Origin of the sequence: Pseudomonas chlororaphis (assembly GCF_001921865.1) — a bacterium.
GTDB classification, from domain to species: Bacteria; Pseudomonadota; Gammaproteobacteria; order Pseudomonadales; family Pseudomonadaceae; genus Aquipseudomonas; species Aquipseudomonas chlororaphis_D.
Map to the genome: position 1 here is coordinate 54,798 of NZ_MSCT01000011.1, position 57,671 is coordinate 112,468.

Genomic DNA, 57,671 nt, shown 5'->3' on the forward strand with positions numbered 1-57,671 from the left:
ACCACCGAGGTGTCCTATGCGCGAGCTGCCTAAACCCGTCTTTGTCGAGATCGACCCGGCCGCGACCGAGGCCGCCCTGATTGCTCGCTATGAAGCCAAGTCGGGGAAAACGTTGTATCCCGCCCAGGTTGAGCGGCTTTTCATCGACCAGGTCGCCTACGCCCAGACTCGCCTGCAGATGGCTATTCAGAATGCCGGCGAGCAATCACTGGTGCGTTTCGCAACAGCCCCCATCTTGGATTACCTGGGTGAACTAGTTGCAACTCCCAGGCTGTTGGCTGCGCCAGCACGTTGCCCGATCCGCTTCAGTATGCCGGCCGCAGTTCTGCAGCCACTGCTGATACCGGCTGGCACTCGGGTCAGTACTCAGGACGCCAAGATCACATTCCTGACTGACCAGGATGCAATCATTCCAGTTGGCCAGGCCCAGGTTGCAGTCACAGCGACCTGTCTCGCGGCCGGGGTGGTCGGCAACGGTTGGGCCGTTGGCCAGATCAGCAGCATCGGTAACTCACCCGCATCGGGCATGACGGCGATCAACACCGGCATCACCGCCGATGGTGCCGAGGACGAAGATGACGACCGTTACCGCGAACGGATCATTCTGGCTCCTGAGGCTTTCAGCAATGCCGGCAGTCGTGGTGCGTATCGCTACCACGCGCTAGCGGTGCATCAGTCGATAATCGATGTCGCCGTTCATGGGCCGGATGATGGTCAACTAGATGGCCATGTAGCTTTGTTCCCGCTTACCAACAGCGGCCTGCCTTCGGCCGATCTGCTGCAGCAGATCAAGAGCCAGGTCTCTGGTGAAAAGCTGCGCCCGCTATGCGACACCGTGCACGCTCTTGCACCTACCGAAGTGACCTACGCGATCAAGGCGCGCTTGACCTTCTACGCAAATACAGATCGAGCCGAAGCGATGAGGGCAGCCAGGGCAGCCGCCGAGGCGTATGTGGTTGAGCGTCGTGCAGGGCTCGGGCGCGATCTTGTCCCTGAGCAAATCACCGCTCTGCTGCAGGGGAATGGCGTCTATCGCGCAGAGCTGGAGCTGCCCGGCGCGTTGCGCGAGCTGCAGAGTAATGAGTGGGCAAATAACACCTCGGTCCTGCTAGAGGATGCTGGGGTGGCTTATGGCTGAGCAACAGCTACCGCCAGCCCTGGCGGGTGATCAGCGCTTCGCGTTGCTCTGTGAGCTGCTCACCGAGACGTTTGACAGTCTCGATATCAACGCAATGTTGGTGTACCTGGTCGACCTGGTGAAGCCGCAACTGTTGCCCGTTCTGGCTGATCAGTTCTCGCTCATCGACGAGGCCGCATGGCTGCTGGCCGAGTCTGATGATGCCAAGCGCAGCTTGATCAAAGGCTCGGCCGAGTTACATCGACATAAGGGAACGCCCTGGGCAATCCGCGAGGTTATCCGCCTGCTGGGCTTCGGCGAGGTGACGATCCAGGAAGGGATGGGCAACCAGGTCCGCAATGGTTCCATCACTCGTAATGCCACCTATGTCCATGGCGATCCAACCGCCTGGGCGCGCTATCGCGTCGTTCTAAAACGCGTCATCACAAACGACCAGGCCGCGCTGATGCGCCGCCTTCTTCTTTCCGTCGCCCCTGCGCGCTGCCGCCTGGTGTCTCTCGACTATCAGGAAGTCGCGATCCGGCACAACGGCGTTGCACGTCGCGACGGTCAATACAACCGTGGGAGCAGCTAATGGCCGATCTACCAGAACCAATTGAATGGACGCCCGGCGTCTATCAGCTCGAAACCTCTGATCCTGTCCTCGGTGGCCCCGAGGGCATCGACAACCTGCAGGCCAAACAACTGGCGAGCCGTACACAGTGGCTCAAGGACCAGATCGAAAAGGTCATCAGCGGCGTAACCTCTATCGGTAAGGCCGTACAGCTGGCAACAGCCCGGACATTCACGCTTTCGGGAGCCGCCACCGGCAGTGCGTCGTTTGACGGTACAGCAAATGCCAACATCGTTGTCACGTTGGCCAACAGTGGGGTCGCTGCAGGCACGTATCCGAAGGTCCAGGTCAACGTAAAGGGCTTGGTAACAGGTGGTGCGGCCCTCGTTGCTTCAGATATACCTTCCCTGGACTGGTCGAAGATCACCAGCGGCAAGCCAACCACTACGGATGCTTACGGCATTACAGGTGGCTCACTTACCGAAAACCTCAGGATGGTAGGCGCCAGGAGTATTGATGTGATGGCGTCAGCTACATCCTCCTGGGCGGCGGGACTGCACGCCCGTAACCTGTCGGGCGACGCCGTCCTCGGTGGATTCGGCGCCTGGGGGAACGGAGATACGCTGCGGTGTCTTTACGTGGGGTTGAGCACCTCGCCTTGGGAATTTGGCAACGGCATCCGTGTACAGTCAGACGGCGTTTACATCGCTGGTCCGTTGACTGCCAACGGTGGCGGATTGACCAATGTGCCGTTCGGCAGCCTGGCTGGCACTCCCAACAACCTCGGCGGCTACGGCGTCGCCTTCGCAAGTCAGTCCGAAGCAGAGGCCGGGGCAGACACTAACAAGCCTATGAACGCGCTACGTGTGTTTCAGGCGATTGCTGCCAAGGTCATCCAGTCGACGGAGAGCGTCCTGGGCATAGCGCGTATTGCTACGCAGACGCTGGTCAATGCTGGGGCCGACGACTCAACAATCGTGACACCCAAAAAGCTGCGGATGGGCTTTGCAATAATGCTCGCCCCAACTGGATACATCGCGTTGCCGGTTTGGCTGGGAGGGCTGATTTTTCAGTGGGGCATTGCGTCAAACGTCCCGGTTGCAACAGCGGGGGGAGGTTCTCAAGGGCCGACACGAGACGTATCTCTTCCACTGGCTTTCCCAAACGACACCTTCCGTATTGTTGCGTCCATGAACTTTCCGAACATGATTACCGCAAGCGCGTTCACGCCCGGGGCAGCGTTCATATCAAAGTCTGTTATTCGTCTGCAGAACAATTACACATCATCCGCCGGCGAAATCAGCTGGTTGTGTGTTGGCTACTAAGGGAGGTATCAATGGCAATCTTTTATCACCTGCCGTCGCGCAGCTTTCTTGACACTGCAATTTATTCGGCAAAGAGCATTCCGACGGACGCCGTTGAAATCACCAGGGCCGAGCAAATGTTGTTGCTGGCTGGCGAGGCTCGCGGCCAGGACATTGCTATTGGTGACAATGGCCGGCCGGCTTTGGTCGATCCAGCGCCAGACCCTGGTGCGATAGCGAATCAGGAACGTTGGTGGCGAGACGAAGAACTTGAGCGCGTGAAGTGGTTGCGGGAGCGGCACCGCGACGAGCTTGAGCTGGGCATCTCGCTCAGCCTGACCACCGCCCAATACAGCGAGCTGCTTGCATACATGCAACAGCTACGTGACTGGCCACAGTCGGCCAACTTTCCTGATACCGCGCATCGTCCAGTTGAACCAAGCTGGATCGCAGAGCAGGAGGACGTATAGGAGGTCGAAGGCTGACGATTCAGCCGTCATGGCTGGATGGATCGTTTTGATATTCTGTTGCAGCAGATGCAAAAAATATCGATGCCATTTATCTCGCTTCAGGGCGTGAGTTTTTCGCGCCCGGCATCAGTATGCCACCTCAGCTGGCGACCGAGGCGACCATGCCCAACCTATCTCTTGCTCTCCCCGACTGCACTCATCCCCTCCCCTTGCCGCCCTCGGTCGCGCGACGTGCGCTGTTCGACAACGAGTTCGTGGCGTTCTATCAGCCGAAGGTGCGGATCGATACCGGCCAACTGGTCGGGGTGGAGGTCCTTGCCCGTTGGAATCGCCCGCGGCAAGGACTCGTGTCGCCGGCCGATTTCCTGCCGGCCCTGGAAAACCTGGGGTTACTGGACGAGCTGTTCCAGCGGATGCTGGTCCAGGCACTGGAGATGCGCCGCAACCTGCTCGCCCAAGGGGTCGAACTGGACCTCGCCTTCAATGTGCATCCCGACCAGTTGCAGCAGGCAGGTTTCGCCAACGGCCTTCAGCAGCGGCTCAAGCAGCAGGGATGCCCCGCCCATGCCGTCACCCTGGAAATACTCGAAACCGCCGCGATCGAGTCATCCGGGGCGAGCTTCAAGAACCTGCTGTTGCTCAGGCTGATGGGCGCCACTGTCTCGATGGATGATTTCGGTAGCGGTTTTTCCTCGTTGCAAAGGCTGTGTGAATTGCCCTTCAACGAAATCAAGCTCGATGCCTCGTTCCTGCGCCAACTCGACAGCAACGCCAAGGCGCGCGCAGTGATCCAGGGCACGGTGAAGCTCGCTGGGGCCTTGCAGATCCGGCTGGTGGTCGAAGGCCTGGAGACACCTCAGCAGCTGACACAACTTCTGGCGCTGGGCTGCAACACCGCCCAGGGCTACCTCCTCGCCCGCCCCATGCCGGCGCAGAAATTCATCAACTTCTGCCTGCACCACAGCCCTTCGAGCATCGCGAGCCTGTGAGCAGCCCATTGCCGAAAACCGGTTGGTTGTCCATGTCTGTCAAGAACGGTTGCACGCTCATGGCCGCGCTATTGGTGGCCATTTATTCCTTGAGTGGCCTGGCCATGGCGGCCCCGCCCGTCAGCGCCGCAACAGCCCCGGCGCTGCTGCGTCTGTCAAGCCAGATCCCGCCCGAGCCGTTGCGGATGAACCTGACGGAGGGCGACTGGGCCTGGCTTCGCGAAAAGAAAACCCTGACCCTGGGCGTGGTCGGCACGGCCGCCCTGCCGTTCGAGGTCGTCTACGGCAATGGCGACTACGAGGGCATCAGCGCGGATGTGGTGCAAATGCTCAGGCAGCAGTTGAGTGTCGATATACGAGTCGTCGGCTTCGCCGACCGCGAGGCCGCCCTGGCGGCCCTGGCGGCCCGCGAAGTCGATCTGGTCAGCCGTGCCAGCGATTTCGGGCACTCGACCCGCTCGACGGTCCTGAGCAAGCCCTATGCTCACAACGTACCGACGCTGTACCGGCGACAGGCCGATGACCGCCCCGTGCCTCCAGACCTGCAGGGCATGCGGGTCGCCGTGGTCAATGGCTACCTGCCCGCCGAACTGCTCGCCCGGCGCTTCCCCAAGGCACAGTTCCTGCTCTACTCGAACAATGTCCAGGCCATGGCCGCGGTCGCGTTCCAGGGCATCGACCTGTACCTGGGCGACTCGCTGAGCGCCCATTACCTGATCAACAACAGTTTTTTCAATTACCTGAAGTTCACTCGTTTCATCGACGTGGACACCGGTGGCTACGGTTTTGTCCTGAGGCCACAGGACCCCAGGCTACTGCACATCCTCGACCAGACGCTGAGCACCATCGGCACCGCCCGCATGGACCAGATTGTCAAACGCTGGACCGGTGGGGGGAACATCATGCCGCAAGCGCAAATAGCGCTGTCGCCCCAGGAACAGCGCTGGCTGGCGCAGCACCCCGTGGCTCGGCTGATGATCAACGACGACATGGCGCCCTCTGCCTTCTTTGACGCCAACGGTCGGTTCAACGGGGTCATCTCCGACCTGTTCGAAATCATCACCCAGCGTACGGGGCTGCGCTTCGAGGTCCAGCGGGTCTCGAGTTTCCAGGGTATCCAGGACGCCTTGCGCGACGGCCAGACCGACCTGGCGATCCTGACTCCGAGCCTGGACCGGCAAAATGATTTCCGCTTTACCCACCCCTTCGCCAACAGTTCGTTCAGCCTGGTGACCTCGAACCGCAGCGACAACCTGTCGAGCCTGGCTGCACTGGCCGGCAAGCGCCTGGCGATTACCCAGGGCCATGTACTGATCGACGCCATTGCCCGCGAGCACCCCGATATCGTCCTGCTCGATCCGTCGAACAATCTGGATGCCATGCGCATGGTCGCCAACGGCGAAGCCGACGCCGCGCTGATGGCGCTGTCCATGGCGCGTTACTACACCGCCCGCCTGTATGAGAAGCAGTTGCATATTTCCGGAATACTGGACGGCGAAATGGCCACCGCCAGTTTCGCCATGCGCCGTGCCGATCTCGAGTTGCACTCGATCATGGACAAGGCCCTGCTCAGCATCGCCCCCGACGAGTTGAACGCCATCACCACCCGTTGGCGGGCCAATGCCGCCATGAGCGGCCAGACCTGGCGTGACTATCGTTACGTGATCATGGAAATCGTCTGCTTCGCGCTGCTGGTGCTGTTGGTGTCCATTGCGCGGATTCTTCAATTGCGCCGGCAGATCCGGCGGCGCCAAGCGGCCGAAAGCGCGCTGAATGACCAGCTGGAGTTTCTCCAGACGCTCAATAACGCCATGCCGATCCCCGTCTACGTGCGCGATGACCAGGGGCGCCTGCTGTCTTGCAGCAGCAGTTACGAACAGGTCATGAACCTGACCCAGCCCGAGCTTCTGGGCAAGACCGCCCTGCAGATACCGCTCGAGCACTTCGAGATCGCGCAAACCTTGCACGATAGCTACCTGCAAGCCATGGAAACCGGAGAGGCCATCGAGCAGCGCTACGAGGTGGCCATCGCCGGCGAACCACGGATCATCGACCACTGGATTCAACCTTTCCGTGATTCGACCGGCAGGATCAAGGGGGTGATCTGCGGTTGGCAGGATGTCAGCCAGTACCATCAATTGATGCATGACCTGCAACTGGCCAAGGAAAAGGCCGACGACGCGAGTCGGGCCAAGACCCAGTTCCTGGCCACCATGAGCCACGAAATCAGGACCCCGATGAGCGCCATCATCGGCACCCTGGAGCTGGCGTTGAAACAGGCCGAGCACGGCGTTCTGGAGCGCCACCAGATCGACCTCGCCTATACCTCGGCCAAGAACCTGCTGGAGTTGCTGGGCAATACCCTGGACATCGTCAGGATCGAGTCGGGCCACCTCAGCCTCTCTCTGCGGCGCTGCACCTTGAAGGAAATGGTCGAGCCGGTGACCCGGGTATTCGAGGGCCTGGCGCGCCAGAAAAACCTGCGGCTGATCCTCGAAATCGACGCCGGCACCACCCGGGAAGTGCTGGTCGACCCGCTGCGCTTCAAGCAAGTGCTGTCGAATCTCGTCAGCAATGCGATCAAGTTCACCCATCAGGGCAGTATCGCCATCCGGGTCGGCACCCAGGCCGAAGGCCCGCACTTGCTGGGGGTGCACCTGCAGGTTGCCGACACCGGTATTGGCATCTGCGAAGAAGACCTGGGCCTGCTGTTCCGGCCCTTTGCCCAGGTAGCCCAATCCACCTTGAATCCCCTGGGAGGCAGCGGACTGGGGCTGGTGGTCTCGCGTTCGCTGTGTGAAATGATGGGCGGCCGCCTGGAGATGCTCAGTACCCTGGGACGCGGCACCACCATCAACGTAACGCTGACCCTGAAGCTGCTCGATCCACTGCCGATTCGCGACGTGCAGCAACGCCCACCCCACGCAGACGCCCCTGATACCGTGGCGCACCGGCTCGTACCGGCCGTCCCGGCGGCCCTGCCCGGCGCGCGCATTCTGGTCGCCGACGACGACAACCTCAATCGCCAGATACTGCACGCGCAGTTGGAGTACCTGGGCTATCAGGTCGTCGAGGCCAGCAACGGCCTGGAGGCGCTGGAGCTCTGGCGTCACCAGGCCTTCGACTGCCTGATCACCGACTACCACATGCCGCTGATGGACGGAGTCGACCTGACCCTCGCCATTCGCGATACGGAACGCCAGCGCGGCACCGCGCCGCTGTTGATCCTTGGCCTGACGGCCGATGCCCAGCAGGAGGAAGTCGAGCGTTGCATCAACGCCGGCATGCGCGACTGCCTGATCAAGCCGGCAGGCCTCGACGCCCTGCGTGAATGCCTGGGGGCCCTGCTGGGAACCCCCGAGGGCGGTACTGCGCCAGGGCTGTCGACAGCGCCCGCACCTGCGGTCGAGCGCCGGCCGCTGATCGACATCGGCATCAGCGATCCGGCGGTATTGCAGCTATTGCTTGAGGAGGCGCACAAAGGCAATCAACGGGACCTGGCCGAGTTACGTGCGTTGCTGGCCCACCCGGACAAGAAGCGCCTCGGCACGTTGCTGCACCGAATCAAAGGCAGCGCATCGTTGATGCGCAATACCTACCTGCGTGGGCTGTGCACACTTGAGGATCTGGACGCCGAGGGGATCGACGGACTCCTGCACCGGACCAGGATGATCGAGAGCGAGCTGCTACGTGTCGAGCACAACCATGGGGCGTGAACCCTAGAGGGGCGGGATGGCCTGCGGGCTCATCCTCCGCCGGATTCAACCCAGGTTATTGCGCTTGGCCAGCTCGACCAAGGCGATCAGGTTGTTCGCGCTCAGCTTTCTTTGCAGGCGTACTTTGTAGGTACTGACGGTCTTGTGACTGATCAGTAGCTTTTCGGCAATTTCCAGGTTGCTCATGCCCCGGGCCAGCATTTTCAGCACGGTGATTTCCCGGTCCGACAGTTGTGCCAGAAGCACCTCTTCATCGTTCGCCGCGCTGTTGTTGTCACGCAAGCGATGGATGGTGTCCACGGGGAAGTAGCTGGAACCCAGCAGGACTGCTTTTACCGCGATGACCAGGTCGTCCAGGCTTTCGTCCTTGCTGACAAAGCCCGCCGCGCCCGCCTGCAACGAACGCATGGCGAAGTTGGAGGCATCGCCGGAAGTCAGTATCAACACCTTGCTATTGATGCCAACGGCCTTCAGGTGCGCGATGACCGCCAGGCCATCCATTTTCGGCAGGCTGAGGTCCAGGACAATCAGGTCCGGCAACAGCCTGCGGATAACCTCCAGCGCATCGATGCCATTATCGACTTCGGCCATGACGACATGGCCCTCGCCTTCGAGCATATGACGCACCGCCATGCGCATGAGAGGGTGATCGTCAACGATGACTATATTGCCCATTTCGGCTCCATGAGTTGGCACAGGGTTGTAATAAAAGAAGGCATTGAAACACAGCAAGCGTACCTGACCCTACGCCTGCGTCATCACGCCTATGAAAGCGGTACCGCCGCCCCGGCGTTGGCTTTGCCGAGGCCGCCGGTTTCGACACTCGGCGGTATATACCGATATATAAAAACCGATGAGAAATAGAACATCAAGATGAGAAACCTATTGATCGGATCTTCAAGATAATCTTTTTCGTATAAGTTTTTCAGAAGCACCAACTACTCACGAGCTTGCCGGCCGATTAAGTTTTCGAATACTACTTGCCGCGGCATTCAGAGAGGGACAACTAATTCACTATTGGTGCGTTAAAGATATGTTGATCGCGGCAGTTCCTTTACCTGGCACAATTTTCTGGCCAGTACGTACATAACGTACATCAAACATTTTGTTCAATACGTCGCCACCCGCCGCCGTTTTTCCCAGCAAGTTGTTTCCATCCGCTCCCAGGCGCATCAAATTCTCGCCATCCAGAAGTTGCAAGGCATATCCGGATTTTGAGTCGGTGGTTACAAAACTAATATTGGTAGAACTATTGGCCGGATCGGCCACATCGACCAGTTTCATACCCACGGTATAGGCTGGCGTATTAGCGCCACAGTTGATCGTCAACCGAAACGAACCCGCCGCGGCGACCGAATCTACCGCGGGCAGATCTCCCATCATGATTTTTTTTAACGCCACTTGGCTGTTCGGTATATTCAAAGTGCAGGTTGCCCCCTTTACTCCGAAAGAAAAAGCCGATGCTGACATACCCCAGGTTCCCTCCGCGGGAAGCACTGATCCGCCAGACTTCAATCTCCCGGTAACCAGAGGAGTGGCAGCAATACTGTACTGCCCCGGTTTCAGGCTGGCAGATGGCGAATAATAACGAACACGCACCGTTACAGGATAATCAAGCTTTCCCCCGGTCGCATATAAACCGTGCTGATATGAATTGCCAAATGGCCGTGGAATATTGTCACTGCCTGCGACATCCCCGAAGAACATGACATTCGCATTATTGGTCTTGTAGAGACGATAGCTCCGGCCTTCAAAAGTTATCGAAGTACCTGCAGGTACTCCGGAGGCAAGCATTTCATTTACATAATAAGTACTGGAGTTACTGACTGAACATGTCACATGGAACGTCGCCTGATGCCAGGTGCTGGACAACATTCCGCCGCCGCCAATCGGGACTTCCGCCACCGACGGTACAATGGTGCTGGGACCGACCTGTTGGCAAGCCATGGCAAAGGGCGATACCAGCATGGCCAGGCAACAGGCTAGCCTGCCCAGGCGTTCAAACATTCGACCCATGAGCGAGCCTCCTATCAAGTAATAAAAGTGAACAGGTTCTTTGCGCGTGATGCAGCGAGCCTTCAAAGATCTTCAAGACCCGTGTCTCGGGCATTCTTTCGAACGGGCGGGCAACAGCTCTTTCGTGGGCTTGGCGGTCAATTTCAACCACGGCAAACCCCATCAAACCTTTCATAAGCGCTGTCTTTGTTCGCAGGCGCCAACTCGTAACGCAGCTCACAGCGTTTATCCCCCCAACGGATATCCAGGACACCTTTGTCCTCGATGCCGAACACCAGGAGCCGGGAAAGGTTGTCGACGACGCCCATGACCCTTCCTTGCGGGTCGTACGCCTGGGCGCCAAAGGGAATTTTCTCGCCATTGGCCCGGCGCAGGTCGAACTGCAACCGGCGCCCCGAACTGGATTCGAAGCGGCTCCGGACAATCGCGCCGCGGGTAGGCACCAGGGTGTGCGAGCTTTCGGCAATCTCTATATCCGAGCCCAGAGTGTCGGTGTTCAGGTTGATCCAGTTGTAACGATACGGCTGGGTGTAGGGCACGACCGCGTACCCGTGCTTGTCGGTACGCACCGACGTCGAGGAGTCGATCCCCACGCCCTGGACCTGCGGTACTTCGATCAAGGCAAAGGTTTCGCCCACCGGCTGGCCCAACGTCACCCCGCCGCTGTGCACCACCACCGAACCCGATGCCGCCAGGTCCATGTGCTTGCTGCTGCGCCCTTGGCCGTAGTTGCCGCTGACCTTGGCGACCGGCGTGTCCCAGCTCAGGCCCATGTCGGCGGAGCTGCCGGCGGCCTTGCTGTGGCCACCCTGCACCGAGTAGCTCAGGGTGTTCTGCTCGTCCAGGTTCCCGGACAGGCCGGTCTGGATGCTGGAATCGCCGGTGCTCGAGGAGGTCACGCTGGTGTAGGCCCGCTGCGGGCGACCGTGGCTGCCGAAAGGAAGGCTTACCGAGGCGGTCAGTTGCGTATCCACACCCTGCCCCATGCCCTGGCCTTCGGTACGGGCGACCGCGAAGCTGTAGCTCGCATCGCGATAGTTACCGTTGTAGCCAAACTGCCAACGCCGGGTATTGCCCTGGCGATTCCAGTAGCTGGTTTCGCCCAGGCTCAGGAACAGTGAGCCATTACCGGCCAGCGGCTGGTTGATGTTCATGTCGAAGCGGCTCTTCTGGCGACCATAGTGGCTGCCCAGCAGCACATCTTGCTCGTCCACGTGCTGGCTGAAGGTTCGATAGCCCTCTGTCGAATAGCGATAGCCGACCATGGTGAAGGTGGTGTCGGTGGAGTCGAGCGTCTTCGAATACAGGAAACGCGCGCTCTGGCCATGGGCGCTACCGGCAGATTTCGTCTGCGAGGCGCTTTGGGTGATGTCGAACGACAGCCCGCCCCAGGCCGAGTTGATGCCCAGGCCCAGGTTGAGCGCCTTATAGCCCGAGGACGTCAACGCACCGCCGTAGCCGGTGAAGTTGTCGCTCATGCCGTACACCAGGGTGCCCTGGGTGAATGCCGGCGAAGGCTTGCCTTCATTGCTGTATTGACCGCTGGCCAGGCTGTAGCGCGTGCTGCCGCGGCGGGTCATCACCGGCAGATAGGAGTAGGCCTGGGAGTACTCGCGCTCGCGACCGTCGGCCTCGATGATCTTGATCTTCAAGTCACCGTTGGAGCCGCTGGGATAGATGTCACTGATTTCGAATGCGCCTGGGGACACGTTGGTCGAGTAGATGACATAACCGTTCTGGCTGACCTCCACCGTCGCGTTGCTTTGCGCGATGCCGCGCACCACCGGCGCATAGCCCACTTCATTGTCCGGCAACATGCCCAGGTCTGAGCTCAGTTGGGCGCCGCGAAAACGCACGCTGTCGAAGATCTCGCCCTGGGTATAGAGCTCGCCCGCGGCCAGCCGCCCCCTGAGGCGGGTAATGTCGCGCTCGACATAGCTGCGGTTGCTGGTGAATTTATTGCGCGTATCGCTGGTGCCGCTGATCGACGACTCGTTGCGCAGGCGCCATGCGCCGATATTCAGGCCGCTGCGCAGGCCCAGGTAGCGATAGTCGCTGTGGTAGCCCTGGTTGATGTTGCGGCTGAAGTTGGCCTGGTAGTTGGTATAGAAGGCGGTAATGCCCTGGTCCCATAACGAGGGATCCACGTAGCCACGGCTGGTATGCGAGATATAAGCCTGGGGCACGCTGAGTTGCAGCGCCAGCGTGTTGACATCGAACTCCACCGAAGCGTCAGGCAGGCTAGTGGCCAGGTCGATAACACTGTCGTCATCGCTGTCGGCGGCAATCAGCTTGTCCTGTTTGAGCTTGGCGATATTGACGCCCATGGCCTTCAATAGGCTCAGGTACAACTTCGGGTGCACACCCGTCGAATCGCCTTCGGCGCAGAACTCGACTTGCTGATGACTCATCAATACCTGGTTGAGATAAATGTCGACATTGTAGGTACCCGGCTGAATGACGCTGCCTTGTTCAAAGTATTTCAACTCGACAGCCGCGCCATGTTTGTTCAAGAACGTCTCATTGAACTCCATGGAAAACGCGACCTGAGGAAACATCGCGCCAAATACAGTGGCACATGAACCCGTCACATAACCTGCAACTTTCAGACTCTTTTCTCTCCTCGACATGGACACAACAATTCCTTTCCAAAGCCTGACAACAACGCCAGGTGAATCTTTGCCAACAGCAAAAACGGATTAACCGGCACACTCAGTTGGCGATCGATACGTGGTGGCTGATCGGCGCGCCGTAATCATTGATATTGAAAAAATCGAGCGTCACGGCACTGGCCGATACCGGAGCGCCAGGCACCAGAAACTTTTTCGTGGCGCCTGGCGACAGCATCTCGTTGTTCACGGGATAGGTTTTGCCGGCGATGACGGCTTTGCTCTCACCAAAGGAAATAAAATAAGCAGAGTCATTGCTTACTTGCAGGTAACGCTTGCCTTGCTCGACCAGGGAACGCCACTTCAGCGCCTTGACCGCCGCTTCGGGCGTGCCTGCCAGGTTGCTCGGGCGATAGAACACCTTGATCCGCTGACGCAGGGCGATTTGCAGTGTGTTCTCGGTTTCGGACTTCTGCGGAATTTCCTGGACGCTCAGCCAGAACACCGATTCTTTGTCCGTGGGTAGTCCCTTGCCGTAATAAAACAACCGCAAGGACTGCTGTTTATTACCGGCCAAGCGGCTCAGCGATGGCGTCAGGGCAAAAGGCAGGTCCTGGCCTTTTTGTTCGTTTTCCGGATCCAGCCAGGATTGGATCATGATGTCCCGGGCACCGTCGTTTCTTATCTGGATGGAAACTTCCTTGCTCTTTTCCGGATAGATCATGCGCGTACCACCAAGGGTGATACCGGCATTGGCATGGCTGGCACACAGCAACGCGAGCCCCGCCAGCACAAACCTGGATTTCAACTTCATTGTCAGAATGCCTATCTAAGAGATGGGCAGAGAGGCAACTTAATAATGCCTCTCTGCAAAGTGCTTACTGGTAAGTCAGGGTAAATGGCAGCGTGCCATTAGCCGTACCGGGGGCCAATGTGTCGCCGTTGGCGACATAAGCGGCTCGCATATTAAGGTTGGCGGTGTAGGTTGGAGCCTGTTCTGTGCCGCCCTTTACCAGAGCCGCGTCGATGAATTCGTTCGCCGCCAGATTGACCTGGGTATTGCTGCTGTTATAGATACCAATACCCACCCCTGTTGCAGTACCGGTGGTTTTCAGCAAGGTGTTCTTCTTCGGATCGATGCCCGATCCGGACATAGGGTCGAACTGCACACGAACAGTGCTCAAGCCAGTGGCAGTGGCGCCACAATCCAGGTTGATGCTGATGGCATTACCGGCCACGATGTTGCCGCCCGCGGTTCCCTTCAAGGAATCCATACTGACCTTGCCCAGGGCAACGTCGATGTTCTGGTTGCCTTTGTTGCCACCGACGGTGGTACCGGCACCCGCGGTTGCGGTGCAGGAAGCGGCGGTGATTTCACCGGTAAAGTTGATGGTACCGTCCGCGGCCATGGCCGAATTGGCCAACAGACCCGCAATGGAGGCAGCAAAAAGTTGTTTTATATAAACGGACATGAACGTTCCTGTTTTTAGGGGGTGATAAGCAGATTCACTCTTTGCAAGAGTGGGGAAATTTTCCGTGTTGGGGTAAACCCCAACAATCTGCCGATTCCAGTCACCCCCCTAGAAAAATCCTTCACGTAAGTAGGACTATTCCTACAAAAACAGCGAATCAAAAAAACGCCCGCCCCTTTTCAGAAGCCGGCGCGTTCATGGCCCGCAGTGTCTTTTCCAATTCCAGGACGGGTCAGCGCTTGCCTGCTGTTCGCTGGGTGAGGCTCGCACCCACCCAGCGCCCTAGCCCCAGCAGACCGATCAACAGAGGGATCCCGGCGATATTCAGGGCCTTGAGCCACTCCCCCAGGCGTTCGACTTCCAGGTTGAACGCCCTGGCGGTTTGTCGCATCTGCCCTTCGATGGCATGCCGCTCTTCGGTGAAGCGCGTCACGGCCGCCTGCTGCGCGGCGGAAAGTTCGTCATTTCTCTGGCTCTCGCGCTGCAACCGGGCCAGTTGCTGGTCCGTCTCCTGCAGACGGCTCTCCAGCTCGGCGTTCATGCTGCTCAGGCGCGAACGAGCCTGCCCGCGCATCTGCTCGACGACGCCAAACTCACGGGTGAAATGCCTTGCCCGCAGGCCGATCAGCTCATCCGAACCGCTCAGATTATCCAGGGCATTGAGCACGAAGTTGCCATTGTCGGCCCAAGGCATTGCCAGGGGAGCGCCGTTACGGCTCTGCCGTTCGATCCAGGTGCTGTCGCTGAGCAAATCGGTATCGGCTACCGCAATCACATGAATACTGGCAGCCTCGCTCAGTTCTCCGGGCCGGGCATTTTCGCGCTGTACATAGGCAGAACGCACCGGACCTTCGACGCGCGCGGCCAGGGTCAGGCGCTCTGTCGAGGTTTCGAGCTGCAAGGCCAGTTGCGCCGGGTCCGCCAGGTGGTCCAGGCGTGAGCTCGGCAAGGTTCCGGCACTGGCCGAGCTGCTTAACAACGGCGTGAACCGCGTACTGGCGCCTGGCGTCGGCTCAAGAACGCCGGCGGTGGTCAGGTTGATGCCTGCCAATCCAGCGGTCACCACATCGTGCGGATTCATCGCCCGCCCTGGCAGCGTCAATGCGCTGGGCTGCCAAACGGGTCGGGGCTGCCCGGGCAGGTTCACGTACTGCCCATACTCACGGTCGGCGACCACCGCCGCGCTACGCAACCGCAGGCCCCAGGCGCCGAGCAGCCCAGTGAGCGTGGAGGCCTTGTCCTTGCTGGGGATACCGAAGTACAGATCGCCCGGGTCCTGCTCGCTATAAGGGTCCACGAACACCAGCAAGCGGCCGCCGCGCAGCACGAACTGGTCGATGGCCCGCAGGGTCTGGCGAGACAGGCGCTTGGGATGTACCAGCATCAGCACCTGGAGATTGTCCGGAATAACCCGGGTTTCGGTGGGCAACTCTTGTACGTTGAATGCCTTGTCGATTTGCCCCATCACCTGCCAGCGTGGCCGCTGGCGCTGCGTCAGGCGGTCGAAGCCGCCATTGACCGGCAGCGTCGATATCAGCCCCAGGCCCGGTTTCTCTGCTTGCCCCAAGGCTTGCAACAGACGGCTGATGTCGTATTCGAGAAAGCTCTGCTCCTCGACTGAAAACAGCGGCAGGCTTTTCCAGTGCTCGTGGTTGCTGGAAGCGACCAGGCCGAAAAATACCGGCGCGTCCATCGCCATAGACAACGCTTGCAGGCCATAGCCACGGGCCTGTTCTTCTTCGCGAGAAAAAGGCGCCGGGTCGACGACCTTGAGGGTCAAGCGCCCTCGGGACCTTCGTTCGTACTCTCTGAGTAACGCCTGCACCCGCTGAGCGTAACTGCGCAGGCTCACTGAAGCCTTGGCTTGCTCCCTGGAAAAATACAGCGTCAGCTCAACAGGCTCGGGCAATGCCCGGATGATCGCGAGGGTTCCCTGGCTGACGCTGTAGAGCCGGTCTTCGGTCAAGTCCCGGCGAACGTCCTGGAGGTAGGGAGCCAGCCCCAGATTGAGCCCGGGCAGCAGCAACGCCAGGCCGCTCAGGCACAGCACTATGGGAGCTTTGCGCATGCCGTCACCCGGCCCGTCTCAGTTCGACCAGCAGGGCCGTGGCCAACCACCACAAGACAATCTGGCTGGCGAAGTACACCAGGCTCTGTGCCAGCAATACGCCCTCGCTGAGCGTTTGGTAATGCGTCAAGACACTCAGGGACGCCAGTCTGTCCAGCCATCGCACCTCGACCCACGGCCTGAAAACCTCCTGCACCGACGGCATGCCAAAAGCGCTGAATAACAGGCAGAGCACCACCGCCAGCACGAAGGCGATGCTCTGGTGACGGGTCATCGCCGATAGGCAACCGCTGATCGCAAGGAAACATCCTGCCAATAACCCACAGGCCAGATAGCCGCAAAAGATCGCGCCATTATCCGGCTGGCCCAGGTAATTGACGGTCAACACCACAGGAAAGGTAAGCAACAGCGCAATACAAGCCACCAGCCATGAGGCAAGGAATTTACCGAGCGCCACGCTGAAACTGCTCACCGGCAGGCTGAGCAATAGCTCGATCGAGCCGGACTTGAACTCCTCCGGCCACAGGCGCATGGCCAAGGCCGGCATCAGCATCAGGCACAGCCACGGCTGGTAGTGGAAGAACGGGATCAGATCCGCCTGGTTACGCTCGAACAGCGCTCCAGGATAAAACGTGCAGAAGCCGCCCAGTACCAGGAACACAACGACGAATACATAGGCCACGGGTGTCTCGAAGTAGCCGCGTACCTCACGCTTGATGATCGCGGTCAGCCCGTTCATGCCTGCTGCTCCTGGATCAGCCGCCGGAAGACTTCTTCCAGCCGGCCGCGCTCCACCACCCGCTGGCTGACGGGCCACCCCGAGCGGGCGATCAGTTGATCGATGCCCGCCAGGATCGTTGCCCCTGGCTTGGCCAGGACGGTAATGCTATGGGGTTCGCAACCTTGTTCGATCCCGGCGACACCGGGCAAGACCGCCAATTCCAGTATGTCCAGGGGCCGGGCACTGGTCAGGGTCACGGCCTGGTGGTAGCGCGAACGGCTCTCCAGCTCCCTGGGCGTGCTGTCGGCCAACAATTGCCCGTCATTGATCACCACCACCCGGTTACAGACGGCGCTTACTTCCTCCAGCAGGTGCGTGGAGATCAGTACGGTCTTGTTCTGAGCCCAGTACTTGATCAGTTCACGAACATGATGGCGCTGCGCCGGGTCGAGGCCGTCGGTGGGTTCATCCAGCAACAGCACCTTGGGGTCGTGCAGCAATGCCTGGGCCAGATCCACCCGGCGCCGGTAACCCTTGGACAAGGTGGCAATCCGTTGCTGGCCCACGGTTTCGAGATCGAACAGGTCGAGCATGGCGCCGATCCGCTGGCGCTTGAGCGCGCCGCGATAGCCACGCACCTGTGCGATGTAGCCAAGAAAGCCCCGTACGCTCATCTCGCTATCCGCCGACAGGCCCTCCGGCACATAGCCGATCAGTCGTTGAGCCTGGCGACGCTGTCTGCGGATATCCAGGCCATGTACGCAGACCGTGCCCGAGGTGGGCAACAGGGTGCCGCCGAGCATACGCATGGAGGTCGACTTGCCGGCTCCGTTGGGCCCTAGCACGCCGAGCACTTCGCCTGCCGAAGCACGAAAGGAAAGACGGTCAACTGCGGTTTTGCCGGCAAAGGTTTTGGTCAAATGACTAAGATCGATCATGGCGTCCAGATTCACGGGGAGAGCGTCGGTACAAGGCGCATCAGCGCCCTATTCGCCATCAAGCTTAGGGGGCTGTTACCCGCGATAGAACGACAACCCCATCGATTCGGACTGCTCCTTCAAAGGAAGACGACCAATCCGACAAGACTTGCGCCTAGTCCTACAAATCCAGATAAAACAGCTGCGTACTCTTGTCCTGGATCAGCCAACAGCCAGGAGCCCCGCCTATGAACCTTCGAACGATCCCCCTCCGCAACCATGCCGGTGAGCACATGAACGCAGCCTTGGTCTGTGCGTTTCACGTACCGGCCTGCGACCGCTCGTTTTTGCTCTACAGCCTCAACGAAAAGCTTGGCAATAGGCTCGCGCGGGCCTACCTGGGCGCCTTTGCCATGGAAGAAAACAGCGTCCGGATGATTGGCGCCAATACCCATGAGTGGGACAGCGCGCTCCAGGTACTCAAGACCCTCCTCGATGACGTGAATACGGGTCGAGGCACCGCCGGGACGGACAGCTACAGCCTGGTGGACCTCAGTGAAAAGGATGTCCAGACAGCCCGAGTGGAAACGCACCGGCAGTTGCAGATCAACCAGCGCTGGTTACTCAAGCTGCTCCACCATGCCGCGGGTGGCCAATACGAGGCTCCCGGCGAGGACGACCCTGGAGACGCTGCCGAAAGCATGGCGTTCGGTTTCGAAGTGCTGGAGGAGCCGCCGCAGGCAACCGAGAGCCTGATGAGCAAACTGACAACCGTCAGCACCGACCCGGCCCTGGCGGTGAATTTCAGTTTCGGCGAGCGCGTCCGCGCCCTGCCTCCCACCGTCGAGCGCCCCCTAGCCCCAGTGCAGCCAGCCGTTACCGGCGAACCCGACCCGTTCGAGAGCCTGAAAAAGGTGGAACACAATATCCAGTCGCTCATGACAAACCTGCGTCAGAAGAAAGACGTACTGCTGGCTGAGCGCCTTCGCCTGTCCACCCTGGAGCGGCAACTGACAGAGCGCGAAACGGCCATGGCCCTGCGCGAAACGGCAATGCAAGACAAAGACGCGTTACTGAGGGCAGGATTTTCACAGCTCAAGGACATCGATAGCGAACTGGACGAGCTGTTTCGCGGGCTGGCTAGCAATCCCGGCGAAAAAATCCGCGCCGGCTGATCGGGTCTTGAGCCCCGCGGCCGGCTGCACTTGTGTCGCGTGAACGACTTTGGGGGGCTGATGAACCAACCGCGCGGGGCTTTCCCGCGTTCGGGGTGCAAGCGCTCCCCGGACGCTCGGTGCCTTGCTCCGATCCGCACGCCCCTCTTTTTTCAACGCCCCCTGTTCTCGAACTCCGTATCCCCCTTCATGCTGCGTCACACTGACCGCCACGGCGGCAGGCGGCCCATCGGGGAATTTCTGCCGGGATGATGCGGTCTATGCTCGTCAAATCCGGTGAAAACACTAAAGAGGACACGACACATGCGGCGAGTGAACCCAAACCGCTGGGCCATGGGGCTCCTGGCCCTGCTGCTGTGCATCGCCGTGCCGGCCTTCGCCGCGCCCCAGGCGCCGGATCCTTCGGCCCTCAGCCGCAACCCGCTGCCGGTGTTGGCCGAGGGCGCCGACCTGGAGCAGCTCAACGACCGGCTGGAGCTGATCCGCCAGAGCGTGTCGGCCAGCGCCAACGACGATCTGCTGTCGGACTTGCGCCAGGCCGCCTTGCAAGTGCAGAAGCAGGCCGACGCACTGATCGCCTTGCGCACCGCCGACATCGAGCGCCTGGACGACCAGCTCAAGGTCCTGGGGGCGGCGCAACCCAACGAAGCGCCGAGCCTGAGCAAACAGCGCGAGGCGCTGACGGCGCAGAAGGATGAGCTGCTCGGTGAAGAACGCCGGAGCACCCTGCTCAGCCAGTCCGCCCGCGACCTCGCCGCGCAGATCATCAACCTGCGCCGCAGCCTGTTCAACTCACAGCTCAGCACCCGTTCGGCGACCCCGCTGAACCCGGCGTTCTGGTCGACGCTGGTACGCCCGACCGACGACGACCTCGGGCGCCTGAACAGCCTGAAGCAGGAGATCCTGAGTGCGTTCGAGACGGCGTTGGCCCCAGGCAACCGAGGGCTGTTCATTGCCACCCTGGTGGTGGCGGCGCTGATCTGGTTTGGCGGCCGTCGGCTGCTGGAGCACCTGCTGATCTGGTCGATGATCCGCTGGTTCCCCGAGGGCCGCCTGCGCCGCAGCACCCTGGCGCTGACCGTGGGGCTGACGACCGTCATCACCATCTACAGCGCGGCCTCGCTGGTGCACTGGGGGCTGGTCAACAGCGCGGTGCTCAGCCAGGCCGTGCTCAACCTGTTCGAGCAGTGGCTGACGCTGCTGCTGTTCTGCTCCTTCGTGGTCGGCCTGGGCCGGGCCATGCTGATGCTGCGGCGCCCGTCCTGGCGCCTGCCGGCGATTCACGATCCGGTGGCCACGGCCCTCGGGCCCTTTCCGCTGATCCTCGCCGTGGCGCTGCTGTTCATCGCCGGCGAAGAGCGGATCAACAGCGTGATCGCCAGCAGCCTGGCCCTGACCGTGGCGGTCAACGGCCTGACGGCGCTGGTCACGGCACTGATCTTTCTCTTCGCGCTGGTGCGTTACCATCGCACCCTGCGCCGCCACGAGCTGGCGCGCCCCGGCGGCATCGCCGGGCTGCTGCCTTTTGCCATCGGGGTCTGGATCGCGGCCATCCTGTTGTCGCTGTTGAGCGGCTACCTGACCCTGGCGTATTTCCTCACCGTGAAACTGCTGTGGATCAGCATGGTGGCGACCAGCGCCTATCTGCTGATGGCTTGCTTCGGCGATATCTGCGAGACCCTGCTCTCGCCCAAGCAGCCCGCCGGGCTGGCGCTGGCCTCGGCCCTGGGGTTGTCGCCACGGCACCAGGCCCAGGCCGCCACCGTGCTGGCGGGCATCGGCCGCACCCTGCTGCTGTGCATCGCGTTGCTGCTGGCCTTCATGCCATCCGGGTCGAGCCCCGCAGAACTGCTGGAAAACTTCAGCCAACTGGATGTCAGCGGCAAGTCGTTGGGCAACCTGAACATCGTGCCCGAGGACCTGCTCCTGGCCATGGTGCTACTGGTGGGCGGTATGTTCGCCGTGCGCGTGCTCAAGCGCTGGCTGAGCGAGCGGTTGCTGCCGGAAACCAACATGGACGCCGGCATGCGCGCCTCGCTGGTGACCCTGGTCGGCTACATCGGCTTCGTGCTGCTGGCGATCGTGGTGATGTCGATCTTGCGCATCAACCTGACCAACCTGACCTGGGTGGTCAGCGCCCTGTCGGTGGGGATCGGCTTCGGCTTGCAAGCCATCGTGCAGAACTTCATTTCCGGGCTGATCCTGCTCACCGAGCGCCCGGTGAAAGTCGGCGACTGGGTCAGCCTGGCCGGCGTCGAGGGCGATATCCGGCGGATCAACGTGCGCGCCACGGAAATCCAGATGTCCGACCGCTCCACGGTGATCGTACCCAACTCGCAGTTCATTTCGCAGAACGTGCGCAACGTGACCATGGACAACGCCCTGGGGGTGGTCGGCATCACCCTCACCCTGCCCCTGGAAACCGATGTGCTGCAAGTGCGCGAGCTGTTGTTGCGGGCCTATGCCGAGCATGAGGCGATTCTCAAGAACCCGTCGATCTCGGTGTCGTTCAAGGACCTGACCAGCAATGGCCTGATCATCAGCGTCAGCGGTTACGTCGCCAGCCCGCGCTCGGTGTCCGGCACCCGCAGCGACCTGCTGTTCACCATCCTCGGGCGTCTGCGCGAACTGGACATCGCCTTGTCGTCGCCGCAGAACCTGATGCTGGTCAGCGACAGCCAGGCCAAGGTGGCGGACGACACGCCGCAGCCGTGAACCGCGAAACCGGGTGCGCCGGCGGCCTTCGCCGGCCCTCGGCTCACGGCGCCCTGCGCTAGCGCAACTGATATCCTTGCCACCGAAATACCAACCGCGGCAGTCGCCCCCCAGCCTTCCCCCGGCAAGACAAGGAACAGCGTGGACAAAAAAACCGACAGCACCGGCGAGGACACCGCCCTGGAGTCGAAACGGCTGCCCGCCCTGGCAATCACCCTGGTATTCCTGGTCCTGGTCACGGTGTCGATTCTCGGCATCTTTGCCATCCAGATCACCAACAGCAAGGCTCGCGAACTCGCGCAGGCGCGGCTGACCTCCGGCAACCTGGCCTGGTCCATCGCCCAGCAAGCCACCGATACCTTCGACGAAGCCAACCTGGTGCTGGAAGAGCTGATCGAGCGGATCGGCGACGACTCATCGCCCGCGGCCCTGGAAAGGACCCGCAAACTGCTGGGCAAACGCGTGCTCGCCACCGAACAGCTGCACGGCCTGTTCTTCTACGACCGGCAAGGCAACTGGGTGCTCTCCTCCTTCGACTTCCAGCCGGAAGCGGCGAACAACGCGGAGCGCGACTACTTCAAGTTCCACCGGGAGAACGTGACCCTGACCCCGCGGATCGGCCCGGCACTGCGCAGCAAGACCACCGGCGAGTGGGTCATTCCGTTCTCGCGGCGGGTCAACGACCGCGAGGGCCACTTCAAGGGCGTGGTGCTGGCGACCATCAAGATGGCGTACTTCGACACGTTCTTCTCGCGCTTCAGCATCGACGACAAGGGCGCGATCTTCCTCGCCCTGCCCCAGGGCACGATCATCGCCAGAAGGCCCTTCGACGAAAAGCTCATCGGCACCTCGCTGGCCAAGAGCCAGATCTTTTCCATGTACCTGCCCGAAGCCCCCGCCGACACGGTGATGGTCAAGTCCATCATCGACGGCGTCGACCGCCTGTTCGGCTACCGCGTGCTGCACAAGTACCCGCTGGTGGTGGCCGCGGCCAATTCCCGCGAGTCGATCCTGCTCAGTTGGCGCGCCGACATCTACAAGATGAGCGCGATGATCGCGGTGGTGCTGCTGATCAACCTGCTGGTGGGCATTCTCTTGTTCAAGCAGGTGCGCAAGGGCCTGGCGGTGGAAAACCATCTGAAAAAGGCCCGCTCGGTGTTGCAGACCCTGGTCCTGCAGGACGGCCTGACCGGCCTCGCCAACCGCCGGCACCTGGAGCGCAACCTGGAACTGGAGTGGCAGCGCGCCGCCCGCCAACGCTCGTCGATCAGCCTGATCATGCTCGACATCGACCACTTCAAGAGCTTCAACGACCGCTACGGCCATGTCGCCGGCGACCACTGCATCTGCGCCGTCGGCCAGGCCATCAGCCAGTGCGCGCGGCGCCCTTCGGACCTGGCGGTGCGCTACGGCGGCGAAGAGTTCGCGGTGCTGCTGCCGGACACCGAGTCCGCCGGCGCCTATGCCCAGGCCGAGAGCATCCGCCTGGCGGTGGCCAACCTGGGGATCGTCCACGCCGAAAACCCCACCGGCGCGGTCACCGTCAGCCTCGGCGTGCACACCTGCGTCCCCGCCTCCAGCGAATTCAAGACCCTGCTGATGCAAGCCGACGCAGCGCTGTACATGGCCAAGCGCGGCGGACGCAATCAAACGGTGCCGAGTTCCTAGGGAGCCCGCCTGGCGACGGGCTCAGGAGCCGTAGGCTGTCGCCAGGGTCCTTGCAAGGGCTAAGTCTTCTTGCGTTTCGCTGCCGGCGCCCGACGAGGCGCTGGCGTCGGTGGCGGATCCGTGAGGGGGTTGCCCGGTATCACGTCGACGCCGATACGCTGCGCCAGGTCCAACACAGCCTCGTAAGTCTCTTCATGCGTCACCAGGCTGAACGAATCGCCGTTCTGCTCCAGCGTTCCGGGCTCGATCCTGTCACCGAACAGCATCACGGCCTGTGCGCTGTCATCCTGGCGCGAGGTCCACAACAGCCCCTGGGCCTTGGGGCATTGGGCATGAATGGCCTCGGCCCACAGCCGGGTTCGTGGGTACTGATCCTTCTCGGTATCAATCAGTTGATTGCGCCGGACACCCAGCTTGTGCAAGGCCACGCTGCGTAAATCGACGAGGTCCAGCGTCTGGTGGGTGACAAGTTGCGCATGACGCTGATCCGTCAGCTTGTTCTTGTCGTAGATTTTTGGGCCCGGCTGATAAGAGACATCGTGGAAGACGGTCTCCATCGCCGCGCAATCGAAAGAAGAACCACCGTATAACGTGGGGATGGCGTCGCCTTGGGCGTTCTTGATCGGGCTGAAACGAGCGTTGCCCCTGATGCCGGGGTTGAACTGGTCGCCCTCGTATTGCTCCTGATGGATCCGATGGATTGGTGTTTCTACCCGCCAGGGCACCATGGAGACCTCGAGTTTCTGCGCAGGGTCAGGGGCAGCTTCGTCTTCCTGCGTGCCTTTGCGCCTAGCCATGCGCCACGCCCTCCATTTCATCCCGGGCCGCTTCCAGCACCTGCTCAGGCGCCGACGCCATCAAGTCCTGCGGACGTTTCCCCCCCAGAAAACCGTTAGGCGTGAGGAACCAGCCCGCCAGCGTCCAGCCATCCTTGCTACCGGCAAACACCTCGAGGATCCGAGCCATGGCCTTGCGTGGGCGAAAACCGGTGTCGGGGTCCAGCCCATAACCTGGAAAGTAATCCACGCCATGATGATTCAGGGCAAAGATCAGTCCATCGCGTTTCCACTTGTTCGGCTGGGCACTGGGGTTGATCGGGCTGAACCCGGCCAATTCCGCGACCTGCGCGGCCGTGGGCCAATCCGCGCCTTGCAAGATGGCGGTGCGGGCCCGCGCGATCATCGCGGCTTCCTTGAGCAAGGCCGGACGTGGTGGTGCCACAGGAACCAAGGCCTCCACCAGCGTTTCCAGGGTCTGCTGTTCCCGTTGCGCGGTGACGCTACCCACCAGCAGGGCAAAACTGGCAATCGTGCTTTCCAGCGCGCGCAGATCCCGCTCGGAAGCATGGGCCACGGTGACAGCCACCACTTGCCCCTCGTTCGTATTGGCCAGTTGCTTACGCACCTCTTTGGGGCTGCCCGCCAGCGTGGTGACACCCGTCAATTCGGCTTCCATGTATTCGGTATTCATCGTCACCTCTGATTATGTTGATTATGCAAAAATTAGAATAATCCATGTAATCTAAAGCTGCCATATAAGCGGACGAAATGCGCATCACGCCTTGCCCAGCACTTCTCCCCGTTCCTCCAGCAGCCGCACGAAGTGCGTCAGGCTGCGCGATACCGTGCCGCGGCGCCAGATCAGCCAGGTCTGCAGGAAGCGGAACGGCTGCGCCAGTTGCCAGATGCTCACGGTGCCGCAGCCCGGCATGCTGTCGAGCATGCTGCGGGGCATCAGCGCCAGGCCGGCGCCGGCGCTGACGCAGGCGAGCATGCCGTGGTAGGACTCCATCTCGTGGATCTTGCCCGGCACCGCGGCGTCTTCGCTGAACCAGCGTTCGAAGTGATGGCGGTAGGAACAGTTGGCGCGAAAGGCGTAGATGCTTGCGCCGTTGACGTCGCGCCCGCGGGTAATCGGCCCATGGCCCAGCGGCGCGATGACGACCATTTCCTCCTCGAACACCGGCACCCCTTCCAGGCTCGGGTGCAGCACCGGGCCGTCGACGAAAGCGGCAGCCAGGCGCCCGGACAGCACGCCGTCGATCATGGTCCCCGAGGGGCCGGTGGACAGGTCCAGCTCGACCTTGACGTGCTTCTGGTTGTAGGCCGCGAGCAACGCCGGAATCCGTACCGCCGCGGTGCTTTCCAGGGAGCCCAGGGAAAACGACCCCTGGGGTTCCTCGCCGGCGACCGTCAACCGCGCTTCCTGCACCAGGTCGAGAATGCGCCGCGCGTAGTCGAGAAAACTCCAGCCGGCCGGCGACAGGCGCAGGCGGCTCTTCTCGCGGATGAACAGTTCCACCCCCAGGTCCTGCTCCAGCTGCTTGATCCGCGTGGTCAGGTTCGAAGGCACCCGATGGATGAGCTGCGCCGCCGCGCTGATGCTGCCCTGCTCGGCCACCGCCTTGAATATTTCCAGCTGCACCAGGTCCAAGTCATTCTCCAATCGTGAAAGTTTCGCTCTGTATTATTCAGTTTTCATAAGTCATGCACCAGCCTAACCTGCGAACATTCTCCAGCCCCACAGGACGCTGCCATGACCCCGGTTTCCAGCCAGACCCACGCCATTTCCATCAACCCCGCCAGCGGCGAACAGCTCGCCCACTACCCTTACGAATCCGCCGCGCAGCTGGATGCCGCCCTCGCCCGGGCCGCCGCGGGCGCGGCCTTGTGGCGCCGCAGCGAACTGCAGCAACGCACCGCGCTGCTGCTGGCCCTGGCCAAGGCCTTGCGCGACAACGCCGAGAACATGGCCCGTCGCATCACCCTGGAAATGGGCAAGCCGATCGTCCAGGCCCGCGGCGAGATCGAAAAATGCGCGCAACTGTGCGAGTGGTACGCCGCCGAAGGCCCGGCCATGCTCGCCCCCGAACCGGCCGCGGTGCCGAACGGCAAGGCGCGGATCGAGTACCGGCCGCTGGGCCCGATCCTCGCGGTGATGCCGTGGAACTTCCCGATCTGGCAGGTGCTGCGCGGCGCCGTGCCGGCCCTGCTCGCCGGCAATACCTACGTGCTCAAGCACGCGCCGAACGTCATGGGCAGCGCCTACCTGCTGCTCGAGGCCTTCCAGCGCGCCGGCTTCCCCCAGGGTGTGTTCGAGGTGATCAACGTCACCCCCGACGGCGTCTCCCGGGCCATCGCCGACCCGCGCATCGCCGCCGTGACCCTCACCGGCAGCGTGCGCGCCGGGATCGCCATCGGTGCCCAGGCCGGCGCGGCGCTGAAAAAGTGCGTGCTGGAACTGGGCGGCTCCGATCCCTTTATCGTGCTCAATGACGCCGACCTGGACGCCGCCGTGCAGGCCGCGGTGATCGGCCGTTACCAGAACACCGGGCAAGTCTGCGCCGCGGCCAAGCGCCTGATCGTCGAGCAAGGGGTGGTCGAGGCCTTTACCGAGAAATTCGTCGCCGCCACCCGCCTGCTGACCGTCGGCGACCCGCTGGCCAACGACACCTACATCGGCCCGATGGCGCGCTTCGACCTGCGCGACGAGCTGGACGAGCAGGTCCAGGCGACCCTCGGCGAAGGCGCGACCCTGCTGCTCGGCGGCGCCAAGGCCGAAGGCCCGGGCAACTTCTATCAGCCCACGGTGCTGGCCGGCGTCACCGACCGGATGACCTCGTTCAAGCAGGAACTGTTCGGCCCGGTGGCGTCGATCATCACCGCCCGCGATGCGCGGCACGCCCTGGAACTGGCCAATGACAGCGAATTCGGCCTGGCCTCGACGATCTACACCCGCGACGTCGCGCTGGCCGAACGCCTGACCGCCGAGCTGGACACCGGCGGGGTGTTTATCAACGGTTATTGCGCCAGCGATCCGCGGGTGACCTTCGGCGGCGTGAAGAAAAGCGGCTTTGGCCGCGAGCTGTCGCACTTCGGCGTGCGCGAGTTCTGCAACGCGCAGACGGTGTGGCTGGATCGCAACTGACTGATTGTCAGGGTTGCCGTGCGGCCTATCGCGAGCACGCTTCGCTCCTGCATAAGAACCCTGTGTTCTTGTCGGAGCGAGGCTTGCCCACGATGGCTGTCAGCCCGCCACCGCAGAATGCAAGATCCGGCACGCACGGCCATGCAGCTTGCACGAAGGCGCGAGCGGTCGGCCGGCTGCAGGCCATTGATTTGCCTGGCGTCCGGGCGTATCGCCAGGCTGGCACGGGCGATGCAACCTGAGGGGTAACCGGGACGCCATCGATGCGTCCGTTTACCGTGACCGCAGAGGCCCCCCCATGAACGCCATCGACCTGTTGCTCGCCGACCACAAACGCGTCAGGAACCTATTGACCCAACTGAGCGAATCCACCGAACGCGGCATCAAGAAACGCACCGACCTGGTGAACAAGCTCGAAGCGGAACTCGCCGTGCACACCCGGCTCGAAGAACAGATTCTCTATCCGGCGTTCAAGAAAGCCGGGGGCAAGGCGCAGCAGGTGATGTACCACGAGGCCAAGGAAGAGCACCGCACCGTCGACTCGCTGGTGCTACCGGACCTGAAGGACACCGATCCCTCGACCGCGGAATTCTCCGGGCGGGCCAAGGTGGTCAAGGAACTGCTCGAACACCACATCGAAGAAGAAGAGCGCGAGATGTTTCCCCAGGCCCGCAAGCTGCTGGGCAAGGCCGCCCTGGAGCAACTGGGCGCGGAAATGGACGAGCTCAAGAGCGAATACAAGAAAGCCATGAGTGCCTCGCACCTGGCCGCCTGACACCCTTCCCTCGCCTGGCGAGCCGTTTGCTCGCAAGCCCGGCCGCGCGCCGGGCCTTTTATATCCGAGGATGGGTGGGCACGGTCTGGCTCGAGTTCAACCGGTTGTCGGCGCACTGGCGGCGTCCGTGGCCCCATCCTTGAAACCGGCCAACGCGTGGGCCAGTACTTCCACCAGTTGCAACTGGGTATAGGGCTTGGACACCCGCGGCAAAACCGCCGCCAGGCCCTCCAGGCGCTGGGCGTAACCGCTGGCGAGGACGATCGGCAGGTGCGGGCGCAACTGGCGCACGGCGCTCGCCAACTGCCCGCCGTCCATGACCGGCATCGCCAGGTCGGTGATCATCAGGTCGATCGCCGGGTGTTCCTGGAAGCATTGCAGCGCCTGGGCGCCGGACATCGCGCACAGCACCCGATGCCCAAGGTCCTCGAGCAGCAGCGTGGTGCTGCTCAGCACCAGGCTGTCGTCGTCGACCACCAGGATGCACAAGGGCTGCGGCGCCGCTGCCGCCTCGCTGTCCCGGGCCGGCGCCACGCGTAGCGCCTGGGTCGCCAGGGGCAGCCACAACTCGGCCCGGGTGCCCTGCCCCGGGCGGCTCGAAAGAATCAGCCGGCCGCCCAGTTGCTCGGCCAGGCCATGCACCATCGACAAGCCAAGGCCGGTGCCCTTGCCTACGCCCTTGGTGGTGAAGAACGGATCGGCCGCACAGGCCATGGTCTGCTCGTCCATGCCTTCGCCGTCGTCGATCACGCACAGGCGTACGTAGCGCTCATGGGGCAACGCCAAGCCGCTGGCCTGGCGGCCGTCGCAGAGCTCGGCCCGAAGTTCGAGGGTGCCGCCGCCCGGCATGGCGTCGCGGGCATTGGTCGCCAGGTTGAGCAGCGCCAGTTCCAGCTGGTTGACGTCGGCCTGGACCGTCGGCAAGCCCTCGGGCAGATCGGCGAGGATCGTCACCTGGGGCCCCAGCGAACTGCGCAGCAGGCCGCTGAGGTTGCGCACCAATTGCGCCAGGGCCACCGGTTCGGTCTTCAGTTCCTGGCGCCGGGCGAAGGCCAGCATGCGCTGGGTCAGCGATACCCCGCGCTCGGCGCCGAGCACGGCGTTGTCCAGCAGCCGGGCGAGCTTGGGGTCGTCGCCAGTGCGCTTGCGCGCCAGCTCCAGGTTGCCGAGGATCACCGTCAGCAGGTTGTTGAAGTCATGGGCGATGCCACCGCTGAGCTGGCCGATGGCGTGCAGCTTCTGCGACTGGAACAGCGCCTCGCGGGCAATCTCCAGCTCCTTCTGGGCCTGCAGCGCCTCGCTGATATCGCGGGTGACCTTGGCAAAGCCCAGCAGCTCGCCGGTATCGCTGCGGATCGGGTCGATGATCACATGGGCCTGGAACTGCGTGCCGTCCTTGCGCACCCGCCAGCCTTGCTTCTCGAAACGCCCCTCGCGAGTCGCCGCCTCCAGCGCCTTGGCCGGCTCGCCGGCGGCGCGGTCTTGCTCGGTGTAGAAGCGCGAAAAATGCGCGCCGATGATTTCCTCCGGCGAGTAGCCCTTGATCCGCTGCGCGCCGAGGTTCCAGCTGCTGACCCGGCCGTTGGGGTCGAGCATGTAGATGGCGTAGTCGGTGACGCTCTGCACCAGCAGGCGGAACTGCTGCTCACTCTGCTTGAGGATTTCCTCGGCGATCTTGCGTTCGGTCAGGTCGCGGGTGATCTTGGCGTAGCCCAGCAATTGCCCCTGGGCATCGCGGATCGGGTCGATCACCACATGGCACCAGAACCGCGTGCCGTCCTTGCGTACCCGCCAGCCTTCGCCCTCGAACCGCCCTTCGGCCAGCGCGGTGTCCAACGCCCGCTGCGGCAAGCCGGCCCGGCAGTCTTCGGGGGTGTAGAAGCAGGAAAAATGCGCGCCGAGGATTTCCGCCTCCTGATAGCCCTTGAAACGCCGGGCCCCGGCGTTCCAGCTGGTGACGATACCCTGGGGATCGATCATGTAGATCGCATAGTCGACCACCGCCTCGACCAACAGGCGAAAACGGTCCTCGTCCAGAACTTTTCGGGGCTGATCGGCCATGTCGGTTTCCACCAGGCTGTTTTTCTACAGGAGATTAGCCGGCCCTGGCGCGAACCGGGCGAGCGCTTTGAGCAGACCATCGGATCTGTCAGGGGCGATAAACGACCTGAAAGTTGGACAGTGCCCCAGCACCAATCGATCCCTTGCCCCACGCAATCCCTGTAGCCGCTGCTGCAGGCTGCGCACGAGCGCGCAGCGCTCGCTAAAACCAGCGCCGCGATTATCCAGGCAGATCGCGGACTCAGGTTTTGCGGCCGCTACGCGGCCGTACGCAGCCTCGCAGGCTCGGCAGCGGCTACACGCGATCCTGTAGCCGCTGCTGCAGGCTGCGCACGAGCGCGCAGCGCTCGCTAAAACAGACGCTCCGGTTATCCAGGCAGTTCGCGGATTCAGGCTTTGCGGCCGCTACGTCGGAATGCCGCCCAAACCGTACGCAGCCTCGCAGGCTCGGCAGCGGCTACACGCGATCTTGTCGCCGCTGCCGTCCGATCAGGCCGTATGGGCGCGTTTGCGCAGGTGTTCCAGCAGAGCTTGCAGTGGATGTTGCAGGCCCCGCCCCTCTTGGCGCTTGACCTGGCTGCGGCAGGAATAGCCGTCGGCCAGCAGCCGTCCGCCCGGTGCGTGGTGCGCCACCAGCGGCTGCCACGATTGCTGGTAGATCACCTGCGAGGTCGCCAGGTTGCGCGCCTCGTGGCCGTAGGTGCCGGACATGCCGCAGCAACCGCTGGCCAGTACCTGCAACTTCAGGCCCAGGCGGGCGAACACCTGCTGCCACAGGCCGATGCTCGCCGGTTCGTTGGTCTTCTCGGTGCAATGCGCCAGGAACTGATACAGCTCGGCCTCCGGCGTCGACCCGGCCGCGGCCTCGGGCAACACCCGGGCCAGCCATTCCTGGGGCAGCAGCACCTCGGGGGCCTGTCCGGCGCCGAGGGTCTTGCGGTATTCCTGGCGGTAGACCAGGGTCATCGCCGGGTCGAGGCCGACCAGGGGCACGCCGCTGGCCTGCAACTGCAACAGCGATTGCGCGTTGTGCCGCGCGGCCCGGGCGAAGGCGCCAAGGAAACCCTGGACCTGCAACGGCTTGCCGTTGGGCGCGAACGGCGCGAGGTAAACCTGGAAGCCCAGGCGCTCGATGAGCTCCAGCCATTCGGCCGCCAGCGGCGTTTCAAAAAAACGGGTAAAGGCGTCCTGCACCAGCACCACGCTGCGCTGGCGCTGCTGCGCGGACAGCGCCGCCAACTGCGCGGCGTTGGCCATGCGTACATTGCGCCGGCGGCACACCGCGTGGAAATCCAGGGTGCTGAGCAACGGGCTGTCGACCATCCCCGCCAGGCGCTCCAGGGCCCGACTCACCGGCGCCGCCGACATCAACGCGTTGTACAGCCGCGGCAGCCGCGCCAGGTACGGCACGCTGAATTCCAGGGAGCCGATCAGGTAATCCTTCATCGGGCGCAAGTAACGCCCGTGGTACAGCTCGAGAAAGCGCGAACGGAATTCCGGCACATTGACCTTGACCGGGCACTGCCCCGCGCAGGACTTGCACGCCAGGCAGCCGGCCATGGCGTCGTACACCTCATGGGAGAAGTCTTCGCGGCCGCCCAGCCGGGCCAGGCTGTTGTAGACACGCCGCCCCAGGTTGGACAGGCGCGCGCCACCGCCGCTCAGCACATCCACCCCCTGCTCGCCCTGCAAGCGCAGCCATTCGCGAATCAGCGAAGCGCGACCCTTGGGCGAATGGATGCGGTTGCGGGTGGCTTTCCACGACGGGCACATGGCGTCGTCCGGGTCGAAGTTGTAGCAGGCGCCGTTGCCGTTGCAATGCAGGGCGCTGTCGTAGCTCTGCCAGACGCGCTCGTCGATGGTGCGGTCGAGTTCGCCGCGCAGCACCACTTCGTCGACCCGGGTCAGGCGCGCCTGCGGCACCGTGGCCGGGGTGGCGATCTTGCCCGGGTTGAGCTGGTTGAACGGGTCGAACGCCGCCTTCAAGGCCTGCAAGGCCGGGTACAGCTCGCCGAAATAATCCGGCACGTACTGCGAGCGCAGGCCCTTGCCGTGCTCGCCCCACAGCAGGCCGCCGTGCTTGTGGGTCAGCGCCGCCACCGCATCGGAAATCGGCCGGACCAACGCCGCCTGCGCCGGGTCCTTCATGTCGAGGATCGGCCGCACGTGCAGCACCCCGGCGTCGACGTGGCCGAACATGCCGTAGTGCAGGCCGTGGCGGTCGAGCAGCGCGCGGAACTCGAGGATGTAGTCCGCCAGGTTCTCCGGCGGCACCGCGGTGTCTTCGACGAAGGGCTGCGGCCGCGCCTCGCCCTGGACGTTGCCCAGCAGGCCCACCGCGCGCTTGCGCATGGCATACACCTGGTTCACCGCCTGGGCGCCGACGGCCAGGGTGTGGCCCAGGCGCACCACCGAGCTGTCCTGCTGCAGATGGCGAACGAAGGCGTCGACCCGCTGCTCCAGTTCGTCCAGGTCGTCGCCGCTGAATTCGATCAGGTTGATGCCCAGGGTCTGGGTCTCGGCCTGCTCGGGGAAATACTGCGCCACGCCGTGCCAGACGATGTCCTGCATGGCCAGCATCAGCACCTTGGAATCCACGGTCTCGATCGACAGCGGCTTGAGCGCCATCAGCGCCTTGGCATCGCGCAACGCGTCCATGAACCCGGCGTAACGCACGTTGACCAGGATCGAGTGCTTGGGAATCGGCAGCACGTTCAACCGCGCCTCGACGATAAACCCCAGCGAACCCTCGGAGCCGCACAGCACGCTGTTGAGGTTGAAACGCTGCGGGCCTTCGCGCAGGTGCGCCAGGTCGTAGCCGGTCAGGCAGCGGTTGAGCTTGGGAAAGATCGCCTCGATCAGCCCGGCCTGGCCGTCGGCGATGCCCTGGGCGCAGCGGTAGACCGCGCCGATACGGTCGCTGCGCGCGGCTTCTGTGTGCAATTGCCGGTTGTCGATCGAGGCCGTGTCCAGGCGGCTGCCATCCAGCAGCACGGTGCTCAGTTGCAAGACGTGGTCGCGGGTCTTGCCGTAGGTGCAACTGCCCTGGCCGCTGGCGTCGGTGTTGATCATGCCGCCGACGGTGGCGCGGTTCGAGGTCGAGAGCTCCGGGGCGAAGAACAGGCCGTGGGGCTTGAGGGCGGCGTTGAGCTGGTCCTTGACCACCCCGCTCTGCACCCGCACCCAGCGCTCCTCGACATTGATTTCGAGGATGCGGTTCATGTGCCGCGACAGGTCGACCACGATGCCGTCGGTCAGCGACTGGCCGTTGGTGCCGGTGCCGCCGCCGCGCGGGGTCAGCACCACCGAGCGGTGTTCGGGCCGCGCCGCCAGGGCCGCCAGTTGCTCGACGTCCGCCGCGTCCCGAGGAAAAACAGCGGCCTGGGGCAGGCGCTGGTAGATCGAATTGTCGGTGGCCAGCACCGTGCGCAAGCCCAGGTCGCGGGCGATCTCGCCCCGAAAACCGCCGGCGGCCAGGGCATCGAGAAAACCTTGGTAATGGGCCAACAGGTCGCGTTCGGGGGCAAGCGGAGCAATCATCGAAAAGCATTCCAGGCAAAGAAATGGCCCGTAACCGCATGCAAAACACGTATGCTTGCGCGCAATCCAGGGGCCATGAAAAAGGCGATAAGTCTTATTTTCCGCTGCCTGCGCCCCGCAGACAAATGTATTTCCCGTGACATTTGCATGAGTTTTATGAATGAACCCGAGACGCCTTACCCCGTCGATGTCGGTGTTGGTGGCCTTCGAGGCCGCGGCGCGCCATGGCAGTTTCACCAAGGCCGCCGAAGAGCTGGCCCTGACCCAGAGCGCGGTCAGCCGCCAGGTCCAGGCCCTGGAATCGCTGCTGGAAGTGCCACTGTTCAGCCGCGACGGCCGGCATATCGAGCTGACCGCCGCCGGCGCCCTGTACCACCACGAGCTGGCGGCGGCCCTGGCGCGGATCCGTAACGCCACCTTGCAGACCATCGCCCACAAGGCCGGCGGCGGCCCGCTGCACCTCGCGGTGTTGCCGACCTTCGGCTCGAAGTGGCTGCTGCCGCGCATGCAGGATTTCTACGCCCGCCACCCGGGCACCCTGGTGCACATCCACTCGCGCATTGTCACCAGCGACCTGTCCAAGGACACCGCCGACATGCACGCGATCCTCTGCGCCGGCACCGGCCACTGGCCTGGCTACGAGGCCCATCGGTTGCTCTCGGAAAAACTCACGGTGGTGGCCAGCCCCAGGGCCTTGCCCGAGCACGCCTCGATGACGGTCGCCGAGGTAGCGCAGCAACTGCTGTTGAACGTGGTCTCGCGCCCCGCCGCCTGGCCCGAATGGTTCGAGCACAACGACCTGCACGCGCGGGCGATGCGGATGGGGCCGGGGTTCGAGCTGACCGCGCACCTGATCCAGGCGGTGGTCGCCGGCATCGGCATCGGCCTGGTGCCGCGCATCCTGGTGCAGGACGAAATCCACAGCGGCGAGCTGGTGGCGCTGTTCGAGCCGGTAGACAGCGGGCGCGGTTATTACCTGGCCTACCCCACCCGCTATCAGCACCTGCCGGCGTTGCAGGCGTTCAGCCAGTGGCTGCTGTCGATTCCCTTTCCTGACAGCTGACGCCCCCGGCCCCAGGGATTTGGCAGGGCCGCCTCAGTCGATGGGGCCGATATTGATCGAGCGGTCGCCGCCCAACCCGGGCACCCGGGCCAGCACCGCCACCGGCGTGGCCGCGGAAAACTCGACCACATAACCCATGCCGCTGCCGTCTTCCTCGACGGTGAGCACCCAACGCGCCACCTCGTCGGGGTTCAGGCTCAGCGCCTGGGCCATGCGGCGCTGGCGGCGCTCCTCGAGCGTTTCGTCCTGGGCGTAGTCGTTCATCGGGTTCGACCTCCGGCAGATGACAACCTGCGCGAGCCGGGAACGGCCCTCGCACTGGCTGTGAAAACCATTGTCGGCAAAAGTTGAGTCGGGCTCGGCGCGCTGTGACGAACGGCATCGCCCAGCCAACAGCGAATTTTCCTTCAAGCCTTTCAGAAAGGGCCTAGAGAGTTGCGCCCCGGCGGCGCCTTAGCATCCGTGTCTGCTCAAAAACGCCGAGGCCGCGCATGCGTTTGCCGACATGCACTGACTGACATGCACCTAGTGAAAAGCTCCGATCGGGGCGCTCGCAACGCCGAAGATCCCTATCTCGCGGAACCCCGGGTGCGCGCCGCCTTGCAGCGCGACCGCTCCAGCCTCGAAGGCCTGGATCAGCTGCTGCACGATCACTACAGCATCAGCAGCGAGCGCGACATCCTGGCGGCCGTCAGGAACGGCGACTGGGTACTGCTCAGCGACAGCCCGGCCGCGACAGGCAGCCTGGTTTGCCCGGCGCCCGAACCAGATCCGGTCTACCTTCAGGACGATCGCTGGCCCGCACCCACACCCCGCACCGAGCGCGTCTTCGCCAAGTCCGTCGACACCGCGCCCTGGGGCACCACCCAGGCCGGTAGCGCCAGCGAGCCAGCAGCCCATTTCGGCAAGACCATGCTCCTGGCCGCCTCCACGGCCGACACCGGACTGGGCAGGATCGCCGGCGACCTGATCCTCAGAAGCTTCGCCTGGTCCCTGGAAATGGCCGGGACCACCCTCAAGACCGCCGGCGGGCCGCTGGGCCAGGTGCTGATCCTGGCCATGACCCCGACCCTGCTCGGCGACGACACCTTCTACAGCGAAGAGCAACTGCACGACCTGCGCGCCGCCAGTACCCGGGTGCGCTTCCAGTTCCGCCGCGACGGCCAGGGCGCGCTGCAGGTCTACGGCCTCCACACCAGCGCGCAATCGGGACAGGACTCGGTGCCGGTGGTCAAGGCCGACTGGAACGCCGACCGCAGCGCCCTGCAGGCCCACCTCGGCACGCTCACCATCACCTGGACGCCCAACAACGGCCCGGTGGTGACCGCGCCCACCCCCTACCCGGGTGTGACCGACGAGCTGGCCAGGATCATGGTCCACCCCATCGAGGAAGGCGGCGACAGCCAACTCCAGGGCGCGCCCATCGACGAACTGAAGGTCGAGGATTGCATCGTCACCTTCCCGCCGGGCAGCGGCCTCAGGTCGTTGTACCTGGTCTTCGCCAAACCGATGGTCAACCCATTGGAGGTCGGGCCGGCGAATGATCTTGCCAGCAGGAGCGCGAGGGATGGGTTGGATATTGATCACATACCGTCGCAGGCAGCGCTGAGAGTTTTCTTGAAAGCAAACAGTCCTCGTATAACTGAGAACCAACTAAACACCGCCCTGCGAAAGGCTCCAAGCATTGCAATTCCACGCAAAGTGCACCAAAAGTACAGCGAGACATATGGCGGCAGAAACACGAAACCCCAGCAGGCCAGGGATGCGGCCAACCTGCGCGGAGCGGTGGATGCCAATCTAGATACCATCAAGCCCTTCTTGCTAGAAGAAGGCTTCACCGACGAGCAGATCGAAAAGGCGCGCAGCGACCTGCACTATCTTCATCAGGAACAAGGCTGGTATTGATATGAACGCAGCAATGATCGATGACCTGGTTAAATGCCTTGGCCGCTCCTATTCCGAAATGATTGCCACCGGAATGTATCTTCCCGGCGAGCCTCCGAAAGGTATGTTTGAGGATGTCGACACCATGGCCATGTGGCCGATGGCAGGTATTGAACTTGAGTTTTGGGCCAGCACTCAGCGCTTTGAAGCCTTGTATATCTCCCTGCAAAAGAGCTTCCCCGAGGAGTCAATCTATAAGGGAAACTTGCCCTACCAACTCATACCAAGGATGAACCAAGACTGGGTTAGATCCCGGTTTGGCCCACCATTGGAATCAGGAGCCCCCTATAGAATCCCGGTACTAGGCATGACAGGCGGATGGGATATTTATCGTATCCCTGGCATTCCAAAAAGCACTCAAATAGTTTTTAAGTACAACATTGAAATGAACGTGGAAATGGTGGTATTCGAGTTAAATGAAAAATCACACACTTAGTTCCACTGACACACAACAGCTATCGATATGAACGCTGCAGTACTTGATGAATTTATTAAGAACCTCGGGTGCACTTACCCCGAGTTGATCGCCTCTGGAATGTATCTTCCCGGAGGTCCACCAACAGGTATTTTCGAAGACAGCAACACCTTATCGATGTCGCCTGAACCTGGCATAGAGCTGGAGTTCTGGGCCAGTAACGAGCGGTTTGAAGATTTATTCATTACCTTCCTCGAAACGTTTCCCGGAAGGCCAACTTACAAAGGGAGTCTTCCCTATCAGCTTAAAACCAGGATGAGCCAGAGCTGGGTCAGATCGCAATTCGGTGAGCCTCTGGAGTCGAAGGGGCCATACAAAATCCCGGTACGAGGATTGGTAGGCGGTTGGGAAACCTATCGATTTCCGGGCATATCCAAGAGCATCAATGTGTTGTTCAAATACAACATTGAAATGGACGTAGAAGGAATCGTCTTCAGGCTGAACGAAAAATCCCACACTTAGGGTCTGCACGAAAAGTCGGCGAGCGAAGGTAATGCATTTGCTCCAACGCTTTCCAGGCCAGCGCGAATCGCGTACAACGCAGCAGCGACCGCTGGCTCTTTGCCAAGCCGAGTGGCGCCCCGGGGTTTGCCCTCGATTCGGATCGGACGTCCACAACAAGAACCCATGAAAAAAATCAAGCCATTGCTCATCGCTTCGCTAGGGATCCTGCCGCTCGTTCACACCTCGATAACGCTCGCTGAGAACAATGGGAAAACGCTCTATTCACAGCGATGCGCCATGTGCCATGGAGCGGATATCAAGGGAACGGGCCCCCTGGCCAATAAAAGCAACCCGCCCACACCCGACCTTACGACCCCCGCGTTCAAAAAACGCCTGAATGAGTATCCGGGCGTTATCGTCTCGTCGATCATCCTTCGCCCCAATGGCGACCTGATTCCAAGAACCTTGCGCGAGAACGGCGTAAAGCTGGCGCCGCATGCCTGGACCATCCAGGACCTGCGCGATTTGAATCAGTACATGAATGGCGTGATTGCAAAAAATCGATGATCTCTGCGAGGTTTCGGCCTGTGCCGCACCTGCCGTTTCCATCGAACACTGCGTGCCGAGCCCTTCTGCGGCCTGACCCAACAGCGGACACCTGAACCGCCCAGGCCTGGGCACCGCGCCCTTCTCGACGCCCTGCCCGCTGCCACGGACGCTGTCCCGATCCGCCAATAACCGCCCCCGCCCGCGCTTGCCTCCTGGCACCGAATTCGAGCGGCGCCTGAAAAACCAGCGGCCTGCGGACGGCAGCCCGTGCCTTGAAAGCATTCCCCCCGCCCTGCTGGTCGGCCTGGCGATCGTCGCACGCCCTGGTAAACAGCCCCGGCAGTCACGGCTCCCCCGCGCGCTCGCCTGAGCGAAAACTAGTATCGATTCAAAATTACATTGACAAGAGAATACGGTCAGGCGAGATTATGGTATCGAATCGAAACCATGATTCGTCTTAACCGGCCTTTGCCGAAGTCCCCCCTGTTGGAGAGCCATCATGAAATCTGAAGCCGTTTTTTATCACGCAGGCTGTTCGGTGTGTGTCAGTGCGGAACAGCAGTTCGTCACCGCCCTGGATCCACAGCGCTATCACGTTGAAGTCGTGCACCTGGGCGATGCCAAAGAGCGCGTGGCCGAAGCTGAGCGCTGCGGCGTGAAGTCCGTCCCGGCCCTGGTTATTGACGGACAGGTGTTCCACATCAACTTTGGCGCGGGCATCGACGTCCTGCGTTGATTCATTTGCAGGGTGCCGTCGCACGGCGCCCTGCACTCCCTATCGCGGTACGCACCCCCGCTAAAAACGGATAGACCGCTGGATCCGCGAGTCAATATTTAAACGTCCAGAGTGACAGTCGATATGAAGACAGACAGTCCCTTCGCCCTGCTTCTGCCTCCCGCAATGGCGCAATTCGCCGAAGATGCCGGCGTCTATAAAGCCACCAAGCAACCCTTGAAAACCTTTTACCTGGCAATCATCGCCGGGGTGTTCATTTCCATCGGCTTTGTATTCCATATCACCGCCACCACCGGTATCGCCGGCCACGCCTGGGGGTTGTCCAGGCTGGTGGGCGGCATCTGCTTTTCCATGGGGTTGATGCTGGTCGTCGTCTGCGGCGCGGACCTGTTCACCTCCAATATTCTCAATGTGATCGCCAAAGCCAGCGGCCGCATCACCTGGGGGCAATTGGCCAGGAACTGGCTGAATGTCTATGTCGGCAACCTGATCGGGGCCTTGTTCTTCGTCGCGCTGATCTGGTTCTCCGGCCAATACATGGCAGCCAACGGCCTGTGGGGGCTGAATGTGCTGCAAACCACCAGCCACAAGTTGCACCACTCTTTTATCGAAGCGGTTTGCCTTGGCATCCTGGCGAACCTGATGGTGTGCATGGCGGTCTGGATGAGCTACTCCGGTCGTAGCCTGACCGACAAGATGCTGGCCATTATCTTGCCGGTGGCCATGTTCGTCGCCAGCGGCTTCGAACACTGTATCGCCAACATGTTCATGATCCCCATGGGCATTGTCATCAAGCACTTCGCCAGCGCCGAATTCTGGAATGCCGTGGGCGCGACGCCCGAACAATTCGCCCACTTAACCGTCGACAACTTTATTTTCGACAATCTTGTCCCCGTCACCCTGGGCAACATCATTGGCGGAGGTTTACTGGTCGGCCTGACTTACTGGGTGATTTATCTGCGAGCCCCCGACAGGCAGCGCTGACCCCCAAAGCCCTGCGCGGACTGGCCGCCACCCGGCCCTGCTCCCCCTGTTTCCTGTTCTGTCTGTGTCACACCCAAACCGATGAGGAATCGCTATGAAAAAGTTGACTACCGCCTTTGGCGCTCCAGTCGTCGACAATCAAAACATCCAGACCGCCGGCCCCCGAGGCCCTGCACTGCTGCAAGACATCTGGCTGCTGGAAAAAATGGCGCACTTCGATCGCGAAGTGATTCCCGAGCGCCGCATGCATGCCAAGGGCTCGGGGGCGTTCGGCACCTTTACCGTCACCCGGGACATCACCCGCTACACACGGGCGAAGCTCTTTTCCGAGATCGGCAAACAGACCGAGATGTTCACCCGCTTCTCCACGGTGGCCGGCGAACGCGGCGCGGCCGATGCCGAGCGCGACATCCGTGGCTTCGCCATGAAGTTCTACACCGAAGAAGGCAACTGGGACCTGGTGGGCAACAACACTCCAGTGTTTTTCCTGCGCGACCCGCTGAAGTTTCCCGACCTCAACCATGCGGTCAAACGGGACCCGCGCACCGGCATGCGCAGCGCGGAAAACCAATGGGATTTCTGGACCCAACTGCCCGAGACCCTGCACCAGGTCACCATCATCATGAGCGACCGTGGCCTGCCCCGTACCTGGCGCCATATGCACGGCTTCGGCAGTCACGCCTTCAGTTTCATCAATGCCGAGAACGAACGGTTCTGGGTCAAGTTCCACCTGCGCACCCAGCAAGGCATCGAAAACCTTACCGATGCCCAAGCCCAGGAACTGATCGGGCGGGACCGCGAATCGCACCAGCGCGACCTGTATGAGTCCATCGAAAACCGCGACTTCCCGCGCTGGACGCTGTTTGTACAAATCATGCCGGAACAGGACGCCGGCACTTATCACATCAACCCCTTCGACCTGACCAAGGTCTGGCCGAAAGCCGATTACCCGCTCATTGAAGTGGGCGTCATGGAGTTGAACCGCAACCCCGAGAACCATTTTGCCGATGTCGAGCAGGCGGCGTTCTCCCCCGCGAATGTCGTACCCGGCATTGGTTTCTCTCCCGACAAGATGCTGCAGGGGCGCCTGTTTTCCTATGGGGATACGCAACGCTACCGCTTGAGCGTTAACTTCCAGCAGATCCCGGTGAATGCGCCCAGAGGCGCAAGGCAAGTGAACAGCTACCACCGGGACGGGCTCATGCGGGTCGACGCCAACGCCGGAGGCACCATCGCCTATGAACCCAACACCCGCGGCGAATGGCAGGAACAGCCGGACTTCCATGAGCCGCCCCTGACCCTGGAGGGAGCCGCGGGGCACTGGAACCATCGGTTGGACCCCGATTATTTCTCCCAACCCGGAGCGCTGTTCAGGAAGATGTCGCCGGCGCAGAAACAAGCCTTGTTCGATAACACCGCGCGCGCCCTGACAGGCGTATCCGCGCCTATCCAGCAGCTGCATATCGAGCACTGCACCAAGGCCGACCCGGAATATGGCCAGGGCGTGCGCCAGGCGTTGCACGCCTGTCAATAACCCTGAAGGCAATGCCCGCACGGCCCCCGGGGCAATCGGAAAGCATCGCGCTTTCAAGGCTGACGGTTGACTCGGGGGCACACCTGAAATCTTCGGTGTGCCCGCCCACACCCCCTTCAATCCCCGCGAATATAGCCCTCCAACTGGCGGATCAGGCTCGCCTGCTCGACAATCGCTTCCTTCACCAGATCGCCAATCGACAGCAGCCCGATCAGTTGCTCGCCCTCCAGCACCGGCAGGTGGCGCAGGTGGCTGTCGGTCATCACGGCCATGCAGCGTTCGATGCTGTGCTGGCTGTCGGCGGTGATCACCGGGGCGCTCATGATGGCGCGCACCGGGGTGCCCACCGACGAGCGTCCCTGCAGCACCACCTTGCGTGCGTAGTCGCGCTCGCTGATAACGCCGATCACTTGCCCGCCTTCCATCACCGGCAGCGCGCCGACGTTTTTCTGCGCCATCATCCGTAGCGCTTCGAGCACCATCTGCTCCGGGCCGATGCTGTGCACCTGGCGGTGTTCCACGGCCTTCAATTTCAGCAACTGGGCGGCGGTTTTCATGGGCGTCTCCGATTCCTTGGGTCGAGCAACAGGGGCCGGCTCCGCGCCACGAAGCGCGGCGGCCGGTAGTGATCAAGGATGAACAAGGCGGCTTATTGCACACCAATCTCCACCACATCGCCGCGCAACCGCGCCGGCCAGGTGCGCAGGCGTTGCTCCGGGTATTCCAGGCAACGGCCGTCGGCCAGGCGAAAGTGCTGCTTGTACAAGGGCGAAGCGATCACCAGCTCATCCTTGATGCAACCCACCAGGCCGCGGCCGATGACGTTGGCGCCGGATTGCGGGTCGTGGTTGTCGATGGCGTAGAGGGTCTGCGGCGCGGCGTCGGGCAGGTAGATCAGCGCCACCTGGGCGCCGTCGTGCCACACCACCACGCCGCTGTGGCTGACCAGGTCCTGGCGGGTGCAGACGGCCTGCCACCGCGGTTCGGATTGCTCATCGATACGTTGCGGGCTTGGCGACAGGCTCATCAGAGCACCTCCTGGGTGACGGGGATCAGGTTGAGTTCGGCGGCCATGATCGGCCGGCGCTGGCCGCGCTCCTGGACGAAATGGATGTCCGGGTCGGGGCGCTGGTCGTTGACGAAGGTGCGGAAGCGTTTGAGTTTGTCCGGGTCCTTCAGGGCGTTGGCCCATTCGCATTCGTAGCGGTCCACCACCAGCTGCATCTGCGCTTCCAGCTCGGCGCCCAGGCCCAGGCTGTCGTCGATGACCACCGCCTTGAGGTAGTCCAGGCCGCCCTCCAGGCTCTCGCGCCAGACCGAGGTGCGTTGCAGGCGGTCGGCGGTGCGGATGTAGAACATCAGGAAGCGGTCGATGTAGCGGATCAGCGTCTGATCGTCGAGGTCGGTGGCGAACAGTTCGGCGTGGCGCGGGCGCATGCCGCCGTTGCCGGAGATATAGAGGTTCCAGCCCTTCTCGGTGGCGATCACGCCGACGTCCTTGCTCTGCGCCTCGGCGCATTCGCGGGTGCAGCCGGACACCGCGAACTTGAGCTTGTGCGGCGAACGCAGGCCCTTGTAGCGGTCCTCGATCAGCAGGGCCATGGCCACGCTGTCCTGCACCCCGTAGCGGCACCAGGTGCTGCCCACGCAGGATTTCACCGTGCGTGTGGACTTGCCGTAGGCGTGCCCGGTCTCGAAACCGGCGGCAATCAGCTCGGCCCAGATCTCGGGTAACTGGTGCAGCTGGGCGCCGAACAGGTCGATGCGCTGGCCGCCGGTGATCTTGGTGTACAGGTCGTACTTCTTCGCCACCTGGCCGATCACGATCAGCTTGTCGGCGGTGATCTCGCCGCCGGCGATCCGCGGCACCACCGAGTAGGTACCGTTCTTCTGCATGTTGGCCATGAAGGTGTCGTTGGTGTCCTGCAGCGGCACCAGCGCCTGGTCCATGATCGGCTGGTTCCAGCACGAAGCGAGGATCGAACCCACCGCCGGCTTGCAGATATCGCAGCCGACATGGCCGCGGCCGTGCCTGGCCAGCATCTCGTCGAAACTCAGGATGCCCTCGACCCGCACCAGGGCGTACAGCTCCTGGCGGGTATAGGCGAAGTGCTCGCACAAGCTCTTGTCGACGCTGACGCCGCGGGCGATCAGTTCGTGCTCGAAGACCTGCTTGAGCAGCCCGGCGCACCCGCCGCAGCCGGTGCAGGCCTTGGTCTGCACCTTGAGCTGGCCGAGCTCGGCACAGCCGCCGTCGATGGCCGCGCAGATCGCGCCCTTGGTCACGTTGTGGCAGGAGCAGACCGTGGCCGACTCGGGCAAGGCGCCCGGGCCCAGGGTCGGCGCGCCGGCGCTGGACGGCAGGATCAGCCCCGCCGGTTCAGCGGGCAAGGCGATGCCGTTCTGCAGGTATTGCAGCAAGGTGTCGTAGTAGCTGTTGTCGCCCACCAGCACCGCGCCCAGCACCTGCTTGCCGCTGGCGTCCACCACCAGGCGGCGGTAGCTGGCCGTGGCCTCGTCGATGAACTGGTAGCTGCGCGCGCCCGGGGTCAGGCCCTGGGCGTCGCCGATGGAACCGACGTCCACCCCCAGCAGCTTGAGTTTGGTCGACAGGTCCGCGCCCATGAACGGCTCGCCGGCGTCGCCGCACAGTTGCCCGGCGACGCTGCGGGCCATCTGGTAACCCGGGGCCACCAGGCCGAAGACACTGCCGTTCCAGCTGGCGCACTCGCCGATCGCGTAGATGTGCGGGTCTTCGCTCAGGCACTGGTTGTCCACCGCCACGCCGCCGCGCGGGCCGACCGGCAAGCCGCAGTCGCGGGCCAGGGCGTCCTGGGCGCGAATGCCCGCGGAGAACACGATCAGGTCGGTTTCCAGGAAGTCGTCGCCGGCGAAGTTCATCCGGTAGCGGTACTGCTCGCCGGCGCTGATCGACTGGGTGCCCTTGCCCAGGTGCACGCCGACGCCCAGGGCCTCGATCCGTGCCTTCAAGGCCCGCCCGCCCTGCTCGTCCAGCTGCACCGGCATCAGCCGCGGGGCGTACTCCACCACGTGGGCTTCCAGGCCCAGGCTCTTCAAGGCGTTGGCCGCTTCCAGGCCCAGCAGCCCGCCGCCCACCACCACGCCTCGGCGGGCATTGCCGGCGGCGGCGCGGATCGCGTCGAGGTCTTCCAGGGTGCGGTAGACCAGGCGCGAATCGCCCTCCGCGCCTTCGATCGGCGGCACGAACGGATAGGAACCGGTGGCCAGCACCAGCTTGTCGTAGTGCACGGGGCCTGCGGCGGTGAACACCTGGCGGTTGGCCCGGTCGATGCCCAGCACCGCCACGCCCAGGTGCAGGGTCAGGCCCGGGGTCCGGTACAGCGCGGCCTCGCCCAGGGCCAGGGACTCGGCGTCGCGGCCGGTGAAGTACTCGGACAAGTGCACCCGGTCGTAGGCGCGCATCGGCTCTTCGCTGAAGACGTGCAGCCGGTAGTGTTCCAGGGCGCCGCGCGCCACCAGCTGTTCCACGCAGTGGTGCCCGACCATGCCGTTGCCGATCACGATCAGGGTTTTGTGTGTGTTCAAAGGGGCAACAATGGCATTCATAAATAGCACCCGACCCAAGCCAATCACGGTTTTTTTCAAGCAAAAAAAAGCGCCTGAAACCTCACGGTTCCAGGCGCCTTTGCCTGTTCGTCTGTTGAAATCCCCCCGGGCCTGCCGGCCACTCGATCGTCGTTGACCGAGGGGGTTGCCCACGTCATGCGCGGTGGGCCTTGCCAGGGGTATAGCAGCCTTTGTGCCAAGGCCTGGCGATCAGCCTGAAAGCCCCGCCAGGCGCGGCTTACAGCGCTCCAGCCCGGTGCCGCCGCAACGCGGCGAAGGTTGCCAAAGCGCCTTGGTCTGGTGCAAGCGCGCTGCCGTCGCGCTTTATAAAAGTGCAGCGCGGCGTCATCGACCCCGTGCCGCCAGACGCTGGACAAACGCCGCCCGGCGCTCGCGGTCCAGCGTTTCCTTGGCCAGCAACTCCGGGAGCAGCGCCTCGGCCCGCTGGCCGTCGAGAATGTACACCCCGTCGTCGTCGCCCAGGGCGATATCCCCCGGCTTGACCTCCACCCCGGCGATCCGCACCGCGCCGTTGACCTCGCCTTGCTGGCCGATGCCGCGGGTGGTGTAGGCGCTGGCCCCGCGGCTGAACACCGGCAGACGATGCTCGCGCAACGCCGCGACATCGGTGACCGCGCCCTCCACCACCACCCCGGCCAGGCCCTTGATCAGCCCGGCCAGGGTCCGCAGTTCGCCCCAGCAGGCGCATTCCCGGTCGCCCACGCACTCGATCACCAGCACGTCCCCCGGTTCGGCCAGCAGCAGCGCATCGCGCAGAATGCTGCCGTCCGGGGCGAAGACCCTGGCCGTGACCACGTTGCCGAGCAGGCGCAGCCCGTCGAACAGCGGGCGGATGCCGCGCAGGTAGCCGGCGTCGCCGAAATGCCCGAGGGTCGAGGCCGAGATGCCCCGGTAGTGGTCGAGCAAGGCGGCGCTGGCGACGTGTTGGCGGGGGGCGATCATCGGCATTTCCTCGGGCGCAGCAGGGGGCAGGTCGAGCAGTACTCGGCCGGGTCGGTGGCTTCGTAGTAGAAGCAGCAGGTGCGGCGAAAGCGGATACTCTTGCCCTCTTCTATCGGCGTCGGCGGCCGGCGAAAATGCCGCAGCGGGTTGTAGTCCAGGCCAAAGAGCCGCGGCTCGGCCTCCTCCAGCAACCAGTGAAAGTCGGCTTCATGACGCAAGCGAACCAGGGGGTCGTCGACCTTGCCCATGCGTTTTTCGTACAGCGAATACACGCGCACCGCGGTGTTTTCCCAGAGGATGCGCCGGGAAATGCCGCTGACCCGGTTGAAGACTTGCCACAGCGGTGCGAGCACGCCGGCGAACAACGACTCGACAATCGCCGCGCGCCAGGCCTCGCGTTCGCCCGCGGCATAGCCCTGGGGCGCCCGGTCCGCCAGCGGCATGGAGGAGGTCCACACGCCGTCGTCGTGGCCGTACTCGAGCACGCAGTCGTCCAGCGACAGCAGCAGGCCCTGGTCGCACACCGACATGGCGTACAGGCAGGCGCCGGTGGCCAGGAAGGAAAAACGCTTGGCCAGCAGCGACGCGGTGATCGCCCGGGTCGGCGAGCCGATCACCGGGCCCAACTGGTCGAGCAGCTCGAGGCACGCCGGCTCGTCGAGCAAGGCCCGGGGGCTGCGCGAACGTTGCCGGTCGCGTTGCGCCAGGGGCTTGAGCCGCAGCGCCCCGCTCAGCACCGCCCAGTCGTGCGGCGCGAACGCCGCTTGCAGGCTCATCGCGGCAACTCCCGGCCAAAGGGAATGCACAGCGGCGTGCCGAAGAACGGGTCTTCGATGATCCGGCAATTGAGGTCGAACACCTGCTTGACCAGGGCTTCGGTGAGGATGTCCGCCGGGCGGCCCTGGGCGAACGCGGTGCGCTGGTGCACCGCGACCATATGGTCGGCGTAGCGGCAGGCCAGGTTGAGGTCGTGCAGGACCATGACGATGGTCTTGCCCTCCTGGCGGTTGAGGTCGCGCAGCAGGTCCAGCACCTCGATCTGGTGCGCCAGGTCGAGAAAGGTGGTGGGCTCGTCGAGCAGCACGATCTCGGTGTCCTGGGCCAGGGTCATGGCGATCCACACCCGCTGGCGCTGACCGCCGGACAAGGCGTCCACCGGCCGCTCGGCCAGGGCCTGCACCCCGGTCTGGCGCAGCGCGCGCTCGACCATGGCCTCGTCCTGCGCCGACCATTGCTGCATCCAGTTCTGGTAGGGATAACGCCCCAGGGCCACCAGCTGGCGCACGCTGATGCCTTCGGGCGCACTGGGCATCTGCGGCAGGATCGCCAGCTCGCGGGCCACCGCCGCGGTGGAGCGGCGCTGGATGTCCGTGCCGTTGAGAATCACCGAGCCCTGCTGCGGCTTGAGCAGCCGCGCCAGGGACTTGAGCAAGGTGCTCTTGCCGCAGCCGTTGCTGCCGATCAGCACCGACACCTGGCCGGACGGCAGTTGCAGGTCCAGCCCGTCGATAATCACCTGGCGCTGATAGCCCAGGGTCAGTTGATGGGTCGCCATCGAGGCCATCAAAAATTCCTTAATGCCGCTGGTTGATCAAAAGATAGAGAAAGAACGGCGTGCCCAGCACCGCGACGAAGATCCCCGCCGGCAGGTCCAGCGGCAGGAACAGGGTCCGGCCGATCAGGTCGGCCAGCACCACCAGGTTGGCGCCGATCAGCGCCGCCATCAGCGCCTGCCCGGCAAACCCCGGGGGCACCAGGCGCTTGGCAATGTGCGGGGCGATCAGGCCGACGAAGGCAATCGCCCCGCCCCAGGCCACCGCCGCCCCGGCCAGGGCCACGCTGACCAGCAGCAGGCCGGCGCGCAGCCACTGCACCCGCACGCCGATGCCCTGGGCCAGGGCGTCGTCCAGTTGCTGCACCCGCACCTGGCGGGCCAGCCACGCCAGCAGCGGCAGGATCGCCAGCAACCAGCCGGCCAACGCCCGCGGCTCCGGCCAGCTGGCGCCGTAGACGCTGCCGGTGAGCCAGACGTAGGCCGACAAGGTGGTGGTCAGCGGGCTGAACACCAGGATGAAGGTGGTCACCGCGGTCAGCAGCGCCGACACACCGACGCCGATCAGCACCAGGCGCAACGGCGAGGTGCCCTGCTTCCAGGCCAGCAGGTAGATCGCCAGCGCGGCCAGCGCAGCCCCGGCCATGGCCGCCAGCGGCAGGAAGCGCGGCCCCAGGGCCAGGGCGAAGAACGACAGGTAGAGCACCGCCGCGGCACTGGCGCCACTGGTGATGCCCAACAGGTCCGGCGAGGCCAGCGGGTTGCGGATGATGCTTTGCAGGATCAGCCCGGACACCGCCAGCGCCGCGCCGACCAGGGCCGCCAGGGCCAGCCGCGGCAGGCGCAGTTGCTCGACGATCAACAGCAGGCGCGGATCGCCGCCGTGCCACAGCAGCTCCAGCACGGTCAGCGGCGACAGGTTGAGCGTGCCCAGGGACAAGGCGCCGAGCATCACCAGCGCCGTCAACGCCAGGGCCAGCATCAGCCGCCACAGGGTCGCCAGCTCGATGCGCCGCGAGAAGCCGGTGCTGCGCAGGGTCAGGGTCTTATGCATAACGACCTCCGCGGCGCGCCAGGAAAATAAAGAACGGCGCGCCGAACAGCGCGGTCATCACCCCCACCGGCACCTCCTGGGGCAGGATCACCAGCCGGCCCAGGGTGTCGGCCAGCAGCAACAGGGTCGCCCCCAGCACCGCGCAGCCCGGCAGCAGCCAGCGATGGTCGATGGACAGGCCCTTGCGCACCATGTGCGGCACCAACAGGCCGATGAAACCGATGCTGCCCGCCAGCGCCACCGCGCTGCCGGCCAGGCCGACGATCAGCACGCTCATCAGCCAGCGGACCCGCCCGGTGCGCTGGCCCAGCCCGACGGCGATGGATTCGCCGGCGTTGAGCACATTGACTTGCCCGGCCAGCAACAAGGCCCCGAGCAAGGCCAGCGCCACCCCCAGCAACAGCGGCGCGGCCAGGGCCAGCTCGCGTTCGGACAAGGAACCTGCGAGCCAGAACAGCACGGTGTCCAGGCCCTCCTCGTTGACCACCAGCAAGGCCTGGCTGAAGGCGGAAAACAGCGCGGTGATCGCCGCCCCGGCCAGCACGATGCGCAGCGGGTTGAGGCTGCCCTGGCCGCGATTGCCGATCAGCCACACCAGGCTGCCGGCCAGCGCGGCGCCGATAAAGGCGCACCACAGCCACTGGTTCATCGACGACAAGGCAAACAGCGACGAACAGAGAATGATCGCGAAAGTCGCCCCGGCATTGACCCCGAACAGCCCCGGCGAAGCCAATGGGTTGCGGGTCAGCGCCTGCATCAGCGCGCCGGCCACCGCCAGGCTGGCGCCCACGGCGATCGCCATCAGGGTGCGCGTCAGCCGGGTGCCGACAATCAACTGCTGGCCAGCGCTCAGGCTGTCCGGTTGCAGCAGGCCCTGGAGCAACTGCGCAGGGGCGATCCAGGTCGCCCCGGCCGTCAGGCTCAGGCCGGCGCAGCACAGCATGAATAACAAGGCCACTGCCAGCTTCCAGCCACGGCTCATGAGGACGCCACCACGCGGGCAATATCGTCGAGCATCAGGTTGGCGCCGAGGATACCGCCGGAGAAACTCCAGGCGATGCCGTCGACGCGCCACACCTGGCCCTCGCGTACCGCGCGCAATTGCTGCCAGAACGGATAGTGCACCAGCCGTTCGAAATTGCGCTGCACCGCCGGGTTGTCCGCGCGCTGGAAAACGAAAAACAGGTCGGCATCGACCACGGGCAAGCTCTCTTTGCTGGTGAGTTTGAGGTAGGTGCCGCGGGCTTCACGGGCCACCGGGTTCCAGGCGAAGCCCAGTTCGCTGAGCACCGAGCCGGCGAAGCTGCCGGGCAGGTAGCAGCGGATATGGTCCTCGCGCACGTCCAGCACCGACACCGTCAGCGGCCAACGCCCGCCCAGGTGCGCCTGCAATCGTTCGCGCAACTGCGCCACACGCTGCTGCCATTGGCCCAGCAGGCTGCTGGCCTGCTGCTGGCGGTTCAGGGCCGCGCCCATCAGCGCCAGGGTGCGCTTGAACTCGAACACCTCTTCGAGCATCAGCACCGTGCCGATCCGTTCCAGCAGCGGCGCGATGCGCTGGTGGCGAAAGCCGGATGCGACGATCACGTCCGGCGCCAGCAGCACGATGTCCTCCAGGCTCGGCTGGGTTTCCAGGCCGACATGGGGGACATTCGCCAGCGCCGGACGCAAATAGCGGAAGGTCGGTTTCTCGCTCGCCGACTCGACCACGCCGCAAGGCGTGACCCCGAGGGCCACGGCGCTGTCGCTGGCGCCCTGGAACAGGGTCACCACCCGCAGCGGCTCGGCACGGGCGATCCCCGGCACCGCCAGCAACCCCAGGGACAGGCGCAACAGCGTGCGCCGGCAAGGATGGAATGCCGGGTCAGGCATCCGCGGCCAGCCGCTGGAACGGGTTGACCACTTCGCCCTTGCCGAACGGCATGCTGCCCGGGCCGCCGGCGCGTTCGATCATCGGCGTCAGCAGCAGTTTCTGCGGCCAGCGTGGGGCCTCGAACAGCTGATGGCGGATCAGCGCCCGCGCCGCGTCGTCGAACTCGATGCTCTCCAGCAACCCGTCCAGCACGTCGCGCAAACGGCCCCACAGCGCGGTGACCGGCATCTGGTAGACCTGGGCCAGGGTGTCGATGATCGCCCGCACGTTGACCTGGATCGCCAGGGTCTGCAGCCAGAACAGCAGGTCCTCGGGACGCTGGTGGTACAGGGTGTTGGCGTGGCCTTTCTTGATCCGGTACTCGGGGTCGGCCATGCCGTTGCGCTCCAGCCACGGCACGAAGATGCGCAGCGAATCGTGGTCGCGCAGCAGCAGGCCCTGGGCCTGGCCGGCCTTCCACACCAGCACCGCGTTCTGCCCGTGCACCTCGCCGAGCATGCCCAGGCGGAACATCCGCAGGTTGACGTCGAAGAAACGCTGGCACAGCTCGCCGAACAGGGTCAGCACCGACGCCGGGGTCGCCGGCAGTGCGCGGTACTGCATCCACTCATCGAAGAAGTGCCGGTCGCTGCCAGGCAACGGCGTGCCCAGGGCGGCCATCGGCAGCAGGCGGCACTCCGGGTCGTCGAGCAGCGCCTGCGGGTAGCCGCGGACCATCGCCGACAGGTGCCGCGGCGCCTCGTCGAACAGGGTCGCCTGGGGCGGCATAAAGGCCCACCACTTGCTCTCGTCGCACAGGTGCAGGCTCTGCTCCAGCACCGGGTCGAGGCGCCGTACCTGATGCAGCAGCGCTTCGCTGAGGCCGCCGTTGATCATCTTCACCGCCGGCAGGTAACGCGAGGCGCCCAGGGAATAGATGGCCATCGGCAGCTTCAGGTAGTCGGCGCTGGCGAAGCACGGGGTCATCGAACGCAGCGACGAGGTGGCGAACACCGTGGCCTCGCTGAAGTCCAGGCGCTGGCAGTCGCCGCGGGCGAAAGCTTCGCCCAACTGCGCCTGCAACACATGCTCGAACTGCCACGGGTGCACCGGCAGCGCCACGTGGCTGGCGTCGATGCCGCGCGCGTGCAGTTCCGCGGCCAGCCGCGCCTGCAAGGCCTCGGGCAACAGGTAGCGCGCCGGGTACACCTGCTCCAGGTCGTCGACGCCCGCGCCGCCCTGCAGCAGGGTCTTGCGCACCGCCACCCAGTTCAGCGCCACCGGCTGGGCGAACTCGGCCTGGTACTGCTGGTACTCGGCCTGCAACAGGCCCTGCTTGGCCTTGGCCAGCGGGTGGTACGGCCGGTCGCGCAACGAGGCCCACTGCTCCATGGTGCGGAAAAAGGTCGCGCCGTCCTGGGCCATCAGGTCCTGGTGGTCGACCCGGTGCTCCAGGGACAAGGCGGTCTGCCAGACGCTGATATGCAGTACTTCGAGGAACAGCGTGAGGCCCTTTTCGTTGTCCTGGAAACGCGGCCCCATGCCGGTGAACACCCGCTTCATGAACTCCACCGGGCCCAGGACGGTCCAGCGCTGCTCCTGGCGGGCCAACACCGGGGTGCCCGGAACTTTTTCCCATTGCTGGGTGATGCCCGGGCGCAGGGCGATGCTGACGAAGCGCTGTTCCTGGGCGTCGCAGCACCATTCCCAGAGGCGTTCGCCGGTAGCGGCGCTCTCCAGCGCCGGCGCCTCGGGATGGGCCTGGCGCCATTGGCCGGCCGTCAGCAGCGGCAAGGGCTCGCGGCCAAAGAAGTCTTCGGCGAGCAGGCAGTCGATCAAGTCCTGCATCACCAGTTGCGCGGCCAGGGTCGTGACGTTCATCGGATCAGTTTCCTTCTAGAGAAAGGGTGGCCAACCTGGCCTGGAGGGCACGAAAGGCGATGCCGCGTTCGTCGCCGAGGACAAAGGCGCGGACCCCGCGCTCGCGCCAGCGGCCGAGGTCGCCGCTTTGCCTTGGAATCGCGCAGTACGGCACGCCGGCATGGTCCGCCGCCTGCCAGCTGTCGAGCAGCGCCTGCTGCACCGCCGGCTGGTCGATCTGCCAGGGCATGCCGAGGGATTGCGACAGGTCGGCGGCGCCTTCGAGGATCATGTCCAGGCCCGGCACCGCGGCGATCTGCGCGGCGTTGTCGACCCCCGCGGCACTTTCGATCATCGCCACCAGCAGGATCTGTGCATTGGCCTGGGCCACGTACTGCGCCAGGCTGTGCTTGCCGAAACTGCCGGGGCGCCCGGCGTTGAGGCTGCGCTGGCCCAGCGGGTGGTACTTGCACGCGGCGACCGCCGCCGCCAGTTGCGCGGCGGATTCGATCATCGGCAGCACGATGCCCTGGGCGCCGCCGTCGAGCAGGCGCAGCAGGGTTTTCGGGTTGAGGTCGGCGACCCGCACCAGCGGCGTCAGCTCGTAGGCTTCGGCCGTGCGGATCATGTGCTCGACGGTTTCCGGATTGATCAGCACGTGCTCCATGTCGATGATCACGAAGTCGAACCCGGCCTCGGCGATCAGCTCGATCGACGCCGGCGCCGGGATCGACGCGATCAACCCGTACACCGTCTGCCCGGCCGCCAGTTTGCGTTTCAGCTGGTTGGTTCTCAGCATGTCTGCGGCCTGTAAGCGTGCAGCGGGTTGGGCACCGACTTGAAGCGCCGTTCGCCGTCGCCCAGCAGGCGGCGCTTGGTCAGCTCCTCGACTTCGTAGCTCGGCGCGAACACGTCGAACAGGCCGAAGCGGTCACGGTGCTGCGGGTGGGCCGCCTGATAGTCGAGGATCACCTCGGCGGTCATCTGCCAGAAGCGCCCTTCGTCCAGTTGGTAGTGCTGGCGCAGGAAGATCGCCATTTCCGCCAGGCAGATGAAGAAGAAACAGTCGCAGGAGAAGTCGCGCACCGCGTTGACGTCGTCGGTGAGGATGAAGGAGTTGCGATTGAGCGCCGCGTGGCTGGCCGGCAACGGCACCAGCTGCGGGCACAGTTCGGGCCGCCCCAGGTGCGCCGGCGAGTAGCGCACGCCGTCGTGGAAGTCTTTCAGGGCGATGCGCTGCGGCCAGCCCTGCTTGACGATCAGCACGATGTTCTGGCCGTGGGACTCCATGCCGATGCCTTCGGCGTAGAGCATGTGGATGATCGGCGGCACCGTGACCTTGAGCAGCTGGCGGGTCCAGTCCTCGAGGCCGTACTGGCGTATCCAGGCGTCGATAAAGGGCTGCTGCGGCCCCTCGGCGTAGCGGTTTTCCACATGGCTCAGGCCGTTGAACGGCACCGCCTGCTCGTCGGTCTTGAGGTACTGATGGAGGCTTTCGCGCCAGATCGCCCCCAGGGTGCCGTAGGCCTGGACCGCGCGGGATTGCGGCAAGTGCGGGTAGTCGAAGCTGACCCCGGCGACTTCGCCGAGGATCACGAAATCCAGGGCGCGGGCGGTGCTGTCGCTGGCGATCAGTTGCTGCAGCCAGTCGGTGATGATCGGCCCGTTCAGCACCGTGTGCCGCGCCAGGATCCGCGTGCTGGAGGTGTTGGTCATGCTCATGGCCAACTTGACGTAGGGCCGTTCCTTGACCGTGGCATTGGCCAGGGTGCGGATCGACTGCTGGGCCTTGTACTCGTCAATCGAGGCGCCGAGGTAGATCAGCTCGCCGCTGAGCAGCTCCGGGTAGAAGGTCGAGACAATCACATTTTCCCATTGCCACGGGTGCACCGGCAGCAGTTGGTAGTCGTCCAGCGCCCTGCCCTGGCTAGCCAGTTGCCGGGCGACCTGTTGCCAGCGCTGGGCCCCCAGTTCCTGCTGGATAAAAGCCGGAAAATCGATCTTGCGCGAATGGTTGGACGCCGCCCGTTCGCGCGCTACCGCCAGCCACACCACGCCGATCGGCGTGGCGAATTCCGGGCCGTAGGCCTGGTTGTCGGCCAGGGAAAAACCGATCCGCGACTTGTAGCACGGGTGGTAGCTGTGGGCGTCCATGAAGTGCTGTTCCAGGGCGTCGACGTCCAACTCATGGGCCGGCACCGCGGCCCGATAACCCTGGTTGCGGGCTTGCAGGTCCTTGAGCTGGGTCTGCTCCAGCTCCTGGATAAAGCGCCCCAGGTGCGGGCTGTCCTGGTAGTCGCCGAGCAGTTCGGCCAGGGCCTGGTGCAGGTCCGGCACGCTGCGCTGGCCACTACCGTCGACCCGTTCCAGGCTGGCCGGGTCGAGGCGGATCAGCTCGAAACTGGCGCTGAGCAGCCCGTCGCAGCGGTACTCCACCCGCGCCTGCTGGCGATCGAGGCCGAGCACCACGAAGCGCTGCAAGCCGTTTTCCAGGGGCGTGCTGTCGAAGCGCAGCACGCCTTCGTAGAACAGGGTCTGCAACAGCTGGCCGACCACCCGCTGCCGGACTTTTTCGTTGATCCGCGGATCCACCGCGGCCAGCCAGGCGCCGGGGCCGGAGCCGTTGCTGGAGGTTGTCGAGCGTGCAATCGCCATATTCATACCTTGGGCAAAGAAGGGTTAACGGTGTTCGAGCGCGCCGGGCAGTGCCTCGGGCGTCGCGTCGGAATGGGGAAAACGCCAGGCGCAGGGCAACGCCAGGAGGATCAGCAGGCCGGTGACCACGAACACTTCGCTGATGGCCCCGGACAGGTCCAGGGCCCCCGCCAGCTCCGCCTGCGGGGCGCCGGCCAGGCGAAACTCCAGCCACAGCGAGGCGATGACGATGGCCAGGGACGACAGCAGGCGCCGCGAGATGTTGTTCATCGCCGCGCCCTGGGTGACCATCGGCTCGGGCAAGGCATTCAGCCCGGCGGTGGTCACCGGCATGTAGGACAGGCCCAGGCCCGCGCCGCGCAGCATCATCAACCCGAACACCAGGCCAATGCCGGCGCCGGCCGGGAGCAGGCCCAGGGCCAGGGTCGAGAGCCCGGTCAACAGCAAGCCGATAGAGACCACCCCGCGCGGCCCATGACGGTCCAGGGCCGTGCCGCCCAGACGCCCGAAGAGGCTGGCGAACACCGCGGTGCAGAGCAGCGCCAGGCCGGTCCAGATAGCGCTGTAGCCCAGCACCGTCTGCACCAGCAACGGCAGCAGCACCAGGCACTCGAACATGCCCACCGACTGCACCACGGCAATCAACACGCTCAGGCGATAGCCGCGCAGGGCGAAGATCCGCAGGTTCAGCAGCGGCGCCTCGCGGCGCAGTTCCAAACGCACGAACGCCGCCAGGCACAGCACGCCGATCAGCAACAGGCCCAGGTTCAGCGGGTCCGTCAGCGCGGCGGCCTGGTGCAGGCGGCTGATGGCGAACATCAGCAGGCCGATGCCCGAGGCGATCAACAGGTAGCCGGCCAGGTCGAACGGCTTGCGTTCGGCCGGCTCCGACGCCGGCAGGATGGCCAGGCCCATCAGCAGCGCGAGCAGGCCGATCGGCACGTTCATCAAAAACAGCGAACGCCAGCTGAACCACTCCAGCAGCAGGCTGCCGCACAGCGGCCCGAGCGCCGGCGCGAGCATCACCGCCGCGCCCCACAGGCCGGTGACCCGGCCGCGCTCGTCCTTGGCGTAGACCGCGAAGATGATCGCCAACGACAGCGGGATCATCAGCCCGCTGGCGATGCCCTGCACCACCCGCGCGACGATCACCCAGGCGATGGAGTCGGCCAGCGCGCCGAGCAGCGAGCCGCCGACGAACAGCGCCACGCCCCACAAGTACAGCTGCCGGCGCCCCAGGCGCTGGGCCAGGAAGCTGGTCAGCGGCATGGTCATGCCCATGCTGGTCATGAACGCCGCGACGATCCAGGTGGCCAGCAGCGGGCCAATGGCGAAGGCGTCCATGAACGCCGGCAGCGCCGGGTTCAGCGAACTGTTGTTGAGGCTGACGGTCAGGGTGCCCAGCAGCACGTTGACCACCACCCAGCTGCGCGGGGCCTTGATCACAGTGCCGCCCCTTCGAGCAACCGGCCCTGGCGCAGGAAGTGCTGCGCCGGCCGTGGGTGGCAGAGAAAGTCGGCGTGGGAAATGTTGTAGCCGTAGGCCCCGGCCATCGGCAGCACCAGCAGGTCACCGACTTCGACACCCTTGAGCGGCTGGGCGCGGCTGAGCACATCCTTGGGCGTGCACAGCTGGCCGACCACGGTCCAGGCACGCTCCGGCGCCTGCTCGTCGCGCCGCCCGCGCGGCAGGTGGATCAGCGGGTGGTCGTGGCTCTGCGCCGCCGGCAGGCGGAACTGGTGGGTGCCGCCGCGGCACACCAGGAAATGCTCGCCATGGCTGGTCTTGGTGTCCAGCACCTCGATCACGTAGTAACCGCAGAAGGCACTGATAAAGCGGCCCGGCTCGAAGCGCAGGATCGGCGCCTGGCCGCCCTGCTCCGCCAGCCGCCGTTCCAGGTGGCGGCACAGGCGCTGCCAGTCGAACTGCCGGCCGCTCAGGTAGTCGACGCCGATGCCGCCGCCGACGTTGAGGTGGGTCAGCTGGTGCGGATGCGCCGCCAGGGCCCGCCACTGCGACCAGCGTTGCAGGTAGAAATCCAGCAGTTGTTCATGGCGTTCCACCGATTGCTGGTGGGACATGGCGTGCACATGGAAACCCTTGAGGCGCAGGTGGCTGGCCCGATCGACGCGTTGCACCGCCTCGGCCAGTTCCGCCTCGTCGATGCCGAACGGCGTGGCGGTGCCGGCCATGGCCAGCCGGCTCGACTGGTTCTGCGGCAACTGCGGGTTGATGCGGATAAATACCGCCTGCACCCGTCCGGCGGCCGCGGCCAGGCGTTGCAGGCGCTCGATCTCGTTGAGGCTTTCCAGGTGCACCGCTTCCACGCCGTGGGCCAACGCCGCGCGCAGGTCGGAATCGAGCTTGCCGGGGCCGGAAAACACATACGGCTTGGGCGTCGGGCACGCCGCCACCCGCTCGATCTCGCCACCCGAGGAAATCTCGAACCCCGTGACCAGCGGGGCCAGCGCCGCCAGCACCGGCGCCTCGCTGTTGGCCTTGATCGCGTAGTACAGCTCGACCCCGACCGGCAGCGCCGCCATCACCTGGCGCACATGGGCCTGCAAGGCGTCGAGGTCGTAGA

At 63.8% G+C, this 57,671-nt stretch carries 48 protein-coding genes (2 of these 48 cut by a window edge); 20 read left to right on the plus strand and 28 right to left on the minus strand.

What is annotated here, in order from left to right:
• The 7 genes from BTN82_RS15190 to BTN82_RS15220 form a co-directional block, all read left to right on the plus strand.
• Positions 1–33, plus strand: partial view of a GPW/gp25 family protein gene (locus tag BTN82_RS15190; RefSeq protein WP_075119945.1) — the end only. Its footprint begins 348 nt before the window's first position; the window shows 33 of its 381 coding nt (coding positions 349–381); the start codon falls outside the window, past its left edge; its stop codon occupies positions 31–33.
• On the plus strand, positions 17–1,138 hold the full coding sequence (locus tag BTN82_RS15195) for a baseplate J/gp47 family protein (RefSeq protein ID WP_075119946.1): 1,122 nt from the start codon (positions 17–19) through the stop codon (positions 1,136–1,138). The genes BTN82_RS15190 and BTN82_RS15195 overlap by 17 nt, the downstream gene beginning before the upstream one ends.
• Positions 1,131–1,712 carry a phage tail protein gene (locus BTN82_RS15200; RefSeq protein ID WP_075120006.1) on the plus strand — a complete coding sequence of 194 codons (582 nt, stop codon included), beginning with the start codon at positions 1,131–1,133 and terminating at the stop codon, positions 1,710–1,712. Before BTN82_RS15195 ends, BTN82_RS15200 begins: the two co-directional genes overlap by 8 nt.
• Positions 1,712–3,016 (plus strand): hypothetical protein, encoded by a 1,305-nt coding sequence (locus tag BTN82_RS15205; RefSeq protein WP_075119947.1) that lies wholly within the window; start codon positions 1,712–1,714, stop codon positions 3,014–3,016. The genes BTN82_RS15200 and BTN82_RS15205 overlap by 1 nt, the downstream gene beginning before the upstream one ends.
• Before the next feature lie 11 nt (positions 3,017–3,027).
• Positions 3,028–3,465, plus strand: coding sequence for a phage tail assembly chaperone (locus BTN82_RS15210; RefSeq protein ID WP_075119948.1), 438 nt, complete (start codon positions 3,028–3,030; stop codon positions 3,463–3,465).
• Between the two features lie 161 nt (positions 3,466–3,626).
• Positions 3,627–4,454: an EAL domain-containing protein gene (locus BTN82_RS15215; protein WP_186828398.1), complete on the plus strand. Its 828-nt coding sequence runs from the start codon at positions 3,627–3,629 to the stop codon at positions 4,452–4,454.
• A 32-nt stretch (positions 4,455–4,486) separates the two neighbouring features.
• Positions 4,487–8,170: a transporter substrate-binding domain-containing protein gene (locus BTN82_RS15220; protein ID WP_148169555.1), complete on the plus strand. Its 3,684-nt coding sequence runs from the start codon at positions 4,487–4,489 to the stop codon at positions 8,168–8,170.
• A 45-nt stretch (positions 8,171–8,215) separates the two neighbouring features.
• On the opposite strand, the gene BTN82_RS15225 is transcribed toward BTN82_RS15220, so the two are convergent.
• From BTN82_RS15225 to BTN82_RS15260, 8 genes are all read right to left on the minus strand, one after another.
• The gene (locus BTN82_RS15225) at positions 8,216–8,845 is read right to left on the minus strand and encodes a response regulator transcription factor (RefSeq protein ID WP_075119951.1); all 630 of its coding nucleotides are present in this window, start codon (positions 8,843–8,845) and stop codon (positions 8,216–8,218) included.
• 339 nt (positions 8,846–9,184) lie between these two features.
• Positions 9,185–10,186 (minus strand): fimbrial protein, encoded by a 1,002-nt coding sequence (locus BTN82_RS30740; protein WP_081375481.1) that lies wholly within the window; start codon positions 10,184–10,186, stop codon positions 9,185–9,187.
• Positions 10,187–10,329: 143 nt separating this feature from the next.
• Complete coding sequence (locus tag BTN82_RS15235) at positions 10,330–12,822, minus strand: fimbria/pilus outer membrane usher protein (RefSeq protein WP_075119953.1); 2,493 nt, start codon at positions 12,820–12,822, stop codon at positions 10,330–10,332.
• Positions 12,823–12,898: 76 nt separating this feature from the next.
• Positions 12,899–13,609, minus strand: coding sequence for a molecular chaperone (locus BTN82_RS15240; RefSeq protein ID WP_075119954.1), 711 nt, complete (start codon positions 13,607–13,609; stop codon positions 12,899–12,901).
• Positions 13,610–13,673: 64 nt separating this feature from the next.
• Positions 13,674–14,267 carry a fimbrial protein gene (locus BTN82_RS15245; protein WP_075119955.1) on the minus strand — a complete coding sequence of 198 codons (594 nt, stop codon included), beginning with the start codon at positions 14,265–14,267 and terminating at the stop codon, positions 13,674–13,676.
• A 232-nt stretch (positions 14,268–14,499) separates the two neighbouring features.
• Positions 14,500–16,335: a Gldg family protein gene (locus tag BTN82_RS15250; protein WP_075119956.1), complete on the minus strand. Its 1,836-nt coding sequence runs from the start codon at positions 16,333–16,335 to the stop codon at positions 14,500–14,502.
• A 4-nt stretch (positions 16,336–16,339) separates the two neighbouring features.
• The gene (locus BTN82_RS15255) at positions 16,340–17,074 is read right to left on the minus strand and encodes an ABC transporter permease subunit (RefSeq protein WP_075119957.1); all 735 of its coding nucleotides are present in this window, start codon (positions 17,072–17,074) and stop codon (positions 16,340–16,342) included.
• Positions 17,071–17,994 (minus strand): ABC transporter ATP-binding protein, encoded by a 924-nt coding sequence (locus tag BTN82_RS15260; protein WP_075119958.1) that lies wholly within the window; start codon positions 17,992–17,994, stop codon positions 17,071–17,073. The genes BTN82_RS15255 and BTN82_RS15260 overlap by 4 nt, the downstream gene beginning before the upstream one ends.
• 227 nt (positions 17,995–18,221) lie before the next feature.
• Here BTN82_RS15260 and BTN82_RS15265 point away from each other — a divergent pair, with 227 nt between their 5' ends.
• The 3 genes from BTN82_RS15265 (at position 18,222) to BTN82_RS15275 (ending at position 23,531) form a co-directional block, all read left to right on the plus strand.
• Positions 18,222–19,148, plus strand: a complete 927-nt coding sequence (locus BTN82_RS15265; protein WP_075119959.1) for a hypothetical protein — start codon at positions 18,222–18,224, stop codon at positions 19,146–19,148.
• Between the two features lie 303 nt (positions 19,149–19,451).
• Complete coding sequence (locus tag BTN82_RS15270; RefSeq protein WP_075119960.1) at positions 19,452–21,863, plus strand: DUF3772 domain-containing protein; 2,412 nt, start codon at positions 19,452–19,454, stop codon at positions 21,861–21,863.
• Between the two features lie 141 nt (positions 21,864–22,004).
• Entirely contained in the window at positions 22,005–23,531 is a 1,527-nt protein-coding gene (locus tag BTN82_RS15275) for a sensor domain-containing diguanylate cyclase (RefSeq protein WP_075119961.1), read from the plus strand.
• 59 nt (positions 23,532–23,590) lie between these two features.
• Here BTN82_RS15275 and BTN82_RS15280 read toward each other — a convergent pair whose 3' ends face one another.
• The 3 genes from BTN82_RS15280 to ptrR all read right to left on the minus strand — a co-directional run bounded on the left by BTN82_RS15280 (position 23,591) and on the right by ptrR (position 25,964).
• Positions 23,591–24,328, minus strand: coding sequence for an RES family NAD+ phosphorylase (locus BTN82_RS15280; RefSeq protein WP_075119962.1), 738 nt, complete (start codon positions 24,326–24,328; stop codon positions 23,591–23,593).
• Positions 24,321–25,001: a hypothetical protein gene (locus tag BTN82_RS15285; protein ID WP_075119963.1), complete on the minus strand. Its 681-nt coding sequence runs from the start codon at positions 24,999–25,001 to the stop codon at positions 24,321–24,323. The genes BTN82_RS15280 and BTN82_RS15285 overlap by 8 nt, the downstream gene beginning before the upstream one ends.
• A gap of 84 nt (positions 25,002–25,085) precedes the next feature.
• On the minus strand, positions 25,086–25,964 hold the full coding sequence (ptrR, locus tag BTN82_RS15290) for a putrescine utilization regulator PtrR (protein WP_075119964.1): 879 nt from the start codon (positions 25,962–25,964) through the stop codon (positions 25,086–25,088).
• A 102-nt stretch (positions 25,965–26,066) separates the two neighbouring features.
• On the opposite strand from ptrR, the gene BTN82_RS15295 reads away from it, so the two are divergent.
• Together BTN82_RS15295 and BTN82_RS15300 are read left to right on the plus strand one after the other, a co-directional pair.
• Positions 26,067–27,458: an aldehyde dehydrogenase family protein gene (locus tag BTN82_RS15295; RefSeq protein WP_075119965.1), complete on the plus strand. Its 1,392-nt coding sequence runs from the start codon at positions 26,067–26,069 to the stop codon at positions 27,456–27,458.
• 298 nt (positions 27,459–27,756) lie between these two features.
• Positions 27,757–28,233, plus strand: a complete 477-nt coding sequence (locus BTN82_RS15300) for a hemerythrin domain-containing protein (protein ID WP_075119966.1) — start codon at positions 27,757–27,759, stop codon at positions 28,231–28,233.
• A 96-nt stretch (positions 28,234–28,329) separates the two neighbouring features.
• Here the strand turns inward: BTN82_RS15300 and BTN82_RS15305 are convergent, their stop codons facing one another.
• The gene (locus BTN82_RS15305) at positions 28,330–30,294 is read right to left on the minus strand and encodes a PAS domain-containing sensor histidine kinase (protein ID WP_075119967.1); all 1,965 of its coding nucleotides are present in this window, start codon (positions 30,292–30,294) and stop codon (positions 28,330–28,332) included.
• A 489-nt stretch (positions 30,295–30,783) separates the two neighbouring features.
• Positions 30,784–33,834, minus strand: a complete 3,051-nt coding sequence (locus BTN82_RS15310) for an FAD-binding and (Fe-S)-binding domain-containing protein (protein WP_075119968.1) — start codon at positions 33,832–33,834, stop codon at positions 30,784–30,786.
• 160 nt (positions 33,835–33,994) lie between these two features.
• Here BTN82_RS15310 and BTN82_RS15315 point away from each other — a divergent pair, with 160 nt between their 5' ends.
• Complete coding sequence (locus BTN82_RS15315; RefSeq protein WP_075119969.1) at positions 33,995–34,897, plus strand: LysR substrate-binding domain-containing protein; 903 nt, start codon at positions 33,995–33,997, stop codon at positions 34,895–34,897.
• Between the two features lie 33 nt (positions 34,898–34,930).
• Here BTN82_RS15315 and BTN82_RS15320 read toward each other — a convergent pair whose 3' ends face one another.
• Positions 34,931–35,161 carry a hypothetical protein gene (locus BTN82_RS15320; protein WP_075119970.1) on the minus strand — a complete coding sequence of 77 codons (231 nt, stop codon included), beginning with the start codon at positions 35,159–35,161 and terminating at the stop codon, positions 34,931–34,933.
• A gap of 324 nt (positions 35,162–35,485) precedes the next feature.
• Here BTN82_RS15320 and BTN82_RS15325 point away from each other — a divergent pair, with 324 nt between their 5' ends.
• The 7 genes from BTN82_RS15325 to BTN82_RS15355 all read left to right on the plus strand — a co-directional run bounded on the left by BTN82_RS15325 (position 35,486) and on the right by BTN82_RS15355 (position 41,563).
• The gene (locus BTN82_RS15325; RefSeq protein ID WP_261792980.1) at positions 35,486–36,802 is read left to right on the plus strand and encodes an S-type pyocin domain-containing protein; all 1,317 of its coding nucleotides are present in this window, start codon (positions 35,486–35,488) and stop codon (positions 36,800–36,802) included.
• A 13-nt stretch (positions 36,803–36,815) separates the two neighbouring features.
• Positions 36,816–37,277: a DUF6392 family protein gene (locus tag BTN82_RS15330; protein ID WP_261792981.1), complete on the plus strand. Its 462-nt coding sequence runs from the start codon at positions 36,816–36,818 to the stop codon at positions 37,275–37,277.
• 27 nt (positions 37,278–37,304) lie between these two features.
• Complete coding sequence (locus BTN82_RS15335) at positions 37,305–37,778, plus strand: DUF6392 family protein (RefSeq protein ID WP_075119973.1); 474 nt, start codon at positions 37,305–37,307, stop codon at positions 37,776–37,778.
• Positions 37,779–37,943: 165 nt separating this feature from the next.
• Positions 37,944–38,327: a c-type cytochrome gene (locus BTN82_RS15340; protein ID WP_075119974.1), complete on the plus strand. Its 384-nt coding sequence runs from the start codon at positions 37,944–37,946 to the stop codon at positions 38,325–38,327.
• 481 nt (positions 38,328–38,808) lie between these two features.
• Positions 38,809–39,045 (plus strand): thioredoxin family protein, encoded by a 237-nt coding sequence (locus BTN82_RS15345; RefSeq protein WP_075119975.1) that lies wholly within the window; start codon positions 38,809–38,811, stop codon positions 39,043–39,045.
• A 123-nt stretch (positions 39,046–39,168) separates the two neighbouring features.
• Positions 39,169–40,029, plus strand: a complete 861-nt coding sequence (focA, locus tag BTN82_RS15350) for a formate transporter FocA (RefSeq protein WP_075119976.1) — start codon at positions 39,169–39,171, stop codon at positions 40,027–40,029.
• Positions 40,030–40,123: 94 nt separating this feature from the next.
• Positions 40,124–41,563, plus strand: a complete 1,440-nt coding sequence (locus tag BTN82_RS15355) for a catalase (RefSeq protein ID WP_075119977.1) — start codon at positions 40,124–40,126, stop codon at positions 41,561–41,563.
• A gap of 116 nt (positions 41,564–41,679) precedes the next feature.
• On the opposite strand, the gene BTN82_RS15360 is transcribed toward BTN82_RS15355, so the two are convergent.
• The 14 genes from BTN82_RS15360 to BTN82_RS15425 all read right to left on the minus strand — a co-directional run.
• On the minus strand, positions 41,680–42,120 hold the full coding sequence (locus tag BTN82_RS15360; protein ID WP_075119978.1) for a CBS domain-containing protein: 441 nt from the start codon (positions 42,118–42,120) through the stop codon (positions 41,680–41,682).
• A 92-nt stretch (positions 42,121–42,212) separates the two neighbouring features.
• Positions 42,213–42,590 (minus strand): nitrite reductase small subunit NirD, encoded by a 378-nt coding sequence (gene nirD, locus BTN82_RS15365; protein ID WP_075119979.1) that lies wholly within the window; start codon positions 42,588–42,590, stop codon positions 42,213–42,215.
• Entirely contained in the window at positions 42,590–45,151 is a 2,562-nt protein-coding gene (gene nirB / locus BTN82_RS15370) for a nitrite reductase large subunit NirB (protein WP_075119980.1), read from the minus strand. The genes nirD and nirB overlap by 1 nt, the downstream gene beginning before the upstream one ends.
• Positions 45,152–45,496: 345 nt before the next feature.
• A complete protein-coding gene (locus tag BTN82_RS15375) occupies positions 45,497–46,114 on the minus strand; it encodes an RraA family protein (RefSeq protein ID WP_075119981.1) in 618 nt (205 codons plus the stop codon).
• A complete protein-coding gene (locus BTN82_RS15380) occupies positions 46,111–46,890 on the minus strand; it encodes an IucA/IucC family C-terminal-domain containing protein (protein WP_075119982.1) in 780 nt (259 codons plus the stop codon). Before BTN82_RS15380 ends, BTN82_RS15375 begins: the two co-directional genes overlap by 4 nt.
• Entirely contained in the window at positions 46,887–47,678 is a 792-nt protein-coding gene (locus tag BTN82_RS15385) for an ABC transporter ATP-binding protein (protein ID WP_075119983.1), read from the minus strand. Before BTN82_RS15385 ends, BTN82_RS15380 begins: the two co-directional genes overlap by 4 nt.
• A 10-nt stretch (positions 47,679–47,688) precedes the next feature.
• Positions 47,689–48,720 carry a FecCD family ABC transporter permease gene (locus tag BTN82_RS15390; protein ID WP_075119984.1) on the minus strand — a complete coding sequence of 344 codons (1,032 nt, stop codon included), beginning with the start codon at positions 48,718–48,720 and terminating at the stop codon, positions 47,689–47,691.
• Entirely contained in the window at positions 48,713–49,702 is a 990-nt protein-coding gene (locus BTN82_RS15395) for a FecCD family ABC transporter permease (protein WP_075119985.1), read from the minus strand. Before BTN82_RS15395 ends, BTN82_RS15390 begins: the two co-directional genes overlap by 8 nt.
• Positions 49,699–50,592, minus strand: coding sequence for an ABC transporter substrate-binding protein (locus tag BTN82_RS15400; protein WP_075119986.1), 894 nt, complete (start codon positions 50,590–50,592; stop codon positions 49,699–49,701). Before BTN82_RS15400 ends, BTN82_RS15395 begins: the two co-directional genes overlap by 4 nt.
• Positions 50,585–52,453 carry an IucA/IucC family protein gene (locus BTN82_RS15405; RefSeq protein ID WP_075119987.1) on the minus strand — a complete coding sequence of 623 codons (1,869 nt, stop codon included), beginning with the start codon at positions 52,451–52,453 and terminating at the stop codon, positions 50,585–50,587. Before BTN82_RS15405 ends, BTN82_RS15400 begins: the two co-directional genes overlap by 8 nt.
• Before the next feature lie 4 nt (positions 52,454–52,457).
• Positions 52,458–53,231: an HpcH/HpaI aldolase family protein gene (locus BTN82_RS15410; RefSeq protein WP_075119988.1), complete on the minus strand. Its 774-nt coding sequence runs from the start codon at positions 53,229–53,231 to the stop codon at positions 52,458–52,460.
• The gene (locus BTN82_RS15415; protein WP_075119989.1) at positions 53,225–55,087 is read right to left on the minus strand and encodes an IucA/IucC family protein; all 1,863 of its coding nucleotides are present in this window, start codon (positions 55,085–55,087) and stop codon (positions 53,225–53,227) included. The genes BTN82_RS15410 and BTN82_RS15415 overlap by 7 nt, the downstream gene beginning before the upstream one ends.
• 24 nt (positions 55,088–55,111) lie before the next feature.
• Positions 55,112–56,530, minus strand: a complete 1,419-nt coding sequence (locus BTN82_RS15420; RefSeq protein ID WP_186828399.1) for a DHA2 family efflux MFS transporter permease subunit — start codon at positions 56,528–56,530, stop codon at positions 55,112–55,114.
• Positions 56,530–57,671, minus strand: the 3' portion of a protein-coding gene (locus tag BTN82_RS15425) for a type III PLP-dependent enzyme (RefSeq protein WP_075119991.1). Its footprint extends 79 nt past the window's final position; 1,142 of the gene's 1,221 nt are visible here — the last part of the coding sequence; its start codon lies beyond the right edge, outside the window; its stop codon occupies positions 56,530–56,532. The genes BTN82_RS15420 and BTN82_RS15425 overlap by 1 nt, the downstream gene beginning before the upstream one ends.

Bases quoted from the DNA above. Each gene is read 5' to 3' on its own strand.
- BTN82_RS15260 (WP_075119958.1), bottom strand. From the start codon at position 17,994: ATGATCGATCTTAGTCATTTGACCAAAACCTTTGCCGGCAAAACCGCA.
- BTN82_RS15200 (WP_075120006.1), top strand. From the start codon at position 1,131: ATGGCTGAGCAACAGCTACCGCCAGCCCTGGCGGGTGATCAGCGCTTC.
- BTN82_RS15300 (WP_075119966.1), top strand. From the start codon at position 27,757: ATGAACGCCATCGACCTGTTGCTCGCCGACCACAAACGCGTCAGGAAC.
- BTN82_RS15340 (WP_075119974.1), top strand. From the start codon at position 37,944: ATGAAAAAAATCAAGCCATTGCTCATCGCTTCGCTAGGGATCCTGCCG.
- BTN82_RS15210 (WP_075119948.1), top strand. From the start codon at position 3,028: ATGGCAATCTTTTATCACCTGCCGTCGCGCAGCTTTCTTGACACTGCA.
- BTN82_RS15390 (WP_075119984.1), bottom strand. From the start codon at position 48,720: ATGCATAAGACCCTGACCCTGCGCAGCACCGGCTTCTCGCGGCGCATC.
- BTN82_RS15355 (WP_075119977.1), top strand. From the start codon at position 40,124: ATGAAAAAGTTGACTACCGCCTTTGGCGCTCCAGTCGTCGACAATCAA.
- BTN82_RS15360 (WP_075119978.1), bottom strand. From the start codon at position 42,120: ATGAAAACCGCCGCCCAGTTGCTGAAATTGAAGGCCGTGGAACACCGC.
- BTN82_RS15270 (WP_075119960.1), top strand. From the start codon at position 19,452: ATGCGGCGAGTGAACCCAAACCGCTGGGCCATGGGGCTCCTGGCCCTG.
- BTN82_RS15220 (WP_148169555.1), top strand. From the start codon at position 4,487: ATGTCTGTCAAGAACGGTTGCACGCTCATGGCCGCGCTATTGGTGGCC.
- BTN82_RS15305 (WP_075119967.1), bottom strand. From the start codon at position 30,294: ATGGCCGATCAGCCCCGAAAAGTTCTGGACGAGGACCGTTTTCGCCTG.
- BTN82_RS15405 (WP_075119987.1), bottom strand. From the start codon at position 52,453: ATGAACGTCACGACCCTGGCCGCGCAACTGGTGATGCAGGACTTGATC.
- BTN82_RS15410 (WP_075119988.1), bottom strand. From the start codon at position 53,231: ATGCTGAGAACCAACCAGCTGAAACGCAAACTGGCGGCCGGGCAGACG.
- BTN82_RS15280 (WP_075119962.1), bottom strand. From the start codon at position 24,328: ATGGCTAGGCGCAAAGGCACGCAGGAAGACGAAGCTGCCCCTGACCCT.
- BTN82_RS15240 (WP_075119954.1), bottom strand. From the start codon at position 13,609: ATGAAGTTGAAATCCAGGTTTGTGCTGGCGGGGCTCGCGTTGCTGTGT.
- BTN82_RS15205 (WP_075119947.1), top strand. From the start codon at position 1,712: ATGGCCGATCTACCAGAACCAATTGAATGGACGCCCGGCGTCTATCAG.
- BTN82_RS15380 (WP_075119982.1), bottom strand. From the start codon at position 46,890: ATGAGCCTGCAAGCGGCGTTCGCGCCGCACGACTGGGCGGTGCTGAGC.
- BTN82_RS15345 (WP_075119975.1), top strand. From the start codon at position 38,809: ATGAAATCTGAAGCCGTTTTTTATCACGCAGGCTGTTCGGTGTGTGTC.
- nirB (WP_075119980.1), bottom strand. From the start codon at position 45,151: ATGAATGCCATTGTTGCCCCTTTGAACACACACAAAACCCTGATCGTG.
- BTN82_RS15335 (WP_075119973.1), top strand. From the start codon at position 37,305: ATGAACGCTGCAGTACTTGATGAATTTATTAAGAACCTCGGGTGCACT.
- BTN82_RS30740 (WP_081375481.1), bottom strand. From the start codon at position 10,186: ATGGGTCGAATGTTTGAACGCCTGGGCAGGCTAGCCTGTTGCCTGGCC.
- BTN82_RS15195 (WP_075119946.1), top strand. From the start codon at position 17: ATGCGCGAGCTGCCTAAACCCGTCTTTGTCGAGATCGACCCGGCCGCG.
- BTN82_RS15375 (WP_075119981.1), bottom strand. From the start codon at position 46,114: ATGATCGCCCCCCGCCAACACGTCGCCAGCGCCGCCTTGCTCGACCAC.
- BTN82_RS15255 (WP_075119957.1), bottom strand. From the start codon at position 17,074: ATGAACGGGCTGACCGCGATCATCAAGCGTGAGGTACGCGGCTACTTC.
- nirD (WP_075119979.1), bottom strand. From the start codon at position 42,590: ATGAGCCTGTCGCCAAGCCCGCAACGTATCGATGAGCAATCCGAACCG.
- BTN82_RS15225 (WP_075119951.1), bottom strand. From the start codon at position 8,845: ATGGGCAATATAGTCATCGTTGACGATCACCCTCTCATGCGCATGGCG.
- BTN82_RS15400 (WP_075119986.1), bottom strand. From the start codon at position 50,592: ATGCCTGACCCGGCATTCCATCCTTGCCGGCGCACGCTGTTGCGCCTG.
- BTN82_RS15310 (WP_075119968.1), bottom strand. From the start codon at position 33,834: ATGATTGCTCCGCTTGCCCCCGAACGCGACCTGTTGGCCCATTACCAA.
- BTN82_RS15395 (WP_075119985.1), bottom strand. From the start codon at position 49,702: ATGAGCCGTGGCTGGAAGCTGGCAGTGGCCTTGTTATTCATGCTGTGC.
- BTN82_RS15320 (WP_075119970.1), bottom strand. From the start codon at position 35,161: ATGAACGACTACGCCCAGGACGAAACGCTCGAGGAGCGCCGCCAGCGC.
- BTN82_RS15215 (WP_186828398.1), top strand. From the start codon at position 3,627: ATGCCCAACCTATCTCTTGCTCTCCCCGACTGCACTCATCCCCTCCCC.
- BTN82_RS15245 (WP_075119955.1), bottom strand. From the start codon at position 14,267: ATGTCCGTTTATATAAAACAACTTTTTGCTGCCTCCATTGCGGGTCTG.
- BTN82_RS15315 (WP_075119969.1), top strand. From the start codon at position 33,995: ATGAACCCGAGACGCCTTACCCCGTCGATGTCGGTGTTGGTGGCCTTC.
- BTN82_RS15285 (WP_075119963.1), bottom strand. From the start codon at position 25,001: ATGAATACCGAATACATGGAAGCCGAATTGACGGGTGTCACCACGCTG.
- BTN82_RS15415 (WP_075119989.1), bottom strand. From the start codon at position 55,087: ATGGCGATTGCACGCTCGACAACCTCCAGCAACGGCTCCGGCCCCGGC.
- BTN82_RS15295 (WP_075119965.1), top strand. From the start codon at position 26,067: ATGACCCCGGTTTCCAGCCAGACCCACGCCATTTCCATCAACCCCGCC.
- BTN82_RS15265 (WP_075119959.1), top strand. From the start codon at position 18,222: ATGAACCTTCGAACGATCCCCCTCCGCAACCATGCCGGTGAGCACATG.
- BTN82_RS15250 (WP_075119956.1), bottom strand. From the start codon at position 16,335: ATGCGCAAAGCTCCCATAGTGCTGTGCCTGAGCGGCCTGGCGTTGCTG.
- focA (WP_075119976.1), top strand. From the start codon at position 39,169: ATGAAGACAGACAGTCCCTTCGCCCTGCTTCTGCCTCCCGCAATGGCG.
- BTN82_RS15330 (WP_261792981.1), top strand. From the start codon at position 36,816: ATGATCGATGACCTGGTTAAATGCCTTGGCCGCTCCTATTCCGAAATG.
- BTN82_RS15385 (WP_075119983.1), bottom strand. From the start codon at position 47,678: ATGGCCTCGATGGCGACCCATCAACTGACCCTGGGCTATCAGCGCCAG.